The sequence below is a fragment of the Nonomuraea sp. CA-143628 genome (assembly GCF_050942315.1).
Taxonomy (GTDB): Bacteria; Actinomycetota; Actinomycetes; order Streptosporangiales; family Streptosporangiaceae; genus Nonomuraea.
Map to the genome: position 1 here is coordinate 6,021,571 of NZ_CP192072.1, position 57,671 is coordinate 6,079,241.

Here is a 57,671-nt window from a genome sequence, read left to right on the forward strand (position 1 = left end):
CGCCCGCCGGGCTGCCGGCCGACGTACGCGACAAGCTGGCCGGCGCCATCGACAAGGCCATCGCCACGCCCGAGTACGGCGAGCTGCTGAAGTCCAACTACATCGGCCGCTGGGAGGTCGGCGGTGACGAGGTCAAGACGCAGCTCACCAAGGCCCAGGGCGAGTTCGCCGCGCTGACGAAGAAGCTCGGGATCGACCTCACGGGCGAGCAATGACCAGCGTCGTACCCGAGGAAGGCGTGCCGGAGGAGGACGGGCTGCCCACCCCGCCGACTCCGGCCTACGCCCGCCGGCAGAACATCGTCGCGGCGCTCGTCCCGCTCGCCATCGGCGTGATCACCGCGATCATGTCCTGGAGCCTGGGGGTCGGCACGCTGTCCAACCCGGGCCCCGGGCTGTGGCCGCTGGCCGTCAGCGTCGCCATGGTCGTGACCGCGGCGGTGCTCGTGCTGCGGTCCGGGCCGACCGGCGAGGAGGAGACCTTCACCCGCGAGGCCCTGATCGTCGTCGTCGCGGCCGTGTCCCTCGTGGGCTACGCGCTGCTGTTCGAGCGGATCGGCTTCGAGATCCCCACCGTGGCGCTGCTCGTCCTGTGGCTGAAGGGACTCGGACGAGAGGGCTGGCGGATGACCGTGATCATCTCGCTCGGCTCGACCGCCGTCCTCTACCTGCTGTTCGTCACCGGGCTGGGCGTGTCACTCCCGCACATCCTGCCCTTCTGAACCAGATCGGCTGACCATGGATTTCTTCTCCCCGGTGATCGCCGGGTTCGGGGTCGTCTTCCAACCGGAGAACCTGTTCTACTGTCTGCTCGGCGTCACGCTGGGCATGCTCGTGGGCGTCCTGCCCGGCCTCGGGCCCGCCGCCACGATCGCCATCCTGCTGCCGGTCACGTACAACATCGAGCCGACGGCCGCGATCATCATGCTCGCGGGCATCTTCTACGGCGCCCAGTACGGCGGCACGATCACCTCGGTGCTGCTGCGGCTGCCGGGCGAGGCGTCCAGCGTGGTGACCGCGATCGACGGCCACGAGATGGCCAGACAGGGGCGAGCCGGTTCCGCGCTCGGCATCGCGGCGATCGGCTCCTTCATCGGCGGCACGATCGCGATCATCGCGCTCACCTTCGTCGCCCCGCTGGTGGCCGGGTTCGCGCTGGACTTCGGCCCCGCCGAGTACACGGCGCTGGCGCTGCTGGGCATCCTGCTGGTCTCGACGCTCGGCACCGGCTCCACGACCAAGAGCATCCTGATGGCCACCGTCGGCCTGCTCCTGGCGACCATCGGCCAGGACCCGCTGGCCGGCACCTCGCGCCTGACGTTCGGCAGCGACCAGCTGCTCGACGGCATCGACTTCGTGATCGTCGCGATGGGCCTGTTCGGCGTCGGCGAGATCCTCTACAGCCTCGAGTCGCTGCGCGGCAAGAGCGCCCCGGCGCCCAGCGTCGGCTCCGTCTATCCCTCGCGCAAGGACCTCGGCGAGTCCAAGGGGGCCATCACCCGCGGCTCCCTGGTGGGCTTCATCCTCGGCATCCTGCCCGGCGGCGGGGCGACCATGTCGTCGATGGTGGCGTACGCGGTGGAGAAGAAGACCGCCAAGCACCCCGAACGCTTCGGCAAGGGCGCCATCCAGGGCGTCGCCGGACCCGAGACCGCCAACAACGCGGCCGCCACGTCCTCCTTCATCCCGCTGCTCACCCTGGGCATCCCGGCGAACGCGACCATGGCCATCATGTTCGGCGCGCTGCTGCTCCAGGGCATCACGCCGGGGCCGCTGCTGGTGCAGGAGAAGCCGGACCTGTTCTGGGGCGTCGTCAACTCGATGTACGTCGGCAACATCCTGCTGCTGGCCATGAGCCTGCCGCTGATCGGGATCTTCGTCAAGATCCTGCGCATCCGGGCGGCCATCCTGGCGCCGCTGACGATCCTGATCACCATGATCGGCGTCTACACCGTCCGCATGAACGTCTTCGACATGTTCCTGATGGTCGGCCTCGGGATCGTGGGCTACCTGATGAAGAAGGTCGGCTTCGAGCCGGGACCGCTGGTGCTGGCCTTCGTCCTGGGCAGCCTGCTGGAGTCGTCCTTCCGGCGCTCGATGCGCCTGTTCGACGGCCAGCTGACCGGCTTCTTCGGCCAGCCGATCGCCGCGACGCTGCTGGTGGCGATCCTGCTCATCATCGTAGTCCCGCCGCTGAGCCGGGCCCTCCGTAAGCAACGCAGAAAGGCCACAGCATGACGGTCATCGTGGGATATGTGCCCAACCCGCTGGGCCGGGTCGCGCTCGAGCACGCGATCGCGGAAGCCGCGCTCCGAGGGGTGCCGTTGAAGATCCTCAACGTCTCGCGGCCCGGCGCCTACGTCGACGCCTCGACCGCGGACGCGGCGGAGATCAAGCGCCTGGTCCCGGAGGAGGTGTCCTACGACTTCGAGCAGGTGGCCGAGGACGACGTCGCCGAGGCCGTGCTCGCGGCGGCGCAGGCGGCCTCGGCGAGCCTGATCGTCATCGGGCTGCGCAGGCGCTCACCCGTCGGCAAACTGATCATGGGCAGCAGCGCCCAGCGGATCCTGCTCGAAGCCGGTTGCCCGGTGCTCGCGGTCAAGGAGCCGCCTGCTCAGTGATGCTCCCCGCCGGGTCGACCGGCATCCATCCCGGTCCGGTGATGTGGCCGGGATGGATGACGCATGGGCTACAGATCAGTACTCGTAGGCTCCGGCTTCGATGGTGCCGTTCCCGCCCACCGGGGCTCCGTCCAGGTCGATGGGGTTGAACTTCTTGACGCCGAGACCGATCGCCGGGCTCCCGCTCAGCAGCCGCAACGGCCTACTCGGGTCGAACATCGGGTCCCTGCGCACGTTGGCGGTGCCGGCCGTCATCTGGTACTGGCCACCGTAGAAGACGTTGTGGTCGTTGGCGGTGAAGGTGGAGTCGCCGTACGCGCTCTTCCCCGCGGCCACGATGATGTTCTGCGAGAGCTTGAAGTGCGCGTTCGTGCAGCCCGCGTAGCAGACGACGCCCTCGGAGTCGGCGTTGGGCAGGTTCATCGAGTTGTTGCGGAACACGGTGCCGAACACCGGGCCGTTCGTCTCGATCTCGCCGTTGTCCTTCGTCGGGCCGCGGGTGACGATGCCCGACCGGGACCTGTCACCGTAGATGCCGTTGTACTCGAAGACGTTCCCGGAGGTGCCGTCGGGGTCGTTCGTCGATCCGTCGTCGTTGCGGCTGGTGCCCAGCTCGGTGAAGGTGTCGACGTCGAACGCGAGGTTGTGGTGGACGTAGTTGCGGGAGCCCATGAAGATCTCGACCGCCGCGCCGTCCCACTCGTAGTCGTAGCTGAAGGCCACCGATCCGGTGATGGTGTTCCAGCCGATGTTGGAGTCGTCGCCCTGCACCAGCATCGCGAACGCGCCGGAGTCGTCGTTGTCGTTCACCTCCTGCGGCGTGAGCTTGCTCATGAAGTTGTTGTTCACGAACTCGTTGCTGGTCACCGCGGTGTACTGGGCACTCGTCTCGATGTAGACGCCCGCCGCCGCGCCGGTGATGTAGTTCTGCTCGATGACGTTGTTGCTGCCGCCTACCTTGATCCCCGCCCACGAGCAGCGGCCCTGGTCCGAGTCCACGCCGATCTGCAGGTTGTAGACCTCGATGTGGTGGCCTCCGAGGTACAGGCAGGCCTCGTTGTCGTCCTTGAGCACCGGACGGGCGCCCGTGCCGTAGGCGTCGACGACGATCGGATTGTCCTCATCGCCTGACTTGGTGATGGACAGCTGCCCGGACCACGTGCTGCCGCGGCTGAGCATGAGCTTTTCGCCCGGCCCCAGCTCCGCCGTGGAAGCCTTGGCCAGCGTCTTCCACGCCGTTTCCGGGGAGTCGCCGGCGGCCGAGTCGTTGCCGTGGACGCTGTCGAGGTAGTAGGTGTCGATGTCATCCGCTTCATCCGCGGAGGCGGGGGCCGCGACGGCCCCCGCGAACGCTAACGCGAGGGCCGCCACACCCGCCGCGTACGACGTCATTCGGGTAGATAAGTTCCAGGCGCGCAACTGAGTTCTCAGCCTCCTGATCGCGGTGACGAAGCAGCCAGATGAAGATCATCTGGCGTGCGGGGTCACTGTAACCGCGATGCCTGGATAATTTCGACACCCAAAATGACCATTTTGTATCCGGAACGTGTAAGGAAGCCGAATACCCTCCCCAAAGGGGCGTTAGACGACCACCCTGCACACCAGGGCGTCGGACGTGCCCCGCCTGGCGCTCATGACGACCTCCGGGGTGAGGTACTTGCATGCCAGGTAGGGGTCGCCGGATCCGGCGTATTGCGGCGGGCCGCCGGTGCCGCTCGCGTAGCACCTGAGGCCGCCCGCCTCGTAGAAGCCGATCCACGAGGCCGAGCTGACCTTCGCGTGACAGTAGTCGCCGATCGACGTCGGCCCGAAGGTGACGTCCATTTCGGCCGCCTGGGCGGGCAGGGCGAGGGTGATCAGGGTGGCGGCGGCGACCGAGGTCAGGGTGAGGACACGACGAAGCACGGCGACTCCAGATTCGGGGGGTTGGACGCTTCATCCGGAGTATCTATTAGGAAAGTTTCCTATGCAATATGTCGGCACATGGGAAAAGTCCCGGCATTCATCAGAAAACCGGTACCGTACCAGCCATCTCTGACGGATCACCGCATTTCGCAGGCCGACAAAGCAGCCCGCGAACGGCTCGCCACCCCACCCCCGTGCGCGCCGTCGGAGCCTCTGGAAGACCGCGAACGGGTTTGTCGGTCGGGGTCGCTAACGTTCGGCGCAGTTGCACAGCAGGGGTTGGAAAACCCCTGCTCATTCGACGTTCGTGCACGGTGAAAGGCGGGGACCGTTGGGTTGGCTGGCAGCGGGCGACGGGTATGAGGTCGCCCTCATAGAGGGCCGGGTGGCGGCGCGAGCCACCTCCGGCCGGGCGGCGGGACGGCAGCTGAAGTCGCTGCCGAAGGCATTGCGCGATCACCCCGAGGTGGACCGGCTGCGCCGCTTCGCCGAGTGGCTCGACCGGCACGCCACCGCGTGCGTGGCGCAGGTGGACCTCTGGATGGTCTCCTCCCTGCCGGTGCCGACCGGGCTGCTGGCCCGCGTGTGGCCGGACGAGGCGTGGCAGTCGGCCCTGCGGGACCTGGCCGTGGTCGGTGACGACCCCGACGAGGTCGGCTTCCTGCGGGACGCCACCGACAGCGGAGAGCTGCGGGTGGTCAACCTCGACGGCGAGACCGTACGCCTGTCGCCGCAGACGGTGACCCTGCCGCATCCCGTGCTGCTGCCCGACCTCGACGATCTGCGGGAGTTCGCCGCCGAGCTGGGCGTGGTCCAGAAGGTCGAGCAGATCCACCGGGCCACCTGGCGCAAGCCCGCCGACCTCAAGGCGACGGAGACGGCCGTGTCGGAGTTCTCCGGCGGCACCTACGACTCCAGGTTCGGCCTGGCCGCGCGGGCCACCGCGCTCGGCTACCGGGTCTCCGGCGGCTACGCCACCTGCCGGGTCCGCGACGGGGGCAGCCTCTCGGAGGCGACCGTGTGGATCGGCGAGCCCTACTGGGACGGCGAGATGACCACGGGCGACCTGAGCTGGCAGGACCTCGACGGCAGGACACTGCCGCTGCGCGAGGTCGGGCCGGTGGCCTGGTCGGAGGGGATGCGGATGGCCGCGACGCTCTACGCCGGGCGGCGGGTCGAAGAGGGGAAGGACGCGTGACGATGTCTCAGGCGGCGGAGTTGCTGAAGGCCGGGGCCGTGCTGCCGCTCGGCACCGAGGGGGGCGGCGAGCGGGCGGTGCCGATGACCGCCCGTACCTACCGCCATCCCGGACTGGACGACCGGGTGGTCGTGCGGCTGGTCGCCGGGGAGCTCGGCTCGGCCGAGGACTTGGCCGCGAGCTTCCTGGGCCTGGCGCCCGACGGGGAGCCCGCCGAGGTCGGCCTGGGCCTGCGGCGCTCGCTCGGCTTCCCCGAATGGGTGCTGGTGCACCACCCCGAAGACGGGCATCACGCGCTCGCCGTCGTGCCGGAGCTGGAGCGCGCGGCCCGGCAGGCCAAGTCCAAGCCGAAGGCCGCGCTCGACGCCTACCAGCAGCTGGCCGCTCAGCTGGCCGCGTCCGTGCCCCACTTCCTGCCCACGTTCTACGAGCAGAGCGGCCGGGTGTTCCTGGGCGTCGAGAACGCCGTCTACGCCGCGCAGATGTTCGCCAGCGCGCGCCGGGCCGAGGCGCAGCACGGGCTCGCCGTGGACGAGGACCGGCTCGACGAGGTGTTCCTGGAGTTCGCGCTGGCGGGGGCGCTGCCGGTCAAGGTGCTGTCCGGCTATGCCAAGGAGCTGGCCACCCGGGTGCCCGCCGACGAGGCGCTGCGCCGCTTCACGCGGCTGTGCGTACGGCGCACCGCGGGCGGGCTGCCGCCGTCGGCGCAGATGACGACGGACCTGCGCCGCCTGGCCAAGGCCGCCGGAGTCGACGTGGACGCGGGGGAGCAGGCCTACCTGGCCGAGCTGCTCGCCCTGCCGGCCACCCATCGGGCGGCGACGGGCTGGTGGAAGGCGCACCGTACGGGGATCGCGGCCCTGGCGTCGCGCGAGCCCGAGGTGCGGATGACGCTGCTGAACATCATGCCGCAGGCCCGGGACAACGAGCTGGCGGGCCTGTGGCTGGAGATCCTCGAGACGTCCGGCGCCACCGCCGGGCTGGTCTCCGGCGAGGTGCCGGAGCGGCCCGGCGACGGCAGCGTCGGCTGGCTCGAACGCTTCCTGAAGGCACGCAACTACGGCTGGCGGGTGCCGTCCCGCCTGCCCGCCCTCTACACGCTGGTGGAGCGGGCGGCCGGCCAGCTGCGCACCGAACTGACCGCGCAGCGGCGGACGCTGACGGTCACTTACGACGTCGACCTGCTCGACCTGCTGCTGGCCCTCGACATTCCGGTACGCGATCCCGATGACGGCGACTCGCTGCGGCTGGAGCCCTGGGCGAAGGGGGAGGGGCAGCGCGACCTGGTCGCCCTGGCCGCCGACGCCCGCTTCCGGCCCTCCTTCGAGCGCGCGGCCGACGGCTTCAGCGACGACGAGGACGGCCGGCGGGCCGTCCGCCTGCTGGCCACCTCCCCCGGTGGCCGGCCGATGCTGGCCGAATGGACCCGCAAGGTGGCCCTGCGCTCCACCGCCGCCGGGCTGCCGGACCTGCCCGACGCCCTGCGACGGCTGGCCTGGCTACCCGGCGAGGCGCTGGTCCTGGCCGAGGACGACGTACGCCGGGCGGCGGCGGCGCGGATCGCGCCGGTGCTCGCCCGCACCCTGCGGGCCGGGCTGTTCGACGAACTGGGCTGGCCGGCCTGGGAGGAGGCGGCCGCGTCGCTCGTACCGAAGAAGGACGTCGACGACATCGTCGTCGCCGATGCCTGGCCATACCTGCTCACAGCGGGCGCCGCACAGGCTCGGGTGCTCGGTCCCGAGGGCACCGTGCTCACCCACGACCTGCGCATCCCGGCCGGAGACACCTGGAGCGACATCGGCCTGCACTATGTGGACGGCGAGCTGCTCGTCTACTGGCAGTCCCGAGACCTCGACTATAAGCTGCGCGGCTACTGGCACACCGCCCCCGACCGTCTGCACCCGATGGAGGGCGCCACCAACACCCGCGGGACCCGCATGGACTGGTACCGCGGCGACGACGCGGTCACCCTGCCCCTGCCCGGCGGCGGGCGGACCACCGGCCAGGGGGTGCTGCACCGCGGCGACACGGCACTCCCCGAGGAGTCGTCGGTGATCACCGACGGCACCTCCTACTGGGTGTGGACCTGGGACGGCTCCGATTACCGCACCACCGACTGGTACGAGTACGACCCGGTCAGCGGACAGGTGGGCAGGCAGGGCATGCCCGCCTTCCTCGCCGACGCGCTCCGCGACGCCCCGGCCGGCAGCGAGTTCCACGCGGGCTGGGTGCTTCCCGCGCCCTCGGACGAGGCCACCCCCGTGGGCACTCCCGTGGGCGGGCTGTTCGGCTGGCGCGTGGTGCGGCTGCCCGACGGGTCGATGCGCGGTGAGGACGTCTCCGGCCGTACGTTCACCCTGGCGCCCGACGCCGGGACGCCGGCGCGCGCCCTGATGTTCCCCGGGGACGACCGGCCGCGGACCATCGTCAAGGGGGGCTACCGGCTCAACCTGGTCGATCCGGACGGCGTGGTCACGGCCGTGGCCCGCACGGACGACGCCCCCGGCCACTTCGCCATGGGCAGCCTCATCCTGCCCCCGGTGCGCTACTGGTGCTACCTGCGCCCGAGGGATCCGGAGGGCTCAGCGGCCCTGCGCGCCCTCGACCTGGACACGGCGGCGGCCCTGCTGGCGGTCGCCGGGGAGGGAGACCTGGAGGCGCGGATCCGTACGTTGCTTCCGCAGGTCAGCCATGACGCGCTCGTGGCCGGCATCGCCGGGGTCGTCCGCTTCGCCGGGTTCCAGCAGACCTCGCTGCACACCGTCGCGGCCAGGCTCTCCGAGGCGCTCGCCGGCGGACACCAGGAGCAGGCGCCCGCCGGTCCAGTGGACTCCCTGCTCGACCAGGCGCTCCGGGGACTCGGCGACTTCGTCGAATACTCCTGGCGCCTGCGGGACGACGGCGCCTTCCAACAGATCCAGACGATCGGGCGGCGGCTGGCGTCGGCATCGGCTCCGTCTGAGTCGGCTCCGTCTGAGTCGGGCTCTGCGGGGGTGGCCTCGTCGAGGCTGGGCCGCACTCACCTGGACCTGCCGGAACTGCCGGGCTCGGGCCTGCGATGGGACCCCCTCCTCGACGAGGCCGCCGCCCTGGCCTTCCGCGTCGCGACGGTGACGGTCGAGGAGGAACACCGCGCCACGCTGCACGAGCTGCTCCGCGTACTGAACGAGGCCGGGCTGCCCACCACGGCCGATCCGTCCCGCTGGCGACGGATGGACCTGCACCTCGACAAACGCCACCTGATCAAGCCCGACGGCAACTGGCGCGAGGGCAACTGGCTCGGGACCCTGCCGCTGGAGGATGGCGCGTTCCTCGCCTTCGTGAGCTCGGGATCCCCGGACGACTCCGGTTGCGTGTGGACGGTGCTGTTCCACGACCCGGCCGGGCGGTTCGACGTCCCCCACCCCTACACGGCCCGGTCCTCGGTCCCGGTCGGAGCGACGCGGGAGGCGGGCTGGCTGGAGGCGCTCTTCACCGAGCTGGCCGCGCGGGGACCCGCGCCCTGGCGGCCCGAGGCGGCCGAGGAGTTCGCCCGGCTCACCGGCGTCTCCGAGACGATGGCCCGGCTCATCGTGGCGGGTCTGCCGTCCGTGGACACGTACGAGCGCAACTTCCTCACCAAGGAAATCCGTACCACGATCGGCGTGAAGCTGGCCGATGCCGGCGTGGCCAGGGACGAGCTGCGCAAGACGGACGCCGGCATCCGGCGGGCGGTCGTCGCGGCGCTCCTGCCCAGCGACCCGGCCCGGCTCTGGAGCGACGGCCCGGACGTGGCCGCCGCGGCGGCGCTGTGGAACGACAAGGTCGGGCCGCAGGCGGCGATTCCCGAATGGCTGCTCGGGGAGGCGGCGCGCGCGGTGCGAACCGGCTGGGACACGAGCCGGGCGCTGCGCGCGGTCATCGATCCGGCCGCCACGCCGGAGCTGAGCCACGACCTGGCCTGGACCGTACGCGGTGACCGGGTCGCACCCGTCGACGACAACGCCACGGGGTTCACCACGAGCTCGCTGGTCGCGGCCGTCACCACCGCGCGGTGGCTGGCGTACCGGCTGCCCGCCGGAGATCCGATCCGGGCCGCGCTGCCGGCGGCGCTGGCCGCGGTCCGCGACCGGCTGGCCAACCCGGACCTGATGCTCGACCTGGGCCGATACGTCGACCTGCCCGCGTTCAGGAAGGCAGCGGGAGCCCCGACCGAGACCGGCCAGGGCTACGAGAGATACGGCGCCGTCGTCATGGCCACCCATGACGACAGACCCGCCCCCGGCATCCGCGTGGCGTCGCTGGACGCGGCAGGTGACGATCCGTACCTGCGCGCCCTGCTCGGCACCGAGGAGCCGTTCCCCGTCGAGATCGCGTTCCGGACCGCTCGCGACCCGCGGTTCGCGGCGCTGCTCGCCGATCCCGGCGACCCGGTGCAGGGGGAGCGGGATGCGGACGGGACGTGGTGGCCGCAGGATCCCACCCGCTCCGTGCCCGATCTGGTCATCGAGGTGGCGAAGGAGTACGGGCTCGGCGAGGACGCCGCGGCCCACTACCTGATGCTGCTGGCCCTGCCCGACCCCACCGACCGCAACGTCGCCCGGTGGACGGGCTGGAAGCCCGCCCGTCTCAAGGCGGCCCGCGCCGAGCTGGCCGCGACCGACCTCGTCGTCGAGGCGAGCCGCAGCCGGGCGGCGCGCACGCTGTTCCTGCCCGGCGGGTGGGCGGAGCAGTCGGCGCCGCTCCTTCCGCTGGAGCAGTGGAAGCTGGCCCTGTTCGACCTGACCACCTTCGACGGCATCCCGATCGATCCCGTCGCCGACCTCTACGCCAAGGCATGGCAGCGGGTGCTCGACGGCGACGTTCCCCGCTTCGAGGAGCTCAAGGTCAAGCGCGGACGGCGACGCTGAGCCCGCACCCTCCCCGACTCTCTTAAGGACCTCACCTCATGACCCTGACCGAAGACCGGGCTCCGGCCCGGCAGGTGCTCTCGGCCGAAGAGCGATACGCCGACGAGCTCGCCTTTCTCGCCTCCTACGACGACGGCCCCCGCCCGCCGGGCTGGGCGCTGACCCCGCGCGCGGTGGTGACCTTCATCTGCGGCAGCGGCGAGGAGACCCTGCAAGGGCCCACCTCCCGCATGAAGGTGGCCACCAAGTTCGTCGGCGAACGCGCCCTCGTCGAACGCTGCGTGGTGACCCTCGCCGGCGAACGCGGCCTGCTGCTGGTCGGCGAGCCCGGCACCGCCAAGTCGATGCTGTCGGAGCTACTGGCCTCCGCCGTGTGCGGCACCAGCGCGCTCACCGTGCAGGGCACCGCGGGCACCACCGAGGACGCCTTCCGCTACGGCTGGAACTACGCCCTCCTCCTCGCCCAAGGCCCCAGCCCCGCCGCGCTGGTCGACTCCCCGGTGCTCACGGCCATGCGCTCCGGCCGCGTCGCCCGGGTGGAGGAGATCACCCGCTGCCTGCCCGAGGTACAGGACGCCCTGGTGTCGATCCTGTCCGACCGGCGGGTCAGCGTACCCGAACTCGCCGGCACCGAAGACGCCCAGGTGGCGGCCTCGCCCGGGTTCACCGTGATCGCCACGGCCAACCTGCGCGACCGCGGCGTCTCGGAGATGTCGGCCGCCCTGAAGCGCCGGTTCAACTTCGAGACCGTCGACCCCATCTCCGACGCCGAGGCGGAGACCACCCTGGTACGCCGCCAGGCCACCGCAGTGGTCCAGCGCGCGGGGGCCGCCTTCGGCGTGGACGACGCGGTGCTCGACGCGCTGGTCACGGTCTTCCGCGACCTGCGCTCCGGGCGCTCGGCCGAGGGCTGGGACGTGGAGCGCCCCGGCACGGTCATGTCCACAGCCGAGGCCGTGCAGGTCGCGGCCTCGCTGGGGGTCGCGGCGGCGTACCTGCCCAGGGGGGACGTCCTCGACCTGGTGCCGGGGCACCTGCTGGGCGTCGTACGCAAGGACGATCCCGCTGATCACGGGCGGCTCCTCGGTTATTGGGACGGGCCGGTGCGACGGCGGGCCGAGGACGGCTCCGCGATGTGGCGCCGCCTCTGGGACCTGCGGGAGAACCTCCGTTGACCACCCAGGACATCGATCCGCCCGCCAAGACCCAGGACATCGATCCCCACGCCAAGTCCGTGGGCGCCGTTCAGACGGGCCGGTCCGTGGAGCCTGTTCGGTCCGGCCAGATCGCCCAGTCCGTGTGGGCTGTGCAGACCGGCGATCCTGCAGGGGCCGTCCGGTCCGCCCAGACCGCCGACTCCGTGCGTTCGGCCCAGGGCGTGCGTTCGGCCCAGACTGTGCGATCCGTACAGACTGCGCAGTCCGTTCAGGGAGCCGACGGCGACTGGGGCGATGATCCCAGGCGAGTGGTCGACGCACTGGCCGCCTCCGCCCGGCCGTACCTGCTGGGGGTGCGGCACCACAGCCCCGCGCTGGCGGTGGTCCTGCCCGCGCTGCTGGACGCCGCCGACGCCGAAGTGGTCTGCGTCGAACTGCCCGCGGACTTCCAGCCGTGGCTGACGCACCTGGCCGACCCCGGAACCGTCGCACCGGTCGCCCTCGCGGGGGCACGTGGCGACGGGGGGTTGGGTTTCTACCCGTTCGCCGACTTCTCGCCGGAGTTGGCGGCCATTCGATGGGCTTGGAAGCGCGGCGCCGAGGTGCTCTGCTGCGACCTCCCGCTGTCCGACCCCGGCTGGCACGCCACCGACCAGGCCCCGCTGCTACCGGGCCCGGCCGAGGGCTCCGGCACGTCGCACGGGACGCCGGCGGGTACGACCGAGGAGCCCAGCACGTCGTCGGATGCGGCAGATAAGTCAGGCGTCGTGGCTGATGCGGCGGCTGGGTCTGGCACGTCGTTGGATGTGGCGGATGAGTCTGGCACGGTGGCCGACCGGACAGATGGGCCCGGCATAGCGGCGGATGATTCAGGCACACAGCCCGGGGCTTCGGCAGGTGGCGTGGGCTCACGACGGATGTCTTTCGCCGAGGCGCTGGCCGCCGCGGGGACCGGCCGCGATGGGGACGACATGTGGGACCGGGCCGTGGAGGTCCTCGCCCCCGGCTGCGAACCCGAAGCGGTCCGCCGCGCCGCCCTCGGCGTCGGCTGGGCATTGCGCCGGGACGCGGCGGCGGCAGGCGGCGTCCCGGCCATGGATCTGGCCCGCGAGGCGCACATGCGCCGCGTCATCGCGGGCGCCGCGACCGGCGGTCGGCGAGTCGTCGCCGTGGTCGGCGCCTTCCACGCGCCCGCGCTGACCTGGCCCGACGCGGACGGTGCCACCGGCCCGTCCGCAGGTGACGGCAGTGCCGGTTCATCTTCGGGCAGCGGTACCGCTCCTTCGTCCGCGGGCGGTGGCATCATCAGCCCGTCCGCGGGCGACGGTTCGTCGTCGGTCACCTCGCTCGTGCCGTACGCCTTCGATCTGCTCGACTCGCGGTCCGGCTACCCGGCGGGCATCCGTGACCCGCGCTGGCAGCAGGCGGTGTTCGTGGCGGGCGGCGATCCCGAGCGGGTCAGGGACGGCGCCGCCCGCGCCATCACCGACCTGTGCCGGGAACTGCGCGCCGCCGGGCACACCGCGGGCACCGGGGAGGCCGTCGAGACGCTGCGGCTCGCCTGCGACCTGGCCCGGCTGCGCGGCCTGCCCGCCCCAGGCCGGGGCGAGTTGCTGGAGGCCGTGACGACCGTGCTCGGCCAGGGCGAGCCCCTGGGCAGGGGACGGGCTCTGGCCAAGGCGCTCGACACCGTGTTCGTCGGCACCGAACGCGGCCGGACCGCGCCTGGCACACCACGTTCGGGGCTCGGCCCGGCCGTCGAGGCGGATCTCGCCGCGCTCAGGCTCCCGTGCCCGGACGACCCCGAACGCCGTGAGCTACGCCTCGACCCGCTCCGCTCCGACCTGGACGCGCGCCGGGAGGTTCTCCTGCGGCGGCTACTGGTCTGCGGCGTCGGCTACGGCGAGCCGATCGAGGTGGTGGGTACGGGCGATTCCACCGCGCTCACCACCAGATGGCGGATGGCCTGGACCCCGGCGGTGCCGGCCCTGCTCGACCTGGCGGGCGTCCGCGGCGTGACCCTCGCCCAGGCGGCGGCCGGCACGCTGCGGGAGACCTTCCGCCGCGAATCCGCGGATGGGGGACCCACCTGCGCCCTGATCCTCGACGGGCTCCGTGCCGCGGCCGGCTGTGACCTGCCCGACCTGGTCGCGGACCGCCTGGCCGACGCGGCCGTCGCGCTGCCCGCCACCGCCACGCTCACCGAACTGCTCGATGCCCTCGACCTGCTGGAGGCGCTGCGCCGGCAACACCTCCCCGGCACCACGCCGGAAGACCGCGAGCGCGCCACCGAACTGGTCGGCACCCTGCTGGAGGCCGCAGTGCGCGCCCTGCCCGGCCTGGCGGGCAGCGACCAGCCGGAGGACGCGGTCGCCCTGGTCGCCCTCGCCTCGCGGGTCGGCGAAGAGCGCCTCGGGCTGCGGATGGACGACGCCTTGGCGGTGCTGGCGCGTACCGCGTCCCCGCTCATGCAGGGCGCGGCCCTGGCCGCCCGGGTGCTGCTCGACCTTGACAGCGCCGACGCGCTCGGCGACCGGGCCGCCGGCTGGGTCGACACCGCCACCGGCCCGGACGGGCGCCTTCGCCTGAGCCGCCTGCTGACCGGCGTACTCACGGCGGCGGGGCCGCTGCTCCAGTCGGCGCCGGCGGCACTCGACCCACTGATGGACCGCGTGGACGGCTTGTCGGACAAGCAGTTCCTCGACCGGCTGCCGGCGTTGCGCGGGGGGTTCGACACCCTCAGCCCGGCCGGCCGTACGCGGTTGCTGGGGGCGGTGTCGGAGCGGCTCGGCGACCGGCTCGACCTGGCGCTGGACGCGCCGCCCGCACTCCTCGCCCTCTGGACCGCCGCCGACTCCGCCGGCCTTGCCGCCCTGAACGCACTGCGGCTCCCCATGCCTGCCATGGCGGGCGCCGCATCCGACGAGCCGGACGGGCGGACCGTACGGGCTGGGCGGGAGGCGAAGGCAGCTCACCGTGAGAAGGCGGACGCGGACTTTTCCGAGCCGGAGTCCTCGCTGGGGGGCGAGGTGGATGCGGTCCTTCCCGAGTCCCCGTCGTCGCTGGATGGCGGAGCGGATGCGATCGTTCCGGAGTCTTCGTCGTCGCTGGGCGGTGGGATGGATGCGATCGTTCCCGAACCCCCGTCGTCGCCGGGCGGCAAGGCGGACGCGGCTCATCCGGAGCCCCCGTCAGCGCTGGACGGCGCGGCTCTCTCCGAACCCCCGCTCCCGCTCGACGAGGACGGGCGCGCTGAGCGGAGGCTGCTGCCGGCCGACCGGTGGCGGTTGCTGCTCGGGCGGGAGTCCGAGCGGCTCCCGGCCGACGCCCGCGCGTACGCGCGCGCCCTGGACGAGTTGTACGGCGCGGGACGCGGGGAAGGCGCCAACGACTTCGGGCCGGGCGGCGACTCCGGCGGCAGGGAGCACCCCTTCCCCACCGCCCGTGAGTGGGGCGAGGAACTGGAAGCCCTCTTCGGTACCGAGGTACGGGAGGAGGTGCTGGCCAAGGCAGCCGATGCCGGGCGCATCGATGTGCTCAGCGAGCTCGACCCCGCCTCGGTACGGCCGTCCGTCGAGCTGCTCACCTCCGTACTCTCGCTGGCGGGCGGCCTGCCGGAGCAACAGGTGGCCAAGCTGCGGCCACTCGTACGCCGCCTGGTGGAAGAACTCACCAAGGAGCTCGCGACGCGGATGCGCCCCGCTATGACCGGCCTGGCGACCCCGCGTCCGACCCGCCGTCCGGGTGGGCGGCTCGACCTGCCGCGCACCCTGCGAGCCAACCTGTCGCACACGCGTCGCCTCGACGACGGCCGGATCGTGGTCGTCCCGGAACGGCCGGTGTTCAGCACCCGTTCCCGGCAGGAGGCCGACTGGCGGCTGATCCTCGTGGTCGACGTGTCCGGGTCGATGGAGGCGTCGGTGGTGTGGTCCGCGCTGACGGCCGCGGTGCTGGCGGGCGTGCCCACGCTGTCCACCCACTTCCTGTCGTTCTCCACACAGGTGATCGACCTGACGGACCGGGTGGCCGATCCGTTGTCTCTGCTGCTCGAGGTGCGGGTCGGCGGGGGTACGCACATCGCCGCGGGACTCGCCCGGGCCCGGTCGCTGGTCACGGTGCCGAGCCGTACGCTCGTCGTGGTCGTCAGCGACTTCGAGGAGGGCTACCCGATCGGGGGCCTGCTCGGCGAGGTGCGGGCGCTGGCCGGGTCCGGTGTCCACCTGCTGGGGTGCGCGGCTTTGGACGACAGTGGCGTGCCCCGCTATTCGATTCCCGTCGCCCAGCAGCTCGTGGCGGCCGGTATGCCCGTCGCCGCCCTCAGCCCGCTCGCCCTCGCCCGATGGGTCGGCGACCGCCTCAGGGGAGAGAACCGATGAATGCCTCCACTTCGCTACCGCCGGTAGCACCGCAGGTGGTCGCCGCCGCGGTCGAGAGCCTCACGTCCCGGCTGCGCAAGAAGCTGGACGCGGCGATCGAGCAGTACGCCGCCGTGCCCGTCGTCGCCGATGCCGAGGGCATCCGGATCAGCTGTGGCGAGGACGCCGTGGTCACGCTCTCGCCGGGACCGTCCGGTGTGATCGCCGACGACGGTCAGGCGCGGTGCAGCTGCCTCCTGGCGCCCCGGTGTCTGCACCGCGCGGCCGTACTGAGTGCCTGCCCGGTGGCGGACCCGGAGTCTACGGAGGCGGACACCTCCGACGGCTCCCTCGTAGGTGCCGATTCGCTCGGCACCGATATGGTCGCGGGGTCCGCGCCTGTTGGGACGCCCACGGACTCGGCCGCAGAGCCCGCGCACGCGGCGATTGCGGGACCAAGCGCCGCGCGGGCAAGCACCTCAGCACCAGGCGCTGCCCAGGCCACAGGCCCGAACACCGCTCAGGCCCCAGGTCCGAACGCGACTGAGGCCGCAGGTCCGAACGCCGCTCAGGCATCGGGGACGGACGCCGCTCAAGCCGCAGGGAGGAACCCCGCTCAGGGCGCTCTGGGACCAGGCGTCGCTCAGGGGGCTGCGGGATCAGGTGTCTCTCAGGGGGCTGCGGGATCAGGTGTCGCTCAAGGGGCAGCGGGGCAAGGCGCCGCGCACGTGCCGGTTACCGCGCCGGGTTCCGCACAGGTGGCGGCCGCGTCAAGTCTGTGGGCCGCCGCCGCGGCCATCCTGTCGGCCGGAGTGCCTGCGGCCGGTGCGGTGCCGCAGGCCGAGCTTCTCAGGGCCGCGCACTCGGCCAGGCTGGCCGGGTTGCCCAAGGCCGAGGCCGCCGCTCTGCGGGTCGTACGCGGGCTGCGGGCGGCCCGAGCTCGACACGAGGGCCACCGCCTCGCCGACCTGGTGTCCGCGCTGCGCGAGCTCCTGCTCATCGCGGGTCGGCTGGCGGGGGCCGACCCCGACCCCGCGCTGGTCGGCAGCGTGCGCCGGAGCTATCAGCCGGGCGGGAGCCTGCGGGTGTACGGCGTCTTCCGGGAGCCGGTGATCAGTGCCACCGGCTATGGCGGGGTGGTCACCCACCTCGTCACGGAGGATGGCCGATGGTTCTCGGTGGCAGACGTCAAACCGGGCGGTCCGGCCCGCGCCCGTGGGGCCGCCACCGCGCCCGTCTCGATCGGCCCCGCCATGCTGAACCATGCCCAGTTGGTACGGGCGGGACTGCTGATCACCGGAGCCACGATCTCGCCGGACGGGCGTCTGGGGGCGGGCGGTGGCGTACGGGCTACCCCGGTGAAGGGGATGCCGTGGACGGAGGGGCCGATGGCGGCCCTGTTCGCCCGCCCGCTGGCGGAGGCGGTCGGCCCCCGGCTATCCGGGCACGCCTGGAGCGAGTCGGACACGGAGGACAAGGCACGCGAACCAGTTGGATGCGACCTGGTGATCGTGGGTGCGGCGGGCGACCACGTACTCGCCCGCGAACTACTACCAGCGAGTGACCATCTGGGCTCCCGCGAATCGCTACCCGAAAGCGAGCACGCGGACGCCCCACCACCCGAAAGCGGCCACGTGGACGCTCCCGGAGTGAGACCCGAAAGCGGCCACCTGGGCGCCCCCGGAGTGGGACCCGACGGCGTGCCATCACCCGATCCCCGGAACCCGTTACGTGCGCACGGCCCGCTGATCCGGCTCGTCCCGGCCACCAGCCACCCCGACCTGGCCCATGTCGCCAACCTCCAGCGGCTCGCGTCCCGCCCCGGTCTGCTGGTGCGGGTGGTGGGCAGGGTGGATCCCGACCGGGCGGCCACCCTGCGCCCGCTCGCGGTGGGCCCGGTGCCGGGCGCCGAGGCGACCCTCCGCCTCCCGGTCGAATGGCACGACCGGGCCGACCTCGGGTACGACCGTCTGCAGGGCTCCCATCTCCCACCGCAGGACGCGTGCCTGCCGGGGCGGCCGGGCGCCGGGACAGGGGCGGACCCGGTGGCGAGCGCACCGCTCTGGCGGGTTCGACGGCTGGTCGAGCTGGGCGTCTCCGGCGGGCGACGCGCGGTGGCCGAATCGGCGCGCAACGGTGACTCCCACGCCCCGCTGCACCGGGCCGGGTTCCGTTCGGCCGCCGACCTGGCGACCAAGCTCACCGCAGAGGCCGACCGCAGGTCACGCGACGTGTTCGGCCGGTTGGCGGACTCCGGCCCCGACCGGTACGCGTGGGCGTGGCTGGCCGCGGCCACCCACCTGGTCGCCACGGAACGGGCCATGATCCAGGCCTCCTGGCAGACGGATCATCCCATGTGATCGGGTTCGGTCATGAGCCGCCGATCTGCTACGCCGAGCCGAGGTGTGGAACACAATCTCTGGTTCGTCGGTCTGGTCGGCTCTTGCGCGGCGGCGGCGTCTCAGCGCAGGGTGGGGGTCATGTCCGGTTGCGGGCGGGCCCCCGGCCAGCAGCACCAGGCCAGGACGCTAGGGTAGGGGCAGCAGGCATCGCTGAGGGCAACGCCGCCGCCCTGACCATGGGCTCGAGGGGGACCGGAAACCGGTCCTCCTACGAAGAGGCGTTCGCCGTCGACATGCGTGCGCCGTACTTCCCCCGCGGCGGCTCGGGCCCCCACCATGCTCGCCGAGGGTAAAAGCAGCATCATCAGCTCGCTTGCCGCCAAGCTCGCCATGGTCAGGAATGTCGACATACGGAGCAACCAAATCCGCGCTGGAAGGACCCACCAGGCGCTGAGCTGCGGCTGCGGCCTGTGCTTGTAGGCAGTGATCAGCCTCCTGCCTACGCCCGATAGATATGTAGTTGATGAAATGTTCGCAAATGTGGGAGTAGAGCAATCCGGTGACTGATCCGACCATCATTTACACGCACACTGACGAGGCCCCGGCCCTGGCGACGTATTCCTTCCTGCCAGTGGTCCGGGCGTACGCCTCGCAGGCGGGTGTCGCTGTGGAGTCTCGTGACATCTCGCTGGCCGGGCGCATCCTCGCGGTCTTCCCCGAATACCTCAACGAAGACCAGCGGATCAACGACGACCTCGCGGAGCTGGGCGAGCTGGCCAAGACCCCCTTGGCCAACATCGTCAAGCTGCCCAACATCTCGGCCTCCGTCCCGCAGCTGAAGGCGGCCGTCGCCGAGCTGCAGGCCAAGGGCTACGCGCTGCCGGACTACCCGGACGAGCCGAAGACCGACGAGGAGCGGGAGATCCGCGCCCGTTACGACAAGGTCAAGGGCTCCGCTGTGAACCCCGTGCTGCGCGAGGGCAACTCCGACCGCCGCGCTCTCGCCTCCGTCAAGAACTACGCCAAGACCCACCCCCACCGGATGGGCGCCTGGACCGCCGAGTCCAAGACCAACGTGGCGACCATGGGCGTGGACGACTTCCGCTCCACCGAGAAGTCCGTCGTGATCTCCGAGGCCGGTTCGCTGCGCATCGAGCTGAAGGGGGACGACGGCTCCACCGTCGTGCTGCGCGAGTCCGTGCCGGTCCTCGAGGGCGAGGTGGTCGACGCCTCGGTGATGCGCGTCGCCGCCCTGCGCGAGTTCCTTACCGCGCAGGTCGCCCGTGCCAAGGCGGAGGGCGTCCTGTTCTCCGTGCACCTGAAGACCACGATGATGAAGGTCTCCGACCCGATCATCTTCGGTCACGTGGTGCGCGCCTTCTTCCCGGAGACGTTCGCGAAGTACGGTGAGACCTTCGCCGCGGCCGGTCTGACCCCGAACGACGGTCTGGGCGGCATCTACAAGGGCCTGGAGAATCTGCCCCAGGGCGCCGAGATCAAGGCATCCTTCGCCGCCGAGCTCGCCCAGGGCCCGGCACTGGCCATGGTCGACTCCGACAAGGGCATCACCAACCTGCACGTGCCGTCCGATGTCATCGTCGACGCCTCCATGCCGGCCATGATCCGCACCTCCGGCCACATGTGGGGCCCGGACGGCCAGGAGCACGACACGCTCGCGGTCCTCCCCGACTCCAGCTACTCCGGCGTCTACCAGGCCGTGATCGACGACTGCCGCGCCAACGGCGCCTATGACCCGTCCACGATGGGCTCTGTCCCGAATGTCGGCCTGATGGCACAGAAGGCCGAGGAGTACGGCAGCCACGACAAGACCTTCGAGATCCCCACCACGGGTACGGTCCGCCTTGTCGACCAGGCCGGCAACGTCGTGATCGAGCAGACGGTCTCCGCCGGGGACGTCTTCCGCGCCTGCCAGACCAAGGACGCCCCGATCAAGGACTGGGTGCAGCTCGCCGTCACTCGCGCCCGCGCCACCGGCGACCCGGCCGTGTTCTGGCTGGACGAGGACCGCGCCCACGACGCCGTGCTCATCGAGAAGGTCAAGCGGTATCTGACGGAGCACGACACCGAAGGCCTGGACATCCGCATCCTGTCCCCGGTCGAGGCGACCAAGCTGTCCGTGGAGCGCATCCGCCGCGGCGAGAACACCATCTCCGTCACCGGCAACGTCCTGCGCGACTACCTGACGGACCTGTTCCCGATTCTGGAGCTGGGCACCAGCGCCAAGATGCTGTCGAGCGTCCCGCTGATGGCGGGCGGCGGCCTGTTCGAGACGGGCGCCGGGGGCTCGGCCCCGAAGCACGTCCAGCAGCTGGTCAAGGAGAACTACCTGCGCTGGGACTCGCTCGGTGAGTTCTTCGCGCTGGTGCCGGCCTTCGAGCAGTACGCGAAGACGACCGGTAACCAGCGTGCCCAGGTCCTCGCCGACGCCCTCGACCGCGCCACGGCGACCTTCCTCAACGAGGACAAGTCCCCGACCCGTCGCGTCGGCGGCACCGACAACCGTGGCAGCCACTTCTACCTGTCCCTGTACTGGGCACAGGAGCTGGCCGGCCAGACCGCCGACGCCGACCTCGCCAAGGCGTTCGCCCCGCTCGCCGAGACGCTCGCCGCCAACGAGCAGAAGATCGCCGACGAGCTGATCTCCGTCCAGGGCAAGCCGGCCGACATCGGCGGCTACTACCAGCCCGATCCGGAGAAGGCCGCCGCGGTCATGCGCCCGTCGGTGACCTTCAACAAGGCGCTCTCGACCCTCGCCTGACCCACCGTCCAGATGGTCTCTGGCCGAAGCCCGGGGATCTGGGCGGCGCTGCTGCCCGGGAGAACCCGGTAGGCCAGGGATCATCCTCAAGGTGGGTCCCGGGGTAGACGAAAGGAGAAGGGACTCCCGCTGACCTCGCCATACGATCGGATACGTGACCGAACGTAAACCCCTGGTCATCGGGCCGTCCCTCTGGCGCTTCGCCGATCGCGCCATGCCCAGCACCCTGGGCGTGGTCGTGTTCCTGGCGACGTTTCTCTCGGCCGTGGGTCGCCCGGCCGCGCTCGTCGTCGGGCGGCCGCTCACGCTCGGCTCGGCGCCGGAGTTCGCGCTGGTTCTGGTCGTCGCGCTGGTGTCGGCGGGTGCGGTCTGGATGGTTCCGAGGCGGCGGTGGCCGCTGTTCGCCGTCGCCTTCGCGGTCCTGATCGCGTTCGGGGCATGGTACGCGCTCTGCGCCGCCTCCTACGTGGCGGCCACCACGTTCCGGCGGCGCGCTCATCTGGCGGCCTATCTGCTCGCTGTGGCCGCGGTGGGCATTCCGCTGCACGCCTTCGGGCCGTCCGAGTTCTGGCCTTCCATCGGCGCGTTCGCGCTGTTCGTGGCCCTGCCGGTCGTCGCCGGGCTGTGGGTCAACGCGCGCCGTGAGATGCTGCGCGAAAGGGCGGAGCTTCTCGAACGCGAGCAGACCGCCCGCGCCGAGCGGGCCCGCGCGCAGGAACGGGCCAGGATCGCCCGTGAGATGCACGACGTGGTCGCCCACCAGGTCTCGCTCATCGTGCTGCAGGCCGGAGCGCTCCAGGTGAACGCCCCTGACGAGGGCGTCGCGACGAGTGCCGCCCAGATCCGGGCGACGGGCAGGGAGGCTTTGTCGCAGCTCAGAGGGGTGCTCGGCGTGTTGCGTTCCCCCGACAGCGCGGGGCTGGCTCCCCAGCCGGTGCTGCGGGACCTCGACGGGCTGCTCGACCAGTCGCGAATCGCGGGCCTGCCGATCGTACGGCGCGACGAAGGGGAGCGGCGCCCGCTTCCGGCGGTGGTGGAACGTGCCGCCTACCGGGTCGTACAGGAAGCACTGACCAACATCCACAAGCACACGGACCGGGCCTCGGCGGAGGTGCGGCTGGGCTACACGCCTGCCGAACTCCTCGTGACCGTGACCAACGCGCCACCGGCCCGCCCCGTCGCGCCGTCACCCGGCAGCGGTCTCGGGCTGGTGGGTCTGCGCGAACGGGTCGAGCTCCTCGGGGGTGAGCTGAGCGCGAGCAGGGCGCCCGACGGCGGGTTCACCTTGAGCGCGCGCATCCCCGCCCACGATGGGGACACGACGTGATCCGCATTCCCGCCCACGATGGGGACGTCGCGTGATCCGGGTCCTGGGTACGCGCATCCCCGCTCTCGAAGGAGGCGTCGCGTGATCCGGGTCCTGATCGTCGACGACGAGGCGCTCGTACGGACGAGCCTCACCCTGATCCTGCGACCGGCCGAAGGCATCGCGGTCGTCGCCGAAGCCCGTGACGGTCGCGACGCCGTCAACGCGGTGGTCCGCTACCGGCCGCACGTCGTGCTCATGGACGTACGCATGCCCGGAATGGATGGCATCGCGGCCGCCGAGGAGATCGGCCGCCTCGCCGACGCCCCGAAGATCATCATGCTGACGACGTTCGATCTGGACGAATACGTTCATAACGCCCTGCGCGCCGGGGCGGTGGGCTTTCTGCTGAAGGACTCCGAGCCGGACGACCTCGCCGACGCCATCCGTACCGTGGCATCCGGTAGCGCGATGCTCGCGCCCACCGTCACCCGGCGGCTGATCAGCATGTTCGCCGAGAGGAAGAGCTCCCGAGGCGATGTGGCCCGGGAGCGGCTGGCGGCGCTCACCCCGCGCGAGACCCTGGTGCTGCGTGCGGTGGCCCGTGGGCTGTCCAACGTCGAGATCGCCGGAGAGCTGTCGATGAGCGAGGCGACCGTGAAGGCCCACGTCAGCCGGGCACTCGGCAAGCTCGACCTGGCCAACCGGGTCCAGGCCGCCATCCTCGTCCACGAAGCCGGCCTGGACGCCTGAGCGCGCACCTCGGTTGCGCCGGAAGATGATTTCTTCCTGTCGCTGAGCGGCGTGGAGATGCCGTTGCCGCCGGGTTCCGCCGGGCGAACGCCCAGCCGAAGATTAATGTCCGGCAAACGCCCTCGCAGTGCCCTGGAAAGAGCTCTCCGGCGGACTGAAAATCTACAGTTATGCAGAACTCACGACGCACCGCAATCGCAATCGCGGCATTTGCCGCCCTCCTCGGAGCCGCCTCACCCAGCGCCGCCGCCGCCTCGCAATCAACATCGTCCGCGGCCACTTCCCTTGTCGCTCCTCCGTGTGCCCAAGGATTGGTGTGCGCATGGACAGAGCAGAACTACGCGGGCAGCAGAGTTTCCTGGTATCCGCCTACATCGGGATACTGCTGGGGGACCGGGGGCGTGAGTCAGGCCTTTTACTCGGTGTGGAACGCGACTTCTTCCATTATTCGCGTCTGGGAGCTTCCCAATTGCACCGGCCGCAATGCATTCGTCGATCCGCAAAGCGGGCAACCCATCACGCCGTTCCCGGTAAGGGCTTTGTCCCCCAGCGCGAACTGACAGCGGCCCTTGGGCCTGTTCGTCACAGTTGTCGCCGTGGGGGTGCGCTGATCACGCCGGGCCGGCCGGTCGCGGGCCCACCGGCCTGCATCTTCCGGCAGGCCAGTGCTCCTTTCGTACCGCTCCTTTCCAGGGGAGCCACCGCCCACCCGGGGGCGGTTACGGCTCGTAGTGGACGTGGATCGAGGTGATCTGGTCGTTGAAGTCGGCGCCGACGTAGTTCACCTGGGTCCAGTTGTGCCAGTAAGTGTGCTTGCCCTGATACGCCTCGTCGGTCCACACGTTGACGTAGTTACAGCGGGAATGGCCCTGTCGCCACGAGGACATCGTGTCGTTGAAATCACCGAGATTGCGGATGCCGTAACCCGCGGTGTCGCAGGGGCCGGCCGTTCCGTTCCAGTTCTTCACGGTGCCTCCCATGTTGATGTCGGTGGCCAGTTGCAGGAGCAACGTGCTGGCGGTGGTGCCCGCGGACTTGGCCGCCGCCTCCTCGGTGTCCGCGCAGGCCTCGCGGACCACCCGGGAGAACTTCTCACCCGGCTTGATCGGGTCCAGCAGAACAGAGCAGTAGCGCGTTGGGGCCGGCTTGGCAGCGGATGCCGACGCCGGCGCGGCTGTGGCGCCGCAGGTCACCAGTAAGGCGAGCGCGGCCAGGCTGAGCCCGCGGGTGGACTGGTGTGCCGAGAAATTCATGGGTGCTCCAGTTTCGCGATTTTCGGTCGTTGCTGATTTTTCGAGAGGCGCCGAAGTGCTCGCAATTCTTGCCATGATCGCCGGGATGTTCTTTACCTTTTCATCGCTACAGTCCATCGGGCCAGGGCGCGGACCGGACACTTACCGGACGTTCTGGGTTGGCATTGCGCATGTCGTCAACACCACCTGTATTTTTCAGGCCGCTTGCTGATATCGGTTGATCAGCCGGCCGCGATGGCCGTCAATGGGTCGGTACGGGCGGCGCGACGGGCCGGCCAGGCGGCGGCCAGCGCACCGATGACGATCATGCCCGCGAACGCCTGCCCGACGACCCCGTACGGCAACGCGAAGCCGAGAAGCTCCTGACCGAGCATGGCGTGCTGCATCACCGCCCCGGCCGCCACCCCGACCACGATGCCGAGCAGCGCCCCGCAAAGAGCGATGGCCAGGCTCTCCAGCTGGATGGACCGCCTGATCAGGCCACGGCTCGCGCCGATCGCACGGACCACGCCGATCTCCCGCGTACGTTCCATGACCGACAGCGCCAACGTGTTGACGACGCCGAACAGCGCCACGATGACCGCGATGCCGAACATGGCGTACATCACCAGAAAGCCCAGCTCCTGCACGCGGACGGCGTCGGCCACGAGCCCGTCGCGGTCGGTCAGGGCGACGTCGGGACGGGCGCGGAAGGCGGCGTCCAGCGCGCGCCGCACACCGCCGGGGTCGGGGCCGGTCGCGTAGATCGTGGTGATCTCGCCGTCCATCCGCGCGGGGGCCAGCGCGGCGTCGAAGTAGACGCTGGCCGAGAACTCGCTCGCCTCGTACAGCCCGCCCACCACGACGTCCACGGACGCCGTCGCGTCGATCACCAGCGTGACCCGGTCCCCGAGGCCCAGTCCGAGCATGGCGGCCTGATTGCGCGCGACGAGTACGCCACGGCGCAGGTCGGCCGAGCCCGCGACCACCTTGGGACGCAGTACGGTGCCCATGGCCGCGGGTTCGACCGCCGAGACGATCCGCTCGGCGGTGCCGCCCGCGTAGCGGAGCTCCGCGAGCAGGTCGCGGCTCGCGGCGGCCGTGGTCACGCCGGGCACCGCCCTTACCTTGTCCAGGTCGGCCGGTGCCAGCCGCGCCTCGCCTCCGGCGGCCGGTCGCAGGACCGTCGTCGTGGTCGGGACGGTCATCCGGATCGTCGAGCCGATCAGCCCGGCGAACGACTCGCTGACCGTGGCGAAGGCGCAGACGAGCGCGAGCCCGATCATCAGCGCGCTGGCCGTCGCGGCCGTACGGCGTGGATCGCGGGCCGCGTTGCGTACGCCCAGCCGCAGTGCGGGACCGCCGTGACGGGCGGCGAGCCGGTCCAGCGGACGCAGCAGCACGCCGACGATGACCGGGGCGAGGAGCACCACGCCGACGGCGCCGGTGGCCGCCGACGTCAGGGCGACGACCCGTGAGAGGGTGCCGCCGTCGGGATCGGCGGTGGCGGCGACCCCGGCCGCGCCCGTGACCAGGGCGGCCAGGCCGAGCAGGGAGCGCGTGCGACGCGCCGCCTCGGGTGCCGCCGCGTCCGTCCGCAGGGCCGCCATCGGCGAGACGGCCGCCGCCCGGCGCGCCGAGCCGTACGCCGCCAGGACCGTGACCAGCACGGCGACGGCGTACCCGGACACAACTCCGGTAGCGGAGACGGCGAAGGCGATCTCGTCCCCCGGGCGCAGGACGGAGATCAGCAGCGGCGCCAGCCCCAGGCCGAGCAGCACGCCGAGCGTCCCGCCCACCAGCCCGAGCACGGTGGCCTCGGCCAGGACGGTCCAGCGGACCTGGCGGCGGCGGGCGCCCACGGCGCGCAGCAGCGCGAGTTGGCGGGTCCGCTGCGTGACGAGCATCGTGAAGGTGTTGGCGATGACGAACGTACCGACCAGCAGGGCCACCGCGCCGAAGGGCAGCAGGGTCTCGCGCAGGTCCCGGGCGTCGTCCTCAGCCGCGCGCCTGGCCCGCACGGCCAGCTCCGCGCCGGTCGAGGCGCGGTAGCCGGACGACGCGGCGAGCCGTTTGACCGTGCCGGGGGAGTGGGTTGCCAGCTCTATCCGGGCGAAACGGTCCCCGAGCGCCTTGGCCGCGGTCACCGGGTCATAGGCCACGCTCGGCGCCGAGTCCTCGCCGCCGAGCGGCCGGTAGGCGAACACGCCGACGACCACGGAAGTGTCGATCCGGCCGTCGGCGAGCAGGACGCGTGCCTGCCCGCCGACCGGGCGGCCGGTCGCCTCCGCGAGCGCGACCTCGCCCGCCCGAGCGGGGGGCCGCCCGGCGAGCAGCTTGAACCGTCCGCTCGCGTCCCAGCCGGTGCCCGCCGTGGCAAGGTCGCCGGGGACGACCTTGCCGCCGTCGCCCACCAGCCCGGCGCGCCCGCGCAGCACGCCGATCGCGCCGGTGACGCCGGGCAGCGCCGCGAGCCGATCCCGGTCTCTGAGCGTGAGCCCGTTCCGGTCCCCGGGCGCGAGCCGGTCGCGGTCCCCGGGCGCGACGGGGCCCTCCACTGAGACGGGAGGCCCGACAGGGCCCTCCGCTGAGACGGGAGGCCCGATGGGGGCTTCCACGGAGACGCCCACGTCCGTACGCGTCGCGCCATCGCCCGCCAGCGCGATCGTCACCATCTCCGCCACGCCGAAACTCGCGACGACCACCGCGACGCCCAGCGCGACCGCGACCAGCGTCATGCCCACCCGGGCCTTGTGCGCGAGCAGGTCGCGCAGCATCGCTCGCAGCATCAGCGGGCCGCCGTCTCGAGCGACTTCATCCGGTCGAGTACGCCCTCGGCCGTCGGATCGCCCATGTCCCCCACGATCCGTCCGTCGGCCAGGAACAGGACGCGGTCCGCGTAGGCGGCGGCCGCCGGATCGTGGGTCACCATGACGACGGTCTGGCCCAGTTCGTCCACGCTGCGGCGCAGGAACGACAGCAGCTCGGCGGACGCGGCGGAATCCAGCGCTCCGGTGGGTTCGTCGGCGAACACGACGTCCGGCTTCGTGACGAGCGCGCGGGCGCAGGCGACCCGCTGCTGCTGGCCGCCGGACAGCTGACTCGGCCGGTGGCCCAGCCGGTCGCGCAGGCCCACCGCGTCGATGATCGCCTCCAGCGCCGCTCGGTCGGGCCGGCGCCCGGCGAGGTCGAGGGGCAGGAGGATGTTCTCCAGTGCGGTCAGGGTGGGCAGCAGGTTGAACGCCTGGAAGACGAACCCGATCCGGTCCCGGCGCAGGTCAGTCAGCCGGTCGTCGGACAGTACGGAAAGCTCGGTGTCCCCGACCCAGACCTGGCCTTCCGTCGGCTGGTCGAGTCCCGCGACGCAGTGCATGAGCGTGGATTTGCCGGAGCCGGACGGACCCATGATCGCGGTGAACCGTTCGCGGGTGAACTCCACGTCGACGTTGTCGAGGGCGACGACGCGGACGGTATCTGAGCCGAAGGTCTTGGTCAGACCTCTGGCATGTACGGCGAAAGTCATGCCCGCATCGTCACGGTGGCGACACCGCGCTCACATCCGCCGATCGAGACCTCCGGCCTCCTCCTCAAGAAGGGGACTGCTCCGGCGGCCGCAGGCGGAGCCGCATGGCGGGGTCGCGCGAAAGGGCGAAACCCAGGGACCGGTAGAGCGGCTCCCCCTCGGAGGAGGCGCGCAGGTCGATCGTCCTGATGCCACGGTCGCGATACCAGTCGAGCAGCGCGGCCATGCAGCTGCGCGAGTAGCCGCGTCGCCGGTGAGCCGGGTCGGTCACGACGTTGAAGACGTATCCGACCTCGCCGCTGGGGTTGCCCGGCCCCGGGAGCCGGTACTCGACGGTGCCGACCGCGCACGCGGCCAGCAGTCCCGCCCCGTCCGGACGGTCCACGACGAAGGCGACCAGCGTGGGCTCCGGCTCGGCCAGCCGCTCGCGGAGCATCACCTCCGCGGTCTCCTTCCAGCTGCCGTCGGCCGCCCGGTGCCCAGCCAGCTGGGTCATCAACACTCCGCGCAAGCGGACCAGCTCCGCGGCGTCCGCCGCTATCGCCCTGCGTGCCTCGTTCATCGGCCAGAGCCTAGCCGCGTGGACGTGGAGCGGGCGATCTTCACCCGTCGACGACCGGGTGGCGCACGGGCGAGCCGTCCGCCCGCCGCCGCCCTGGCGGCCGACCGGCTCGTCCGGGGCCTCGGCGGGAATTCCGCCGCACGCCTTCATGTACCGCGGCGCGCGCCGGACCACAGAACGGACCAAACTCTAGAGAGTTGCTTGCACTTAGTGCAGATGCTTCGCACGCGCCGAGGCCCTACTGTCGTGGAGTGACCTCCACGTCCCCGGGCGCCCGGACCACAGGCGGCGCGGACAAGGCCGAACGCCGGCGACGGCTGCGTCAGGCCGCCCTGACATTGTTCGAGCAGCGCGGATTCGCCGCCGTGTCGATCGACGACATCGCGGCGGCCGCCGGTGTGTCCCGGCGCACCTTCTTCAACCACTTCGACACCAAGGCGGGCGCCCTGTTCGACCCGGCCCCCGGCGAAGCGGCCCAGGTCGCGGATCTGTTCGTACGGGAGGTCGGCACCGACCCGTGGGTCGCCCTGACCAGGGCTCTCAAGGCATTTCTGACCGCGGAGTTCCGAACGGTGTCCGCGCGGCGGCGCATCCTGGCCGGCCGGCCCGAGCTGAACCGCTTCCTCCTGGGGGCCGACGCTCATCTCGAGCAGCCCATCCTCGACTGGCTCGGCAGCCGCGGCATCACCGGCCTGAGCGCCAAGACGATGAGCAGCATGGCGCTCACCTGCGTCCGGGAAAGCGTCATGGCATGGGACTCCGAGGGCGGCCCGGCACCGCTGTTGGAGATCCTCGACCAGATGTTCGCGCTGGCCGCGGCGGGTACAGCGGCCATCTGCGCGGCGCGCACGGACACCGCCGCCGACAAAACCACACCCACGGACACCGCCGCCGACAAAGCCACACCCACGAACACCGCCACCGGCAAAACCACGCCGAAGGCGGGTCAGACCCGGAGCCGGATCCTGCTGGCCGCCGAACGCCTGTTCGCCGAGCACGGGGTGTTCGCGGTCTCCAACCGCCAGATCAGCGAGGCCGCGGGTCAGAGCAACAACGCCGCGGTCGGCTACCACTTCGGCAGCAAGGCCGACCTGCTGCACGCGATCGTCGAGCACCACACCACGCTGATGGAGCGGATCCGCGAACGATTGCTGCGGACCAGGGGTGACAGCACTGATCTGCGCGACTGGGTCGCCTGCGTCGTGCTGCCGTTCACCGAGCATCTGAGCAGCCTGGAAACCCCGACCTGGTATGCCAGGCTCGCCGCTCAGATCATGACAGAACCGCAGCTACGCGAGCTGGCGGCCGCGGGACTGCACGACGCGCCCAACTTCTACACGGTCGTCGGCGGCCTGCACCGCTGTCTTCCGGCGCTTTCCCCCGAGCTGCGCCGCCGACGTGACGACATGGCACGCACGCTGCTCGTGCACATCTGCGCCCATCGCGAGCGCACGCTGCCGCCCGACGTGGACGCGGCCAGGGCGGCATGGTCGGCCACGGCCGCCGAGCTGATCGATGCCATCGAGGGGCTGTACCTGGCCCCGCACCCGAGTATTAAAGCAGTCGTTTGACTTAATTTTCCGCATTCGGTTAGCTTCTCTCAGACGGGGCGATCATCCGCCGCTGCGAACGTGTCTGCCGCCCCGTCCGATCGACTCCGCGCCAGACGATTCCCTGTGCCGTTTCCCCGGGCGCGGCGATGACTCGGCGGCTCCCGAATCGGAAGGGCATGCATGGACCACTCTTCGACGCCGCCTGCACACTTCACCGTCGCGGAACTGGGCTTCGACCCGGACGTGCTGCGCGCCAGGTACCGCCACGAACGCGATCGCCGACTGCGGCCCGACGGCAACGCCCAGTATCAGGGCGCCCGCGGCAAGTTCGGCTACTACGCCGCCGACCCGTACACCCAACGCGCCGAGCGGGAACCGGTCCGCGACCGAGTCGAGGCGCTGGTGGTGGGTGGCGGCTTCGGCGGGCTGCTCACCGGGGCCAAGCTCCGTGAGGCCGGCGTGGACGACATCCGGATGCTCGACGAGGCCGGCGACTTCGGCGGCACCTGGTACTGGAACCGCTACCCGGGCATCCACTGCGACATCGAATCATCGATCTACCTGCCACTGCTCGAAGAGGCCGGCTACCTGCCCACCATGCGATACGCACCCGGCGAGGAGATCCGCCGGCACGCCGTCGCGATCGCCGAACTCTACGACCTGTACCGCGACACGCTGTTCCACACCCGCGTCACGCAGCTGCGCTGGGACGACGCCGCGGCCGAATGGCAGGTGAGCACCGACCGTGGCGACGACTTCCGGGCCCGCTATGTCGTGATGTCCGCCGGCACCCTGGTCCAGCCGAAACTGCCCGGCATCCCCGGCATCGAGACGTTCCGCGGGCACACCTTCCACACCAGCCGCTGGGATTACGGCTACACCGGCGGCGACCAGAACGGCGGCCTGCACACGCTCGCCGACAAGCGCGTCGCGGTGGTGGGCACCGGCGCCACCGGGATCCAGGTCATCCCGCACCTGGGGCGCGACTCGCAGCACCTGTACGTCTTCCAGCGCACCCCCTCGTCGGTCGACGTGCGCGACAACCGCCCCACCGACCCGGCCTGGGCCGCTTCGCTCAAACCCGGCTGGCAGCGGGAACGGATGAAGAACTTCCTCACCGTCGTCACCGGCGGGCCCGTCGAACGGGACCTGATCGACGACGGCTGGACCAGCACCGCACGGCTGCAACGTCACCTGATGGCCGGCACCGTCGACACCGACCTGTCACCCGAGCGACGCGAGTACCTCGACGAGATCGCCGACTTCCAGAAGATGAACCAGATCCGCGCCCGCGTCGACGAGATCGTCGGCGACCCGGCCACCGCGGAACTGCTCAAGCCCTGGTACCGCTACATGTGCAAGCGGCCCACCTTTAGCGACCACTACCTGCAGACGTTCAACCGGCCCAATGTCACCCTGGTCGACACCGCCGACCACGGCGGCATCACCGCGATGACGGAGTCGGCGGTCGTGGTCGGCGAGCGGGAGTACGAGGTCGACTGCGTCATCTTCGCCACCGGCTTCGAGGTCGGCCTCTCCGGCATCGTCTCCGGCGCCCTGCCGGTATACGGCCGGGACGGCGCGGCCCTGCTCGACACCTGGCGGCGGCAGGGTCCTCGCACGCTGCACGGCTTCTACAGCCACGGCTTCCCGAACCTGTTCCACCTGGGCTCACTGCAGAACTCCTCCGCGGTCAACTTCGTACACATCCTGCAGGAGCAGGCCACCCACATCGGCGCCGTGGTCGCCGAGGCCCGCCGGCGTGGCATCGCGTCGGTCGAGCCGACCAGTGATGCCGAGGACGCGTGGGTCGCCACCATCCGGGAGCTGGCACCGGACAACAGGGCGTTCCAGGCCGAATGCACGCCGGGCTACTACAACAACGAAGGCAAACCACGCCCGGTCAGCCAGACGTACGGGCCCGGTCCCGTCGCCTTCCACGACCTGCTGCGCCGCTGGCGCACCGAGGGCGGCATGGACGAAGTGCTGGCGGGCAACCGATGAACCGCCGCGAAGTCGAGCGGCTGATCCAGGCGCGCCCGCTGTGGGGATCGAACGGCATGGCCTTCGGACCCGACGGACGCCTGTACGTGGCCCAGTTCCTCGCCGGCCGGATCAGCGCCGTCGACCTGGCCACCGGCGACGTCGAGGTGGTCGTGCCATCGGACGGGCCCCTGCACGCCCCCGACGACCTCGCCTTCGACGCCGACGGCGCGATGTACGTGACCGACCTGGTCCCGGGCCGGGTGTGGCGACGTGACCCGGCCGGCGGCTTCACGCTGGTCACCGACGAGATCACCGCACCAAACGGCATCGCCTGCGTCGGCACGCGGGTGTTCGCCAACGAGATGATCCCGGGTGGACGCCTGCTGGAGCTGTCCCCGGCCGGTGACGCGCCCACAGTGCTCACGGCGGGCCTGGCCATGGGCAACGCCATGCAACTCGGCCCGGACGGGCGGCTCTACTACCCCCACATGCTCACCGGTGAGGTGTTCCGCATCCCGCTCGACGGTGGCGAGCCGGAACTGGTGGCCGCGGACGTCCCGGATCCGGTCGCCGTGCGCTTCGATCGTGGTGGCGCCCTGCTGGTCCTCTCCCGCGGCGCGAGCGGGATCGTCACGCGCGTCGACCTGGCCGGCACCGGTGACCGGTCCGCCATCGTCAGCGAGCTCAACGCCCTGGACAACGCCGCCTTCGACGCCGACAACCGGATGTTCGTCTCCAGCTACGCCCACGGCGGTGTCGCCGAGCTCGCGGCCGACGGACGTACTCGCCAGATCGTGCCCCGCGGCCTCGGCGGCCCCTTCGGGGTGACGATCGATCTGGGCGGCGGCATCCACGTGGCCGACCACTACCGCCTCATCCAGCCCGCCGACCAACAGGGCGAAGCCGACCAACAGGGCGAAGCCGACCAAGCGGGCGAAGACGTCACCACCACCCAGCTGCTGAACTTCGTGCACGGCGTCGCCGCCGACGGTGACCTGCTCCACACCACCTCCCAGTACGGGCACGTACGCACCTACGACCGGCGCTCCGGCACCGTGCGCACCCGGGCCTCCGGCCTGAACCGTCCGCTGGGCATCGCCGTGCGCGCCGACGGCACCCTGGTGGTCGCCGAATCCGGCGCCGGCCGCGTCGTCGCGATCGACCACGACGACCAGGTCAGTGTGCTGGTCGAGGGCCTCGGCCGCCCGGTCGGCGTGGCCGTCGACGCCGACCAGCGCTGCTACGTCAGTGACGAGCAGCTCGCGGCGGTGTACCGGGTCGAGGACGGCGTACCCCGGCTGCTCGCCGACGGGCTCGGCACCCCGCAAGGCATCACCGTCAGTGGCGGCACCGCGTACGTCGTCGAGACCACCCACCGCCGGCTGCTCGCCATCGACCTCGCCACCGGCGACGTCGAGATCGAGGCCGACTCTCTTCCGGTCGCGTCCGCGGCCGGCCTGACCCGTCCCGAACCCGATCTGTTCATCCCGCCCGGCCTGCCCGGAATGCCGCGACCGTTCGCCGGGATCGCGGCCACGGCGGACGGCTCGCTGATCATCGCCGCGAACGGTGACGGCAGCGTTCTGCGCATGCACCCCGAAGAGAGCGCACTATGAGCTCCACCCCTGACAGGACCCACCGGCAGATCCTCGAAGCGCTCAGCGGACTGCTCCTCGCCCTGTTCGTCTCGACGCTGGCCAGCACCGTGGTCTCCACCGCGCTGCCGCGCATGCTCGGTGTACTGCGTGGTTCCCCCACCCAGTACACCTGGGTGGTGACCGCCACCCTGCTGGCCGCCACCGTCGCCACCCCGATCTTCGGTAAGCTCGCCGACCTGTTCTCCAAGCGGACACTGATCCAGATCGCCGTCCTGATCTTCATCGCCGGCTCGATCGCCGCCGGCCTCTCCCAGAACGCCGGGCAACTGATCGCCGCCCGCGCCCTGCAGGGCGTCGGCGTCGGCGCGGTGCAGACCCTGGTCAACATCGCGATCGGCGCGCTGGTGTCACCCCGGGAACGCGGCCGCTACGCCGGATACCTGTCCAGCGTCACCTCGATCTCCACCATCGGCGGCCCGCTGCTGGGCGGTTTCATCGTCGACACCTCGTGGCTGGGCTGGCGCTGGTGCTTCTTCGTCGGCATCCCCGTCGCGATCGTCGCGCTGGTCATCCTGCAGCTGACCCTGCGACTGCCGATCTACCGCCGCGACAACGTGAAGATCGACTACTGGGGCGCCACGCTCATCACCGCGGGCGTCAGCCTCCTGCTGATCTGGGTCTCCTTCGTCGGCGACGCCTTCGCCTGGGCCTCCTGGCAGACCGCCGCCATGGTCGGTGGCTCGATACTGCTGCTCGGCGTCGCGCTCTGGGTGGAATCCCGGGTCTCCGAGCCCATCGTGCCGCTGCGTGTCATCCGGCAACGCGCCACCGCCCTCGCGATCCTCGGCAGCCTCGCCGCCGGCACCGCCATGTACGGCGCGACCGTCTTCCTCACCCAGTACTTCCAGATCAGCCGCGGCCACACCCCCACCGAGGCCGGCCTGCTCACCATCCCGATGATGGCCGGCATCCTGATCTCCTCGATCACCGGCGGCCGGCTGGTCACCCGTACCGGAAAGCTCAAGCCGTTCCTCATCACCGGAACCATCGCTCTTACCGCCGGATTCGTGATCCTCGGCCTGCTCGACCAGCAAACGCCGATGCCGCTCATCGGGTTCGCGATGGTGCTCGTCGGCGCCGGCGTCGGCCTGACCCTGCAGAACTTCGTCCTCGTCGTGCAGAACGCCGTCGCGCTGACCGACATCGGCGCCGCCAGCGCCACCGTCGTGTTCTTCCGCTCCCTCGGCGGCACCGTCGGCGTCGCCGTGCTCGGCGCGGTCCTGGCCCGCCAGGTCGGCACCGGCACGGCCGGCGGGGTGCCAGCGGCCACCGCTTACGGTGACGCCACCGGACACGTCTTCCTCATCTCGGCCGCCGTCGCCGTCGTCGGTGTGGTCGCCGCGCTGCTGCTCAAGCCGATCACCCTGCGCACGAACGTGGACGGGCGCAAGCCACCGGCTGAGACCACGGCTGTCGTGAAAAGCCGGAAATGACCAAGCGTGAGCGGGCCTGGAGCCTCCTGGCTAGTCGTTCCCCGAGCCCTTGGACGTCAGCAGCGGGCAGATGTCGCGATAGGGCGCACCTGCCAGATACTGGTTCCACTCTGGGCGGCTCAGCGTGCGACCCGCCCGTCCGCATACGAGCTCGGCGACGCGGTCCCCGGCGACCGGTATCTGGGCGATGGTGCCCGAGTGGTTGCCCGAGACGTACAGCATGCCGTCGTCGGCGCTGAACGCCAGCCGGTCGAAGATGTCGATGGGGAACGAGCCGAGCCGCTGCCGTGAGGCGACGTCCCAGACCTGCGCGGTGTAGACGTCATCGAAGGTCTCACCGATGGACCTGCTGATCGCGGCCAGGAGTGTGCCGTCATGGCTGAACAGCACGGCTTCGATCTCGGCGTTGCTCGCCACGCGCAGGGCGGGCGTCAGTTCGGCGCCCTTCGCGCTGTCCCACAGCTCGATCGTGCCTGCGCCGAGGGCCAGGAGCGGCGCTGTGGGGCTGACGGCGATGGTGTTGCCCGCCCGGTTGAACCCGCTGCCGACGAGCTTGCCGGTGTCCAGGTCGAGCACCCTGCCGGTGGTGGTCACCATGGCCGTGCCGTCGCGGGTCGAGGCGACGATCCCCGTGCCGGTGTCGAGCTTGTGCCGGGTGAGCACGCGGCCGCTGCCGGCGGCCAGGACGATCAGCTCGTTTCCGGCGTCCCGCTGGCTCATCTCCGCGAGCGACAGCACCAGCTTGCCGCCATCGGGAGTGAACGCCGTCGAATTGACGGACCGCTCCCTGGGAACGGGATAGTGCCAGAGCCGCCTGCCCGTGGCCACATCCCAGACGGAGACCCCCGAGCCCTCGCCGGTGGCGGCCAGCCTCTTGCCCGCCGGATCGAACAGCGAATTGGTGGTGCCCTCACTGCCGGCCAACGGCACGCCCAGGCGGCGCGTGTCCCAGACGCGTGTGGGCGCGTCGTCTTTCTCGGCGGCGATCAACCGGCCGTCCTGGCTGAACCCGCCGACCTCGTATCCGCTCGGCAGCCTGCCGCGAGAGACACGGGAGCCGATGCCGAGAGTGATGATCGAGCTTTCGAGCAGATATCGGATGGTCTTGCCGTCAGGGTCCGGCCAGGCCTCGTCCGGCTCGCCCTCCGCCACGTAGGTGTAGAGGTCATCGCCTTTCTCGGCGTCCCACAGGTGGATCGTCCTGCCCTCGACACCCAGCAGCCTGCTGCCGTCCCGGCTGATCCGCAGAGACGTGGGCGAGAAGTCGTCCGAGGCCGACTCCTGCCAGAACGGCCGATCCTCGTCGGGCAGTTTCCTGGCTGTGCGCAGATCCCAGGCCACGATGTCGCCGTTGGCGCACAGCAGCCGCCGGCTGTCCGCCGTGAACGTCGCGGCGGTGCCGCATTTCTTCGGCATCCGGGTGTCCACGGTGAGGTCGGGCAGACGGATCACCTTCAGCCCGCCCTGGTTGATGCCGATCCCCGCGATGTAGGCGCCGGAGGGCGCGATGGCCGGGCCGGAGTCGGCCTCCAGCTTCGGAGCGTAGGACCTGCCCGTCCGGGTGTCCCACAGGAACTCCAGAGTGGTCTCGCGCATCACCGCGACGAGGCTCTCATGCGCGTCGAAGACGACGTCCACGCCGGCCGCTGCCACGCGGTGCTCGTGCAACTTCTTGCCCGTCATGGTGTCCCAGGAATACACCGTGTCCCGGCTGGCGATCACCAGTGTCCCGCCGCTCGGGCTGAGGGCGGCCGCCGACGGCAGTGCGGCGAATCCGCTCGGCCACTTCCAGAAGGTCGTCTGCCGCCGCGAAGGGATGTCGTAGACCCGTACCCCGTCCTCGCCGGCGATGACCCGCATGCGCCCGTCGGCCGCCGCCGCGGCCGCGGAGACGCCTTTGGCGCCCGGGTCGCGGAAGGCCATGCTCTCCGGCATCGTCAGTGAGGTCATCAGGCTCTTCCTGGTGTCGGGGCCTGAGGCCAATCGCCAGCCGGCCACGCTGAGCAGCATCGCCTTGGCCGGGTCGGTGGTGCGCAGCTTGTCGGCCTCGGTCGCGACCTGCCGTCCTATGGCCTGGTCGCGCTGCTGGGCGACCAAGCGGCTCTGCTCGGCGACCTGCCTGCCCTGCACCACCGCGATACTTCCCGCGGCCACCGCCACCGCCAGCAGTACGCCCAGCGCCACCGTGGTCATCCGTCTGCGGCGGATGTTCTTCCTGGTCAGCTCCGTGCCCGCGGCAAGGAAGTCGCGCTCGCGCGGGGTCAGCGTGACGTGTCTGCGCCCGGTGGCCGCCCAGGTCAGCGCGTGGTCCAGGTTGCTGCCCCGCAGCAGGTCGCCGTCCTTGCGCCCGTTCTCGGCCCACTGGCGCGCCGCGTTACTGATCTGACCCAGTACGGCAAGGCCGTCACGGTCGCCGTCCACCCACGTCCGCAGCCGCGGCCAGGCACGCAGCAGGGCGGGATGCGACAGCGCGACCGCGTCGTCCTTCTGCGTCACCAGGTAGGAGAAGGCCCGCAGAATCTGCTCGATGGCCTGGACCTCCTGCTCCGAGCGGCCGGCGAACAGTTCGTCCTTCAGCACCCAGCGGACGCTCTCGTGCCCGTCGTCGGTGACGGACACCATACGGAGGAAGACCTCGGCGGCCAGCTCCCGTACCTCGGGAGCGAGCGCGCCGTAGGCGTCCTCGGCGATCGTGCCGAGCGCCGGATCGGCGGTGCCGGGCACGTGCACGCCACTGGCCGCATGGCTGCCCGCGGTCAGCAGCCCGCGCATGTCCGAGCCGTCGCCGCTGACCAGCGCGAGGAGCAGGTCGCGGGCCGAGGGCCGGGCCGAAGGGTCCTTCTCCAGCGCGGCGGCCACCAGCGGGGTCAGTCGCGGCGGCAGCCCACTCAGGTCGGGCCGCGCCGACAGCACCCGGTGCATGACCCCGCCCAGGTTGTCCGCTTTGAACGGGTCCTCGCCCGTGGCGGCGAACACCATGATCGCACCCCAGGCGAAAACGTCGGCGGGCGCGCCCGCCCGCTGCCCGGTGAACACCTCAGGCGCCATGTAGGTGGGCGTACCGGACACCTCGCCGGTCTTGGTCAGCGACATATCCAAGGTCCGCGCGATGCCGAAGTCGATCACCCGCGGACCGTCGGGGCTGAGCAGCACGTTGTCCGGCTTGAGGTCTCGGTGGATCACGCCCGCGTCGTGCACCGTGGTCAATGCGGTGGCGATCGCGGTGGCCAGCCTGTGCAGGTCGTCCCCGGTGAACCTGCGCCCCTGGTTGACCGCCTGTCGCAGGCTCGGCCCCGGCACATACTCGCTGACGATGTACGGCTTGCTGCCCGACATGTCCGCGGCCAGCACCCTGGCCGTGCAGAACGAGGCCACCCGGCCGGCGGCCGTCGCCTCCTTGGCGAACCGGTCGCGGCCCTCGTCGCTGGCCGAGTGGAGCACTTTGAGCGCGACCCTGCGCCCGTCACGGTCGTAGGCGTCGTACACCACGCCTTGGCCTCCGGAGCCGAGCCGGCCCGCGAGCCAGTAGTCCCCGATGTGCTCCGGATCTCCCGCGATCAGTGCTTCCACGGCGTGTTAGATGCCCGACCGGCCGGCAAGGTTCCCGCCGGCCGGGGTTACTTGATCGCGCCCGCGCCAATGCCCTTCACGATGTGACGCTGCGCCATCAGATAGAAGATCACCACCGGCACGATCGAGATGGTCGTGGCGGCCAGGAGGATCTGCTGCTGTGGCGTCTCGGCGGAGGTGAAGGCGGTCAGACCGCGCTGGACGGGCATGAGGGAGTTGTCGTCGAACAGGACGAGCGCCATGAGGTACTCGTTCCACGCTCCCAACCCCTGGATGACCGCCACGGCGGCGAGGCCGGGCCGGGCCAGCGGGAGGATCACGTGCCAGAAGACGCGCAGCGGACCGGCACCGTCCAGCCCGGCCGCCTCCTCCAGCGCGCGGGGCTGGCTGACGAAGAAGCTGCGCATGATGAGCGTCGACATCGGGAGGCCCGAAGTGATCAGGACCAGTACGTAGCCCACGGGATTGTTCGTCAGGCCGAGTGAGATGAGCAGTTTGTACTGCGCCAGGAACATGGCGGGCGCGGGGATGATCATCACGGCGAGGATGACGAACGTGAACACGCCCTTGCCCGCGAAGTCGAGTCGCGCGAGCGCGTACCCGGCGAGGCTGGACACCAGCACGATGCCGAGGACGGCGGATCCCGTGTAGATCACGCTGTTGCGCAGGTAGACGCCGAGCTCGCCCTGGACCCACGCGGTCACGTAGTTGCCCCACTGCGGGTCGGCAGGCAGGAAGCTGTCGTTCGAGAGCAGCTCCGTGAGGCTCTGCAGTGATCCGGACAGCATCCACAGCAGGGGGAACAGCGCGATCAGTGCGGCGACGCCCAGCAGTCCGTACAGACCGACCTTGTCCAGGCGTACCCCTTGTCGAGTCCTGCCTGTGGCCCTTTCCGTCATCTGGGCGCTCATACGCGGGACCTCCGCCTGGTGATGGTGAGCTGGAGCACCGACAGCAGCACGAGGGCGCCGCCGAAGATGACCGACATGGCGGCGGCGCTGCCGTAACGCCAGTTGACGAACGCCTCGTTGTAGATCGCGAGGGTCGGCACCATCGTGTGCTGGCCCGGTCCGCCGTTGGTCAGCACCTGTACGGTCCCGAAGATCTGGAGGGCGGCGAGCAGGGTCAGCAGGCTCACGATCGATGTGACCGGTGCCAGCTGTGGCCAGGTGATGTACCGGAACTTCGACCAGCGGTTCGCGCCGTCGAGGTCGGCGGCCTCGTACAGTTCCTTCGGCACGTCCTGCAGCCCCGCGAGGAAGAGCAGGAAGCCGAACCCCCAGTGAAACCAGACGAACACCGCCGCCACGACGGGCAGCGCGACGGCCGGCTCGCCGAGCCAGTTCTGCTGGAGCGCGCCCAGACCCACCAGGCCCAGGAGCCGATTGAGGATGCCGGACCCAGGGGCCAGGATGAACGAGAACAGCAGGCCGACGACCACCACCGACAACACGCCCGGCAAGTAGAAGACGGTGCGGAAGAACGTCTTGCCGCGGGCGACGCTGTTGACGGCCAGCGCCATGATCAGGGCGATTCCGTTGCCGAGGAAGAAACCGACGACACCGAAGAAGACGACGTTGCGCATGGACGCCCAGAAGATCGGGTCGGACGCGACGAAGTCGTAGTTGGCCAGCCCCACCCACGGGGTGTCGGGGCTGACGCCGTCCCATGACTGGAAGCTCAGCAGGATCGCCTGCGCGAACGGCGTGATCGTGAAGATCCCGATGAGCGCGATGGCCGGAGCGAGGAACAACCAGCCGATCAGGTTGCGCCGGAGGGCGCGCCTCCCGTGGGGCGGCCTTGGCCGCCCCACGGGAACCGCGAGTCGCGACGTCGTCATGACGTGCGGTCCTGCGCCGCCTGGATCTTGGCGAGTACGTCGTCCACCGTCGTCTCGCCCAGCACCAGGCGCTGAGACTCCGCCCTGATCGCGGTGATCACGTCAGGCTTGAAGGTCGTCGACATGACCTGCATGCCCTTCACACCGGCGGCGAAGCCCGCGAGCTGGCCGGGGATGTCCGCGCCGGCGAGGAGCTCCGGGTTGCTGGGCAGGATGCGGGCGACCTTGGCGAACACCGCCTGCTGCGCGGGCTCGGTCAGCCACTTCACGAACGCGAGCGCCTGCTCAGAATGGTCGCCCCTCGGGTTGATCACCGCGCCCTTCCCGGGGACACCCGGCGAGCGCGGCTCGTGGACGCTTCCGGGAGCCTTGGGCAGCCCGGCGGAGAAGTAGTCCTCGAACTCCGGGTTCGTCCTCAGGCCCACCGAGACACCGGGAGCGGCGTCGAAGATCGCGCCCATCTTCTTGGTGAAGAAGGACGACTCCACGTTCGGGTGGTCGTCCTGACCGCCGGGAATGGAGTTGTTCGCGATGACGCCGGCCTTCTTCAGGTCGACCAGGAATTGGAAGGCGTTGCGCCAGCCGTCCTGTTTCCAGGTTGATTTCCCGTTGAGGGTTGCTTCGATCTCGGCGTCCGTCAGCCAGTTCGAGGCGACGGCCTGAATGAAGTTCGGTGTCTGCGAGGCCGCGATGGAGAATTTGCCTCCGTCCGAGGCGGCGAGCGCATCGATGAACGCTGCCGTCGTCGCGGGCGGCTTTTTCGCCGACATTCCGGTCAGCGCCGGGTTGATGAGGAGGCCGTATGTTTGCGTCTCCCAGTGCACCGCGTAGACGCCGGGCTTGACCCCGAGGTTGTTGCCTTCCTGGAACGTCGACATCTTGAGCACGGCAGGGCTGAAGTTCTTGCTCCACCCGGCATTCAGCTGGGCGGAAAGGTCCATCGCCCAGCCGGCCTTGTAGAAGGGCGCCATCTGGGTCGCGTCGAACGACGAATAGATGTCGGGCATGGATCGGGACTGCGCCTTCGCCTGGAGCTTGGGCAGGTAGTCGACCGGGCCAGGCGTGTCAATGGTGATCTTGACGCCGGTCTTCGCGGTGTACTGCTTCGCCAGTTGGGTGAGCGCGGCCTCTTGTCCGCGCGACTGGTTCATGAAGGTCAGTCCGACGTCCCCGGTGGCGGATTTGCCGGACGACGAACAGGCGGTCAGGGCAATCGCCAATGATCCGGCCGCGATGATGGCGCGGCGTGTTGTGGAGTTTGTACCCATAATCCTCGCTCGCCTCTTTCGTGTACGTGAGGAGCTACTCAGGGGTGGACAAGGCGCTCGGGCGGGGGAGCGCGCCCAGCCCTTCTGAGGTGATCAACCAGCCGTCGGGAAGCTCTGCCCCTTGGTCGACCGCTGTGGCGATGTGCGCCATGGCGGCCAGCAGTCCGCCATTCGCCGGCAGATAAATCGTGAGAAATCCCGGCATTTGTGGATTGTGTCCGTTGGGCAGGAACACGTTCTTGGGCGACGGGAGCAGGAGGGCGTCGATCGCACGGCCTACGTCACCGAGGCGGGCCGCGGTCATCGCCATGACGGGGTAGTCCCAACCCCAGCTGGACCGCAGGTCCCAGTGCTCCCAAACGGAGTCGAGCGTCGCCGACATCGTGGCCGGGTCCACGAGTCCGGTATCCGGTAGCCACCCCAACGCCATGAGCATGGACGGGTGGTCCTTGCGGATGAGCATTGGGGGAGTGGCGATCGCGGCGTATGTGCCGTCGGGCAGTAACGCGGGCCGACTCATGTTCCGCGCCACCCGGTCCCACTCCTCGCTCGGTTCGAGACCGAGCCGAGTTCGCCACTCGTTCGCCACGCCGAGCGCCCACGACCAGTACGCCAGCTCGAACGTCGGATCGGTGGTCGTCGCCCGGTCGACGAGGTAGCTCTCCTGCGCGGGGATGAGCGGGGGCGGCAGCCCGAACGATCCGTCGCGCTCCTCGGCGAAGTCGGCCATGAAGTCGGCGGTCGCCTCGACGAGCGGGTAGTGAGCACGCAGGAACGACTCGTCGCGCCCCTCGCCACGCAGCAACTCCAGCAGGTAGATCACGTGCGGCTGCTGCCACAGGAGGAAGACACCGATGTTGCTCGGCGACTCGCGCGCGGACGGATCGGTCTGCTTCGGCCAGCGGGCTCCGCGATACCCCTGCCGGCGGGCGGTCGCCTTCGCCGCCGCCAAGGCGCCGTGATACCAACGCATGCCGCGCTCGAGCAACCGCCCTCGGCCCCACATCGGGAAGTGCGCCGCATGCCACCAGTGCATCTCGAGGTGGAACTTCCCCGACCAGGTGTTGTACGTCAGACCGGACTCCGCGGCCGGCGTGACGCCGGCGCTGTTGACGGCCATGAGGTACTGCGAGACGACGATGCGACGTTCCAGTTCTGGGGCGCGCGCGTCCGTGCTCCCGGCGAGACTGACCGCGGCACCGGTATTCCAGTGCTCCGCCCACCAGGTCTCCGCTGACTGGCTGACGGCGGAGAAACCGTCCTTGTCCTGCTGCCGGAGTTGAGACGGTGTCAGCGTCACCACCACTTCGAGAACGGTGGCGTCTGTGCGCGCGACGGCTTCCTCCCGCAGGCTGCCAGTGGTGCGGACGTCTACGCTGTAGGTCAGCGCTTCCACCGTGCGCCGCGCGTTCCAGTGGCACTCCGACCGCCGGTCCCAGACCGTCTCTTGCGCGAGGGGGAGTTCGAAGGCGGCCAGGTCGTCCGGCTGCTCGTCGAACACCCACGCGACGCCCCATCCGCGCGGCAGAAGCCCGGACTCGACCCGCACCGCGAAGCGGTGATCCCGTGGGTCGGCGACGGTGGTGACGCGGACGCGCTCGCCGTCGAGGACGTACTCGGCCCGGACCGATCCCGTCCACAGGTCGAGCTCGGTACGGGCGTCGGTCAACGCGGTCGGATCGTCGAGCCCCGTCCCGTCGGGGCGGACCAGGGCGAGGCGGCCGAGGTGAGCGCGGCGGGGATTGAAGTGGTACCACGCGCCCGCGACGAACTCGTCGGCGATGGGGTCGCCGGCCCGTTGCAGACCCATGCGGTCGAGGTAGGGGACCGGGCCGCGGGAGGTCTCGTACAGGGTGGTCGCGTCCTCCAGCCGGAGCTCCCGATCGGCGCGCGTCTCGTACCAGCCCCAGGTCGACTGGGTGCGCAGCGGGATCTGGAAGTCGTCGGCGTCGAATACGCGCGGGTACTGCTCGGGCAGACCGGACAGACCATCGCGAACGACGCGGTGCGGGTCGGGGACGAGCTCGTGGAAGGACGGGAACGTCTGCAGTCCGGAGATGTCGACCGTGAGCGCGATGTCACCGTTGCCGACCGTGAGGACGTCGGCGGGGTGCGCGGACGTCAGCACGGGGTTGTGCCGTCGCACGAGTCGGCGCCGGTCGATTGCTTCGGGCATCGTCAGGTCCCGCCGTCTTGGAGCGCGTTGGACTTGGCGACGCCACCCAGCCACGCGAGGCTCGGCTTGGGCCGGCGCTCGAAGGTCTCCCGGTCGACGGCGACGAGGCCGAACGTCGGATCCCAGTGGCCCCACTCGTAGTTGTCGAGCAGGCTCCAATGGATGTATCCCCGCACGTCCAGGCCGTCTTCCATCGCCTCGGCCAGCGCGGTGAGCGCGCCGGTCGTGTAGGCGACGCGCCGGGAGTCGTCACCGGTCGCGATGCCGTTCTCGGTGACGACGATCGGGACGCCGGGCAGCACGTCGGCGGTGTGCCGGACGGCGATGCCGAGGGCGTCGGGCCGATACGCCGTACGCACGAGAGTGTTGTCCGGGCGCACGGGGTGCGGTTCGATGCCGTCCAGCCCCACCCACTGCGCCGAGTAGGCCTGCACCCCGATGAAGTCGTCGTCACGCGCCGCCTCGAGGTAGAGGTCCTCCCAGACGTACTCCAACTGCCGGCGCACTTCCTCCGCACCGGGGCGGGTTTCGAACGCGCGGCTCGCGACCGACCAGCCCACCCGAGCGTCCGTGCGGTCCCGCAGCACCTCCCGGGCCGCGTGGTGGGCCTCGATGAGACGGCGTCCGACCTCCACCGGCGGAGCCGGCTTCGCCGGTCGGGGCGTGTCCGCCTCCAGCGTGGGGCTCAGCCACTCCATACCCGAGTCGGGGTCGAGCGTCGCCTCCGCCTCGCGCACCATGATCGCGAGCATGTTGGGCTCGTTGATGGTGCAGACCCACTCGATGCCGTCGAGGATCGAGGTGGCCGTCTCGACGTAGGCGCGGAAGCGGTCCACGGCCCGGTCTCCGCGCCAGCCGCCCTCCTCGGCGAACCACCTCGGCGAGGTGAAGTGGTGGATCGTCACGAACGGGGTGACACCCGCGGCGAGACATGCGTCGATCATGCGCCGGTAGTGCGCGAGCGCCGCGCGGGACACCCTCCCGGGGGCCGGCTCGACGCGCGCCCACTCGATGCCGAAGCGGTAGGTGTTCAGGCCCGATTCCGCGACGAGCCGGATGTCCTCGGAGTATCGGTGGTAGCTGTCGAGGGCGTCGCCGCTGCGATCCGCTCCTGGCATGCGCTCCTCCTGCGCCCAGAAGTCGCTGTTGACGTTGTCGCCCTCGACCTGGTGCGGTGCGGTCGCCGCGCCCCAGAGGAAGCCGTCGGGGAAGGTGTGCATGCGTCTCTCGATCATGTGTCGGTGCGACGGTGGCCGTCGGTGCCGGCCCCGGAATGCGAGTCAACGTAGCCGCTGCGTCGCGAGCAGGTCAAGGAAAAAACGTGTACCGGTCTACGGCACTACTGCCAGCTAGGACGGTTGTGCTTTCGATCTTCCGCTATCTTGCATAGACCGGTCTACGTTCTCGGTAGGGCTCGGTTCGAGAAGGGATGTCCATGGTCGCGCCTGAGCGACGACGACGAGTGACCATTTCCGACGTGGCGGAACACGCCGGGGTCTCCAAGGCGGCGGTCTCCAAGGTCATCCGCAACGACTACGGGGTCAGCGAGGCCATGCGCGACCGCGTCCAGCGGGCCATCGACGAGCTGGGCTATCGCCCTCAGGCGGCCGCGCGTGCGCTGCGTGGACGGGCGTACACCATCGGCGTGCTCATGCAGCACATCGGGATCCCGTTCTACGCCGAGATCATGACCGGCCTGGTGGAGCACCTCACCGAGTCCGGCTACCAGGCGATCATGATCCAGGGCGGCACCCGCGACAAGACCGAGAAACGTGCCCTGGACGCTCTGACGGACCGGCAGGTGGACGGCATCCTCATGATCGCTCCACTGGCCGGCCGTGCCCAGCTGGAGCGGGTGGCCCGCGAGATCCCCACCCTGGTGCTCGGCCGACATGACCGCTCGCCGGCGTACGACTCGATCGTCGACGACGACCGGATCGGCTCCGAGCTCGTCATGGAACACCTGATCGCGCTGGGCCACCGTCGCATCGCGCACATCACCTTCCAGCAGGAGCACGGCCGCCCGGCCGACCAGATGCCGCGCATCAGGGCCGAGACCTACGAACGTGTGATGCGTGATCACGGGTTCACCGCCGAGATCGCCGTCGCCGCGACCTCCTACTCCGAGGAGGGCGGCTACCGTGGCGCCCGCGAGTTGCTGAGCCGCTCTCCGCGCCCCACCGCGATCTTCGCCGGTTCCGACGAGGCGGCTCTGGGTGTCCTGGCCGCGCTGCACGAGGCCGGCCTGTCCGTCCCGGGTGACGTCTCCGTGGCCGGCTACGACAACACCAGGCTGGCCGCCCATCCCCACATCGCGTTGACCACCGTCAACCAGGACGGAGACGTCATGGGCCGGACGGCCGGGCGGCTGCTGCTGGAGCGCATCGAAGGCCGCTCGGCGGCGGCGCACTTCTCGGTCATTCCCCGCCTGGTCGTCCGGCGCTCCACCGCGTCTCCCCGTTCACGTCCTGCCGATACGCAATAGGAGAATGTGATGCGCCAACGCAGAGTGATCATCAATAGCGATGCCAAGAACGAGGCGGACGACCAGTTCGCCATCGTCCATGGATTGTTGTCGCCGACTTTGGACATGCGCGGGCTGATTGCGGCACATTTCGGCAGCTTGCGGTCGCAGCGGAGCATGGAGGAGTCTCGCGAGGAGATCGATCTCCTGCTGGATCTGCTCGGCCTGACCGGCTCCGTCGCTGTCGCGAACGGCGCGGCGACGCCGCTGCCGGACGAGCACACCGCCGTGGACTCCCCCGGCGCCCGGCTGATCATCGAGGAGTCGAAGCTCGCGAGCGAGGAAGACCCGCTCTATGTGGCCTTCCTCGGGCCGCTGACCGACATGGCCTCGGCGATCCTGCTGGACCCCGACCTCGTACGACGCCCGCTGGTGGTGATCTGGATCGGCGGCGCCGGATACCGCGGCTACGACGAAGGCTCACGGATCGAGTTCAACCTCTCCAACGACGTACACGCCGCCAACGTGGTGTTCGGCTCCGGCATGACCGTGTGGCAGGTGCCCAGAGACGTCTACACCAAGGTCTCGGTGAGCTACGCCGAACTGGCGGAGAAGATCGGTGACGCCGGGCCGCTGGGCCGCTACCTGATCAAGCAGCTGCACGAGTGGAACGCGACGTACCACCCCGGGCCGATCGAATCCCGCTCACTGGGCGACTCTCCGGCCATCGCGCTGATGCTCTACCCCGCGAGCGGCAACCTGCGCGTCAGGCCCGCTCCCCGCTTCGGCGCGGACGGCTCCTACCTGCCCGGTTCGAACCACCCGATCCGGGTCTGCGAGGAGGTCGACGTGCGCTTCCTGCTGGAGGACATGTTCGCCAAGATCCGGGCCTTCGGCCGCGAGCACGCCCAGTCCGCCATGACCAGCCTGTCGCCCGAGGGGGCAACGTGATCCGCGCATCGTTCAACGACAACTGGCAGTTCCGTCCGAAGGTCAACCCCTTTGCCGAGCTGGCCGGAATCGCGGTCCCGTTCGAGCCGGTGACGGTACCTCACGACGCGATGATCACCCGCGACCGTGAGGCCACCGCGGACGGGGCGACCGCTTATTTCCCCGGTGGCGCGTACGAGTACCGCAAGACGTTCTTCGCGCCCGAGGAGCTCCGGGGCAAGCGGATCACGCTGGAGTTCGAGGGCGTCTACCGGGACTCCACCGTGTTCGTCAACGGGAACTACGCCGGGCAGCGTCCGTACGGATACTCGCGCTTCTTCATCGACGCCGGCCGGTTCCTGCGGTTCGGCGAGAACAACGAGGTCCGGGTGGAGTGCCGCACCCATCAGGACTCGCGCTGGTACTCCGGCGCGGGCATCTACCGCGACACCTGGCTGCTCGTCGGCGAGGTGGTCCGCATCGGCCCGGACGGTGTGCGCGTCACCACGCCGGACATCGATGCCGAACGTGCGGTGGTGGAGGTCGCGACCACGATCGAGAACGACTCGATCGACATCCGCACCGTCGAACTGGTCACCGAGATCCGCGATGCCGCGGGAGTCGTCGTCGCCTCCGACACCGCGCCGATCACGGTACAGCCCCGCGAACCGGCCATCGCACGGCAGCGCCTCTACGTCCGCGACCCCTCGCTGTGGAGCCCGGACTCGCCGGCGCTGTACACGTGCGCGGTGTCCATAACCGGCGTGGTGCCGGACTTGGGCACGTCGGACATCGACGCTGTGAAGGTCGCCTTCGGCATCCGGTCCTTGCGCTTGGACCCCGAGCACGGGTTGCGGATCAACGGCGAGACGGTCAAGCTGCGCGGCGCCTGCGTGCACCACGACAACGGCCCGCTGGGCGCGGCGACGTTCGCCCAGGCCGAGGAGCGCCGCGTGCGGCTGCTCAAGGGCGCGGGTTTCAACGCGATCCGCATGTCCCACCATCCGATGAGCATCGCGATGCTCGACGCCTGCGACCGGCTCGGCATGCTGGTGGTGGACGAGGCGTTCGACATGTGGACCTGGGGCAAGAGCCCGTTCGACTACAGCCTCGACTTCCCCGAATGGTGGGAGCGCGATATCGAGGCGATGGTGGCCAAGGACTTCAACCATCCCAGCGTCGTCCTCTACTCCCTCGGCAACGAGATCCCCGAAGCCGGCTCAGCCACCGGGGCCATGTGGGGCCGCAGGCTCGCCGAGAAGGTTCGTGCGCTGGACGGCACCCGCTTTCTCACCAACGCGATCAACAACCTGCTGGCCCTGCTGCCCGACCTGCGAGCCAAGGCAGGCGAGGACACCGGTATCAACACCCTGCTGGCCGACAGCGGATTCGACGTGAACGCCGTCGCCGGCTCCGAGTTGGTGACCACCCGCACCGCCGAGTCCTACAGCGTGCTCGACGTGGCCGGGATGAACTATTCGGAAATCCGCTACGCGACCGACCGCACGCTGTTCCCGAACCGGATCATTCTCGGCACCGAGACCTTCCCGCCCCGCATCGACGACAATTGGCGACTGGTCAAGCAGCACAGCCATGTCATCGGCGATTTCACGTGGACCGGCTGGGATTATCTGGGCGAGGTAGGGATCGGCAGGCCGCAGTACTCCACGCCGGACACTCCACGCCCGACGTTCATCGCGCCGTATCCATACTTGCTGGCCGGTTGCGGCGACCTCGACATCACCGGCCACCGGCTTCCCGCCTCCTACTACCGGGAGATCGTTTTCGGCCTGCGCTCCCAGCCCTACCTCGCGGTCCGGCGACCGCGGCACCATGGCAAGACCGTCATGAGCAGCCGTTGGGCCTGGAGCGACGCCATCGCGAGTTGGACCTGGCCAGGCCACGAGACCGCCCCGATCACCGTCGAGGTGTACAGCGACGCGGACGAGGTCGAACTCCTGCTCAATGGCCGCTCCCTCGGACGCGGGCCGGTCGGCGAGCGACACCGCTTCCGCACCGCGTTCGAGATCACCTATGAACCGGGCGAACTGCTCGCGATCGCCTACCGCGACGGCGTCGAATCCGGCCGCGACCTCCTGCGCACCGCGACCGGCCCCGTCGCGCTGCGGGCCGTACCCGATCGACCGGTCATCACGGCTGACGTCGGCGACCTCGCCTACATCACCCTCACCCTGGTCGATTCGGCCGGGACAGTGCACACCGCGGCCGACCGGCCCGTACGAGTGGAGGTCTCCGGCGGCGGAAGGCTGCTCGGCTTCGGCAGCGCCGACCCGTCGAACAAGGAACGGTTCGACGCGACTGAGCACCACACCTGCCAGGGCCGCGCGCTCGCCGTGGTGAAGCCGACCGCACCCGGCGGCATTCGCTTGACCGCCGTCGCCCCTGACTGCGACCCGGTCGAGGTGCTGGTCAGGGTCGAAAGCCGGACCGGTGACCACGACTGATACGACCCGGCGTCTCTTGCATCCCTCCGTGCTGGGCGGGTCACGTTCTGCGTCACAGTCTGTAAAACGTTTTACGCCCCCACTTGTCAAACGTTTAACACCGCTCCAGACGGGAGTGTCATGGCCAAACGCGGCCGCCAGTTCGGCAGCGGCTCACACCACCTGCGCGCTGATTCTTGACTGATCTGTACAGAAACCGCTAGCTTCGGCCCATGGGCAGACCCCGGGAGTTCAACGATCATGCCGTAGTGGACGCCGCGATGGAGGTGTTCTGGGAGAAGGGCTACGAGGCGGCCACCACCCAGGACCTGTGCGCGCGCACCGGGCTCGGCCGCGGCAGCCTGTACAACGCGTTCGGCAGCAAGCATCGCCTGTACGAGGAGGCCGTCCGCCGATACGCGCAGACCAAGGGCGCCGCCCAGCTGGCGATGCTGGCCGAACCCGGATCGGTGCGGGAGCGGCTGCGGGAGATGATGCTGGGCGTCATCGACGCCGACCTGGCCGACCCCGGCCGGCGTGGCTGCCTGGCCCTGAACGCCGCGAGCGAGCCGAGCGGGCGCACCGGTGACGTCGCGGCGCTGGTGCGGCGGCAGTTCACCGACCTGGAACAGGAGCTCTGCCACCTGGTGGCGGTCGGCCAGCGCACGGGCGAACTGTCCGCCGACCGGCCGCCGCTGCAGGTGGCGCGGACGTTCCAGAGCGCGTACTACGGCCTGCGCGTGCTCGCGAAGGTGACCGACGACAGGAACGCCCTGCTGGACGTCGTGGAAGGGGCGCTCGCGGCTCTGTAAGCGCTGCGGTCGGCGGCCCTCGTATCATGCTGCCCATTTTTTGTACTGATCAGTCAACTATTAGAGGTGAAACGCGTGCCTGTCCTATCCCTCATGTTGTGCGTGTTCGGCATCACGACCGGCGAGTTCGTGATCGCGGGGATCTTGCCGGACATCGCCGATGACCTGGCCGTGTCGATTCCGGCGGCCGGACTGCTGGTGACGGCTTATGCCATCGGGATGATCATCGGCGGCCCGGTGCTGACGGCGCTCACCGCGCGCTTCGACCGCAGGCCGCTCATCCTCGTCCTCCTCGCGGTGGTGATCGTCGGGAACCTCTCCTCGGCGCTCGCGCCGACGTACGCCGTGCTCTTCGCGGCCCGGATCATCACCGCGCTGGTGACCTCCACCTTCTTCGCCAACGCGATCGTCATCGCGGCGTCGACCGCCTCGCCGGGCAAGCAGGCCTCCACCGTCTCCAAGCTCGTTTTCGGGATGAACCTGTCGATGATCCTCGGCGCGCCCATCGGCACGTTCATCGGCAACGGCTTCGGGTGGCGGTCCACCTTCGTCACCATCGCCGTGTGCTGCGTGCTCGGGCTGCTGCTGGTGTTGCGCTTCGTACCGGATGTCCGGAACGCCACACCTGGCACCTCCGCGCTGGCCGAGCTCCAGGTGTTGCGCGGCGGTGAGGTGCGACGCGCCATCGCGGTCACGGCGGTCGGCAACGCGGGGCTGCTCATCGTGTTCACCTATTTCGCGCCGCTGCTCACCGGCGTCACCGGATTCGCCGCCGACGCGATCGCCGTGCTGCTGCTCGTGTACGGCGTCGGCGCCGCGGTGGGCAACTTCGCCGGCGGCTGGCTGTCCGACCGGGCGCTGATGTCGTCACAGCTCAGTCTGCTCGCCGTCCTCGCGGCGACGCTGGTGCTGATGTGGGCGGTCAGCGGCGGTACGGCGATCACCGCGGTGCTGGTCTTCGTGATCGGCGCGCTGGGCTTCTCCGTCATTCCCGGCATGCAGACCCGGGTCCTGACCACCGCGTCCGCGGCACCGACGCTCGCCATGGCGGTGAACGCCTCCGCCTACCAACTGGCCGCGGCCTTCGCCGCCTGGCTCGGCGGCCGGGTCATCGACGGCGGGCTCGGGCTGCGGTCGCTGTATCTCGTCGGCGCCGCCGTCACTGTGGCCGGGATCGTCGTGAGCTGCTACGCGTGGTTCCGGGACCGGTCGAGCGATGGGGTCCGCGCCGTCGAACAGGTCTGACCTTCGGGCGCGGGTCAGACGAGGTCGCGGCGGCTGGCCTGGGCGCCGGCCTGGAAGCGGGTCTCGGCGTTCAGCTGGTCCAGCAGGTGACGCAGGCGGCGGCGCAGGCTGCGCGGGCTGGTGCCGAGCTGGCGGGCGATGGCGTCGTCCTTGAGCCCGGCCGCGAGCAGCGCCAGGAGCCGCCGATCCTCGGGGCCGAGCTCCGCCGCCTCCGGCCCTCCGCCGGAGGGCTCCGCCTCGGCCCGCTCCCCACAGGCGGGGTCCGCCGCGTCGGCGGGCTTCTGCGTCGCGGGCGTGTCCTGCCATAGCTCAGGGCGTACCGGCAGCGCCTCCCGCCACAGGCGCTCGAACAGCTCCACCAGGGCCACCACCATCGTGGAGCCGCTGATCAGCACGCCGCGGGTCAGCGGCGGGTCCATGTGCATCGGCATGACCGCCCGCCACCGGTCGACGATCGCCATCTTGAACGGCAGCCGGGGCAGGACCCGCGCCTCCTCCCCGGCCTTGATCAGGCTGCCCACCTCGTCGAGCGCCCCCGCGTGGTCGAACGCCTCCGGCACGTAGATGGTCCGGTAGCGGACGCCGCTGCGCAGCAGGTCGGTCTGCAGGGGGTTGTGGTAGTCCAGCACGTACGGGGGGCAGTCGAAGGTCAGGACCTCCTCCTTGGCCTCCTGCTGCAGCCGGACGTACCAGCGGGCCTGCTCCTCGGGACCCGCGAGGACCTCGAACTGCCCGCCCTCCTCCGCGTCCTGGCCGACGGTGCGGAAGGCCGCCTCCAGCTCGTCGGCCGTGTCGGTGAGCTGGTCCAGCTCACTCTGCAGGCCGCGCACCAGGGCACGGATCGCGGTCCCGGGGTTCGTCACCGTCCACCGTGGCGAGCGCCCCCACAGGCGGCTGACCAGGCCCTTGGCGCGGAGCCTGCTCAGCGACGCCTGGATGCGTCCCGCGCCCTCCCCGCTCCGCATGACCAGCTCCTGCACCGTGATGCCGGGGCAGGCCAGCACCCCACGGTAGATCCGCTCATCGAACGCGCTGATCCCCACGACCTCCAGCGCCCGGCTGTCCTCAAGCATGCCCATGATCTTGGCCACTTCCGGCAGTTGCCGCAATAGGCCACTTAAATCACCTTGTCATCAAAAGTCACAAAGAATTAGAAAGCGGAGGTGCTTCAGAGAACCGCGCTCCTGGGTGTCGTGATCACGGCCCTGATAGCGGCCGCCGCTCCGGCCCAGGCCGCACCGACGCCCGCTCCGTCGGGCACCCCGGCCCCCGCTCCTTCGGCCATCCCGACCGCGGCCCAGTCCGCCGCGAAGGCCGGCCCGCCCAAGACCATCACCCTCCTCACCGGGGACAAGGTCGTCCTCCGTACGCTCCCCGACAAGCAGACCCAGCTGGACGTCCAGTCCGGCCCCGGCCGGGAGAAGATCGACTTCATCCACCGCCGGTCCAAGGACGGGCTCAGCATCATCCCCGTCGACGCGATGCCGCTGCTGGCCGCGGGCCGGCTGGACCCCCGGCTGTTCAACGTCACCCGGCTCGCCGCCCTCGGCTACGACGACGCCACCAGCGCGGCGCTGCCGCTCATCGTGACGTACCCGGACCAGACCGCCGCCGCCACACTGCGCGTCGCGGGCGGGCGCCCGCTGCCCGCGATCAATGGGATCGCCCAGAGCGAGCCCCACGCCGCGGCCGGCACGCTCTGGAAGTCCCTGACAGGGCAGCAGGCCAGGGCGGCGGCCGCGCCCGCGAAGGTCTGGCTGGACGGCAAGGCCAAGCTGTCCCTCGACGTCAGCGTGCCGCACATCGGCGCGCCCAAGGCGTGGGCGGCCGGTCAGACCGGCAAGGACGTCAAGGTCGCGGTGATCGACAGCGGTTACGACCCCGGCCACCCCGACCTCCAGGGGCTGGTGGACAAGTCGGAGAACTTCACCTCCGAGCCCGACGTCCGCGACCTCAACGGCCACGGCACCCACGTCGCCTCCACGATCGCCGGATCCGGCGCCGCCTCGGACGGGCGGTACAAGGGCGTCGCCCCCGGCGCCAAGCTGCTGATCGGCAAGGTCTGCCTGCAGAGCGGGGACTGCCCGGACTCGGCGATCATCCAGGCCATGACCTGGGCGGCCGAGAACGGCGCCCGCGTCGCCAACCTCAGTCTCGGGGAGGCCGACACTCCCGGCGACGACCCGGTGGAGCAGGCCGTCAACAGCCTGTCGGACAAGTACGGCACCCTGTTCGTCATCGCCTCGGGCAACTCCGGTCCGCAGACCGTCAGCTCGCCGAGCACCGCCGACAGCGCGCTGTCGGTCGGCGCCTCCTACCGCGACGACGACACGGTGGCGCAGTTCAGCAGCACGGGCCCGCGCGCGTCCGACGGCGCGGTGAAGCCCGATCTGATCGCGCCGGGCGTGAGCGTCGTCGCCGCGCGGGCCGCGGGCACCTCCGCGGGCTCCCCGGTCGACGACTCCTACACGGCACTGAGCGGTACGTCCATGGCGACGCCGCACGTGGCCGGAGCGGCCGCGATCGTCGCCGGGCAGCACCCTGACTGGAAGGCCGCCCAGATCAAGGCCGCGCTGATGGCCTCCACCGCGCCCGGCGACGAGCTGGGCGCCTACGTCCAGGGCTCCGGCCGCGTCGACGTCGCCCGCGCCATCACCCAGCAGGTCACCGCCGAGCCCGCCGCGCTGAGCATGGGCGACATCGAGCTGCCCAGCCCCGCGCCCAAGGAGAAGACGCTCACCTACCGCAACGACGGCGACGACGCCGTCCGGCTGAACCTGAACGTTGTCGCCAAGGACGAGAAGGGCGCGGTGGTGACGCCGTTCAAGCTCGGCGCCACGACGCTGGAGGTGCCCGCGCACGGCACCGCCCAGGTCAAGGTGACCGCCACGGCGGGACCGACCGGCCTGTTCAGCGGTACGGTCATCGCCGCGAACGCCGACGTCTCCGTACGCACCGGCATCGGCATGCGGGTCGCGCCGGAGAAGCGCGCGCTCAAGCTGCGCTACACCGGCACGGACGGGCAGCCCGTCCAGAACGCCTTCGCCGGGGTGATCGACCTCGACACCGAGGAGCAGCGCAACTACGACATCTCCGGCGGCACGCTGGACCTCAGGCTGGACAGGGGCCACCGCTACACCGTCGTCGGCCTCATGTTCGACCACGACGGCACTCTGGTGATGTCCTCCGATCCGGAGTTCACCCTTGACGCCGACCGTACGGTCACCGCCGACGCCCGCAAGGCCAAGCCGGTGGACGTGCGTACGGAGGAGCCGACCGCGCGCCTGGCCGTCGGCATGCTCGGCATGCTCCAGCTCATCGACAGCGGGCAGCCCCTCGGCGTGGACGTCGATCTGGCCGGCATGTGGGGCGCGGACCGCGTCGAGGGCATCAAGGCCATCCCGACGACGCGTACGGTGAGCAAGAAGTTCGCGTACTACCGGTGGACCCAGTGGGCCAAGCCGAAGGGCGACGGCGGCTACGACGACAGCCCGTACTTCTACCACCTGATGAAGGCCGAGCCGCGGATCCCCGCCGACCCCGGCTACCGCCCGCGCCGCCGCGACCTCGCCGAGGTCAATTCCACCTATGCCACGCAGAACGACGTCAAGTTCGGCGAGCACTTCGCCCTGCCCGTGCTGTACGGGACGGAGCTGGCCTGGACGCCGTACGGCCAGGTGTCCCGGTTCTCGCTCCCGTTCCACCGGACCGAGTACTACACGCCCGGCGACACCGGCTGGTATCCCTCCTTCATCCAGTACCGGACGCCGCCGGACGGCTGGAACGACACCGACCAGTTCTTCTTCGGGAAGACCGTCGTCTACCGCGCCGGCAAGACCGACGACCAGTGGAACACCGGCGTCTTCGCCGCCGCGCTCAACCCCGGCGGCGACTACACCTGGCGGGAGGGGAACACGCTGCAGTTCGCGGCCGGCCTGTTCGAGGACGGCGCGCCCGATCGCATCTCCTACGGCGAGTACACCGCTCCGCAGGCCCGGCTCTACCGGGACGGCAAGGAGATCTACGCCGCCGACTACCTGCCCGGCACGGTCGACGCGCCCGCGGAGACGAAGGAGAGCGAGTATCGGCTGACCATGACGGCCGACCGCGTGCCGGCACAGACCCAGGTGTCCACGCGGGTCAGCGCCGAGTGGAAATTCAGGTCGAAGACCCCTCAGCCGGGCAAGCGGCAGGTGCTGCCGCTGCTGACCCTCGCGATCAAGCCGGAGCTGGACGATCGCAACCGGGCCGCGGCCGGGCTCGCGCGCATCCCGCTGCGCGTCCAGCGTCAGAAGGGCTCGCCCGATCTGAAGCTGCGTACGCTCACCGTGGAGATCTCCTACGACGACGGCCGCACCTGGCTGCCCACGCTGGTGCACCCGTCGGCCCAGGGCACCTGGGCCGCCGAGACCTGGCACCCGATCAGCGCGCGCGGCAAGTTCGCCTCGCTGCGGGTCAAGGCCGTCGACACCGGAGGCAACGGCTTCGCCGAGACCATCACCAGGGCCTACAAGATCAAGTAGCCCCCGTGGACGCCCCGCCCCGCCCGCACCGGCGCGGCGGGGCGTCTTCGTGTTCGTGCCTTGGTCACGCGGGCTCCAGGTGGAACTGGTCGACCCGCTGAGGTACGACCATCGCGATCAGCGCGCCCAGCACCGTGGTGCCGATCAGCAGCCCGAACGCGGCGGTATAGGAGTAATGATCGACCAGCCACCCCATCAGCACCGGCGCCAGGACGCCCGCCACCTGCCCGCCGACGTTGACCACCCCCATCCCCGAGCCGATCACCGCGGGCGGCAGCGCGCGTACCGGCATGCCGAGGATCCCCATCATCGACAGCCCGGCCACCGCCATCGCCAGCGTCTGGAACAGCGTGAACCCGGCCGCGGTCTCCGCGCGCAGCATCAGCACCAGCAGCACGGCGGTGCAGAGCAGCAGCGGGATGACGAAGAGCCGGCCCCGGTCGTGGAAGTAGCGGTCGAACAGCCAGCCGCCGAGGATGATCGTCCCGGTCATCACCAGGCCGGGGATGGCCGCGTACAGGCCCGTGTTCAGCAGCGAGACGCCGCGCGCCTCCAGCAGATAGCTGGGCACCCAGGTGATCATCCCGTACCCGAGCATGTTGGTCGCGCAGAACAGCGCCGCGAACTTCCACACCGTCGGCGCCCGCAGCACGGACGCGGGCGGGGGAGCGGGGCGGGACAGGTCGCTGGAGCCGTTCAGCTCGGCGGGCAGGGGCGGGGGGAGCAGCGCCCACAGCAGCAGCCCGATCGCCACGCCCGCGGCCGCTGTCACCCAGAACGTGGGCCGCCACCCGAACGCCAGCAGCAGCGGCGCCACGACCAGCGGTGCCAGGCCCGCGCCCAGCTGGGTGGCGGCCAGCATCGCGCCCGCCGCCGTGGCCCTCCGGGCGGGCGTGGTCCGCTCGGACAGCGCCTTGAAGGACGCGCCGGGGAAGATCCCCTGCCCCACGCCGAACAGCGCCCGGATCACCAGCAACGCGACCAGCCCCCACGCCAGGCCGGTCAGCGCGGTGAACGCCGACCACAGCGTGAGCGAGACGAGGAGCAGCCTGCGCGCCCCGAGCCGGTCGGCCAGCAGCCCGCCGGGGATCTGGCACAGCAGGTAGACCAGGGCGAAGACGGTGATCAGCGCGCCCTGCTCGGTCTTG

General features: G+C 70.5%; 38 protein-coding genes (2 of these 38 only partly in view). 23 read left to right on the forward strand and 15 right to left on the reverse strand.

Going from position 1 to position 57,671, the window contains the following annotated elements; genetic code table 11:
• The 4 genes in view from ACQP2T_RS27460 to ACQP2T_RS27475 are tightly spaced (at most 16 nt apart) and all read left to right on the forward strand, a layout consistent with a single transcriptional unit that may run on beyond the window.
• Positions 1-215, forward strand: partial view of a Bug family tripartite tricarboxylate transporter substrate binding protein gene (locus tag ACQP2T_RS27460; RefSeq protein ID WP_433518920.1) — the final stretch only. The gene continues 781 nt to the left of window position 1, outside the view; the window shows 215 of its 996 coding nt (coding positions 782-996); its start codon lies beyond the left edge, outside the window; it ends in the stop codon at positions 213-215.
• Positions 212-721 carry a tripartite tricarboxylate transporter TctB family protein gene (locus tag ACQP2T_RS27465; protein WP_433518921.1) on the forward strand — a complete coding sequence of 170 codons (510 nt, stop codon included), beginning with the start codon at positions 212-214 and terminating at the stop codon, positions 719-721. Before ACQP2T_RS27460 ends, ACQP2T_RS27465 begins: the two co-directional genes overlap by 4 nt.
• Positions 722-737: 16 nt before the next feature.
• Positions 738-2,237, forward strand: coding sequence for a tripartite tricarboxylate transporter permease (locus ACQP2T_RS27470; RefSeq protein ID WP_433518922.1), 1,500 nt, complete (start codon positions 738-740; stop codon positions 2,235-2,237).
• Positions 2,234-2,620, forward strand: a complete 387-nt coding sequence (locus ACQP2T_RS27475; RefSeq protein ID WP_433518923.1) for a universal stress protein — start codon at positions 2,234-2,236, stop codon at positions 2,618-2,620. Before ACQP2T_RS27470 ends, ACQP2T_RS27475 begins: the two co-directional genes overlap by 4 nt.
• Positions 2,621-2,695: 75 nt before the next feature.
• On the opposite strand, the gene ACQP2T_RS27480 is transcribed toward ACQP2T_RS27475, so the two are convergent.
• Positions 2,696-4,012 carry a hypothetical protein gene (locus tag ACQP2T_RS27480; RefSeq protein ID WP_433518924.1) on the reverse strand — a complete coding sequence of 439 codons (1,317 nt, stop codon included), beginning with the start codon at positions 4,010-4,012 and terminating at the stop codon, positions 2,696-2,698.
• 189 nt (positions 4,013-4,201) lie between these two features.
• Positions 4,202-4,525: a hypothetical protein gene (locus ACQP2T_RS27485; RefSeq protein WP_433518925.1), complete on the reverse strand. Its 324-nt coding sequence runs from the start codon at positions 4,523-4,525 to the stop codon at positions 4,202-4,204.
• A 331-nt stretch (positions 4,526-4,856) separates the two neighbouring features.
• On the opposite strand from ACQP2T_RS27485, the gene ACQP2T_RS27490 reads away from it, so the two are divergent.
• Genes ACQP2T_RS27490 through ACQP2T_RS27505 form a run of 4 tightly spaced genes read left to right on the forward strand, consistent with a single transcriptional unit; the run spans position 4,857 to position 16,145 of the window.
• Positions 4,857-5,723 (forward strand): DUF4132 domain-containing protein, encoded by an 867-nt coding sequence (locus ACQP2T_RS27490; RefSeq protein WP_433518926.1) that lies wholly within the window; start codon positions 4,857-4,859, stop codon positions 5,721-5,723.
• Between the two features lie 2 nt (positions 5,724-5,725).
• A complete protein-coding gene (locus ACQP2T_RS27495) occupies positions 5,726-10,612 on the forward strand; it encodes a DNA-binding protein (RefSeq protein WP_433519838.1) in 4,887 nt (1,628 codons plus the stop codon).
• 38 nt (positions 10,613-10,650) lie between these two features.
• The gene (locus ACQP2T_RS27500) at positions 10,651-11,787 is read left to right on the forward strand and encodes an ATP-binding protein (RefSeq protein ID WP_433518927.1); all 1,137 of its coding nucleotides are present in this window, start codon (positions 10,651-10,653) and stop codon (positions 11,785-11,787) included.
• Positions 11,784-16,145 carry a DUF5682 family protein gene (locus ACQP2T_RS27505; protein ID WP_433518928.1) on the forward strand — a complete coding sequence of 1,454 codons (4,362 nt, stop codon included), beginning with the start codon at positions 11,784-11,786 and terminating at the stop codon, positions 16,143-16,145. Before ACQP2T_RS27500 ends, ACQP2T_RS27505 begins: the two co-directional genes overlap by 4 nt.
• Positions 16,146-16,159: 14 nt before the next feature.
• Here ACQP2T_RS27505 and ACQP2T_RS27510 read toward each other — a convergent pair whose 3' ends face one another.
• Complete coding sequence (locus tag ACQP2T_RS27510) at positions 16,160-16,402, reverse strand: hypothetical protein (protein WP_433518929.1); 243 nt, start codon at positions 16,400-16,402, stop codon at positions 16,160-16,162.
• Positions 16,403-16,852: 450 nt separating this feature from the next.
• Between ACQP2T_RS27510 and ACQP2T_RS27515 the strand changes: the two genes are divergently transcribed.
• The 5 genes from ACQP2T_RS27515 to ACQP2T_RS27535 all read left to right on the forward strand — a co-directional run bounded on the left by ACQP2T_RS27515 (position 16,853) and on the right by ACQP2T_RS27535 (position 23,864).
• Positions 16,853-18,484, forward strand: coding sequence for a hypothetical protein (locus ACQP2T_RS27515; RefSeq protein WP_433518930.1), 1,632 nt, complete (start codon positions 16,853-16,855; stop codon positions 18,482-18,484).
• 541 nt (positions 18,485-19,025) lie between these two features.
• Positions 19,026-21,245: an NADP-dependent isocitrate dehydrogenase gene (locus tag ACQP2T_RS27520; RefSeq protein ID WP_433518931.1), complete on the forward strand. Its 2,220-nt coding sequence runs from the start codon at positions 19,026-19,028 to the stop codon at positions 21,243-21,245.
• Positions 21,246-21,399: 154 nt separating this feature from the next.
• Positions 21,400-22,572, forward strand: coding sequence for a sensor histidine kinase (locus tag ACQP2T_RS27525; protein WP_433518932.1), 1,173 nt, complete (start codon positions 21,400-21,402; stop codon positions 22,570-22,572).
• An 81-nt stretch (positions 22,573-22,653) separates the two neighbouring features.
• Entirely contained in the window at positions 22,654-23,304 is a 651-nt protein-coding gene (locus tag ACQP2T_RS27530) for a response regulator (RefSeq protein WP_433518933.1), read from the forward strand.
• A gap of 170 nt (positions 23,305-23,474) precedes the next feature.
• Entirely contained in the window at positions 23,475-23,864 is a 390-nt protein-coding gene (locus tag ACQP2T_RS27535) for a peptidase inhibitor family I36 protein (protein WP_433518934.1), read from the forward strand.
• Between the two features lie 159 nt (positions 23,865-24,023).
• Here ACQP2T_RS27535 and ACQP2T_RS27540 read toward each other — a convergent pair whose 3' ends face one another.
• From ACQP2T_RS27540 to ACQP2T_RS27555, 4 genes are all read right to left on the reverse strand, one after another.
• Positions 24,024-24,557, reverse strand: coding sequence for a hypothetical protein (locus tag ACQP2T_RS27540; protein WP_433518935.1), 534 nt, complete (start codon positions 24,555-24,557; stop codon positions 24,024-24,026).
• Between the two features lie 221 nt (positions 24,558-24,778).
• A complete protein-coding gene (locus ACQP2T_RS27545) occupies positions 24,779-27,325 on the reverse strand; it encodes an FtsX-like permease family protein (protein ID WP_433518936.1) in 2,547 nt (848 codons plus the stop codon).
• Complete coding sequence (locus ACQP2T_RS27550; RefSeq protein WP_433518937.1) at positions 27,325-28,059, reverse strand: ABC transporter ATP-binding protein; 735 nt, start codon at positions 28,057-28,059, stop codon at positions 27,325-27,327. The genes ACQP2T_RS27545 and ACQP2T_RS27550 overlap by 1 nt, the downstream gene beginning before the upstream one ends.
• A gap of 64 nt (positions 28,060-28,123) precedes the next feature.
• On the reverse strand, positions 28,124-28,621 hold the full coding sequence (locus ACQP2T_RS27555; RefSeq protein WP_433518938.1) for a GNAT family N-acetyltransferase: 498 nt from the start codon (positions 28,619-28,621) through the stop codon (positions 28,124-28,126).
• Positions 28,622-28,872: 251 nt separating this feature from the next.
• Here ACQP2T_RS27555 and ACQP2T_RS27560 point away from each other — a divergent pair, with 251 nt between their 5' ends.
• The 4 genes from ACQP2T_RS27560 (at position 28,873) to ACQP2T_RS27575 (ending at position 35,251) form a co-directional block, all read left to right on the forward strand.
• Positions 28,873-30,192, forward strand: coding sequence for a TetR family transcriptional regulator (locus ACQP2T_RS27560; protein WP_433518939.1), 1,320 nt, complete (start codon positions 28,873-28,875; stop codon positions 30,190-30,192).
• Positions 30,193-30,354: 162 nt separating this feature from the next.
• Positions 30,355-32,178: a flavin-containing monooxygenase gene (locus ACQP2T_RS27565; RefSeq protein ID WP_433518940.1), complete on the forward strand. Its 1,824-nt coding sequence runs from the start codon at positions 30,355-30,357 to the stop codon at positions 32,176-32,178.
• Positions 32,175-33,776, forward strand: coding sequence for an SMP-30/gluconolactonase/LRE family protein (locus tag ACQP2T_RS27570; protein ID WP_433518941.1), 1,602 nt, complete (start codon positions 32,175-32,177; stop codon positions 33,774-33,776). Before ACQP2T_RS27565 ends, ACQP2T_RS27570 begins: the two co-directional genes overlap by 4 nt.
• Positions 33,773-35,251 (forward strand): MDR family MFS transporter, encoded by a 1,479-nt coding sequence (locus ACQP2T_RS27575; RefSeq protein ID WP_433518942.1) that lies wholly within the window; start codon positions 33,773-33,775, stop codon positions 35,249-35,251. Before ACQP2T_RS27570 ends, ACQP2T_RS27575 begins: the two co-directional genes overlap by 4 nt.
• A gap of 30 nt (positions 35,252-35,281) precedes the next feature.
• Here ACQP2T_RS27575 and ACQP2T_RS27580 read toward each other — a convergent pair whose 3' ends face one another.
• The 6 genes from ACQP2T_RS27580 to ACQP2T_RS27605 form a co-directional block, all read right to left on the reverse strand.
• A complete protein-coding gene (locus ACQP2T_RS27580; protein WP_433518943.1) occupies positions 35,282-38,821 on the reverse strand; it encodes a protein kinase domain-containing protein in 3,540 nt (1,179 codons plus the stop codon).
• 47 nt (positions 38,822-38,868) lie between these two features.
• Positions 38,869-39,732: a carbohydrate ABC transporter permease gene (locus tag ACQP2T_RS27585; protein WP_433518944.1), complete on the reverse strand. Its 864-nt coding sequence runs from the start codon at positions 39,730-39,732 to the stop codon at positions 38,869-38,871.
• Positions 39,729-40,661 carry a carbohydrate ABC transporter permease gene (locus tag ACQP2T_RS27590; RefSeq protein ID WP_433518945.1) on the reverse strand — a complete coding sequence of 311 codons (933 nt, stop codon included), beginning with the start codon at positions 40,659-40,661 and terminating at the stop codon, positions 39,729-39,731. Before ACQP2T_RS27590 ends, ACQP2T_RS27585 begins: the two co-directional genes overlap by 4 nt.
• On the reverse strand, positions 40,658-41,812 hold the full coding sequence (locus ACQP2T_RS27595) for an ABC transporter substrate-binding protein (RefSeq protein ID WP_433518946.1): 1,155 nt from the start codon (positions 41,810-41,812) through the stop codon (positions 40,658-40,660). Before ACQP2T_RS27595 ends, ACQP2T_RS27590 begins: the two co-directional genes overlap by 4 nt.
• A 151-nt stretch (positions 41,813-41,963) precedes the next feature.
• Positions 41,964-44,105 carry a hypothetical protein gene (locus ACQP2T_RS27600; RefSeq protein WP_433518947.1) on the reverse strand — a complete coding sequence of 714 codons (2,142 nt, stop codon included), beginning with the start codon at positions 44,103-44,105 and terminating at the stop codon, positions 41,964-41,966.
• Between the two features lie 2 nt (positions 44,106-44,107).
• The gene (locus tag ACQP2T_RS27605) at positions 44,108-45,340 is read right to left on the reverse strand and encodes a family 1 glycosylhydrolase (protein ID WP_433518948.1); all 1,233 of its coding nucleotides are present in this window, start codon (positions 45,338-45,340) and stop codon (positions 44,108-44,110) included.
• Positions 45,341-45,582: 242 nt separating this feature from the next.
• Between ACQP2T_RS27605 and ACQP2T_RS27610 the strand changes: the two genes are divergently transcribed.
• The 5 genes from ACQP2T_RS27610 (at position 45,583) to ACQP2T_RS27630 (ending at position 52,000) form a co-directional block, all read left to right on the forward strand.
• A complete protein-coding gene (locus ACQP2T_RS27610) occupies positions 45,583-46,590 on the forward strand; it encodes a LacI family DNA-binding transcriptional regulator (RefSeq protein ID WP_433518949.1) in 1,008 nt (335 codons plus the stop codon).
• A 9-nt stretch (positions 46,591-46,599) separates the two neighbouring features.
• Positions 46,600-47,520, forward strand: coding sequence for a nucleoside hydrolase (locus ACQP2T_RS27615; protein ID WP_433518950.1), 921 nt, complete (start codon positions 46,600-46,602; stop codon positions 47,518-47,520).
• Entirely contained in the window at positions 47,517-49,964 is a 2,448-nt protein-coding gene (locus tag ACQP2T_RS27620; protein WP_433518951.1) for a glycoside hydrolase family 2 TIM barrel-domain containing protein, read from the forward strand. The genes ACQP2T_RS27615 and ACQP2T_RS27620 overlap by 4 nt, the downstream gene beginning before the upstream one ends.
• Before the next feature lie 212 nt (positions 49,965-50,176).
• Positions 50,177-50,755 (forward strand): TetR/AcrR family transcriptional regulator, encoded by a 579-nt coding sequence (locus ACQP2T_RS27625; protein ID WP_433518952.1) that lies wholly within the window; start codon positions 50,177-50,179, stop codon positions 50,753-50,755.
• A gap of 75 nt (positions 50,756-50,830) precedes the next feature.
• Positions 50,831-52,000 (forward strand): MFS transporter, encoded by a 1,170-nt coding sequence (locus ACQP2T_RS27630; RefSeq protein WP_433518953.1) that lies wholly within the window; start codon positions 50,831-50,833, stop codon positions 51,998-52,000.
• A gap of 14 nt (positions 52,001-52,014) precedes the next feature.
• On the opposite strand, the gene ACQP2T_RS27635 is transcribed toward ACQP2T_RS27630, so the two are convergent.
• On the reverse strand, positions 52,015-53,073 hold the full coding sequence (locus ACQP2T_RS27635; RefSeq protein ID WP_433518954.1) for a TrmB family transcriptional regulator: 1,059 nt from the start codon (positions 53,071-53,073) through the stop codon (positions 52,015-52,017).
• Between the two features lie 90 nt (positions 53,074-53,163).
• Between ACQP2T_RS27635 and ACQP2T_RS27640 the strand changes: the two genes are divergently transcribed.
• Positions 53,164-56,523, forward strand: a complete 3,360-nt coding sequence (locus ACQP2T_RS27640; protein ID WP_433518955.1) for a S8 family serine peptidase — start codon at positions 53,164-53,166, stop codon at positions 56,521-56,523.
• 64 nt (positions 56,524-56,587) lie between these two features.
• Here ACQP2T_RS27640 and ACQP2T_RS27645 read toward each other — a convergent pair whose 3' ends face one another.
• Positions 56,588-57,671, reverse strand: partial view of an MFS transporter gene (locus ACQP2T_RS27645; RefSeq protein WP_433518956.1) — the 3' portion only. Its footprint extends 143 nt past the window's final position; only the last 1,084 of its 1,227 coding nucleotides appear in the window; the start codon falls outside the window, past its right edge; it ends in the stop codon at positions 56,588-56,590.

What these genes read in the sequence shown, in the direction of transcription:
- ACQP2T_RS27465 (WP_433518921.1), top strand. Translation starts at nt 212, where the DNA reads ATGACCAGCGTCGTACCCGAGGAAGGCGTGCCGGAGGAGGACGGGCTG.
- ACQP2T_RS27470 (WP_433518922.1), top strand. Translation starts at nt 738, where the DNA reads ATGGATTTCTTCTCCCCGGTGATCGCCGGGTTCGGGGTCGTCTTCCAA.
- ACQP2T_RS27475 (WP_433518923.1), top strand. Translation starts at nt 2,234, where the DNA reads ATGACGGTCATCGTGGGATATGTGCCCAACCCGCTGGGCCGGGTCGCG.
- ACQP2T_RS27480 (WP_433518924.1), bottom strand. Translation starts at nt 4,012, where the DNA reads ATGACGTCGTACGCGGCGGGTGTGGCGGCCCTCGCGTTAGCGTTCGCG.
- ACQP2T_RS27495 (WP_433519838.1), top strand. Translation starts at nt 5,726, where the DNA reads ATGTCTCAGGCGGCGGAGTTGCTGAAGGCCGGGGCCGTGCTGCCGCTC.
- ACQP2T_RS27500 (WP_433518927.1), top strand. Translation starts at nt 10,651, where the DNA reads ATGACCCTGACCGAAGACCGGGCTCCGGCCCGGCAGGTGCTCTCGGCC.
- ACQP2T_RS27535 (WP_433518934.1), top strand. Translation starts at nt 23,475, where the DNA reads ATGCAGAACTCACGACGCACCGCAATCGCAATCGCGGCATTTGCCGCC.
- ACQP2T_RS27540 (WP_433518935.1), bottom strand. Translation starts at nt 24,557, where the DNA reads ATGAATTTCTCGGCACACCAGTCCACCCGCGGGCTCAGCCTGGCCGCG.
- ACQP2T_RS27545 (WP_433518936.1), bottom strand. Translation starts at nt 27,325, where the DNA reads ATGCTGCGAGCGATGCTGCGCGACCTGCTCGCGCACAAGGCCCGGGTG.
- ACQP2T_RS27550 (WP_433518937.1), bottom strand. Translation starts at nt 28,059, where the DNA reads ATGACTTTCGCCGTACATGCCAGAGGTCTGACCAAGACCTTCGGCTCA.
- ACQP2T_RS27555 (WP_433518938.1), bottom strand. Translation starts at nt 28,621, where the DNA reads ATGAACGAGGCACGCAGGGCGATAGCGGCGGACGCCGCGGAGCTGGTC.
- ACQP2T_RS27565 (WP_433518940.1), top strand. Translation starts at nt 30,355, where the DNA reads ATGGACCACTCTTCGACGCCGCCTGCACACTTCACCGTCGCGGAACTG.
- ACQP2T_RS27570 (WP_433518941.1), top strand. Translation starts at nt 32,175, where the DNA reads ATGAACCGCCGCGAAGTCGAGCGGCTGATCCAGGCGCGCCCGCTGTGG.
- ACQP2T_RS27575 (WP_433518942.1), top strand. Translation starts at nt 33,773, where the DNA reads ATGAGCTCCACCCCTGACAGGACCCACCGGCAGATCCTCGAAGCGCTC.
- ACQP2T_RS27585 (WP_433518944.1), bottom strand. Translation starts at nt 39,732, where the DNA reads ATGAGCGCCCAGATGACGGAAAGGGCCACAGGCAGGACTCGACAAGGG.
- ACQP2T_RS27590 (WP_433518945.1), bottom strand. Translation starts at nt 40,661, where the DNA reads ATGACGACGTCGCGACTCGCGGTTCCCGTGGGGCGGCCAAGGCCGCCC.
- ACQP2T_RS27595 (WP_433518946.1), bottom strand. Translation starts at nt 41,812, where the DNA reads ATGAACCAGTCGCGCGGACAAGAGGCCGCGCTCACCCAACTGGCGAAG.
- ACQP2T_RS27600 (WP_433518947.1), bottom strand. Translation starts at nt 44,105, where the DNA reads ATGCCCGAAGCAATCGACCGGCGCCGACTCGTGCGACGGCACAACCCC.
- ACQP2T_RS27605 (WP_433518948.1), bottom strand. Translation starts at nt 45,340, where the DNA reads ATGATCGAGAGACGCATGCACACCTTCCCCGACGGCTTCCTCTGGGGC.
- ACQP2T_RS27615 (WP_433518950.1), top strand. Translation starts at nt 46,600, where the DNA reads ATGCGCCAACGCAGAGTGATCATCAATAGCGATGCCAAGAACGAGGCG.
- ACQP2T_RS27625 (WP_433518952.1), top strand. Translation starts at nt 50,177, where the DNA reads ATGGGCAGACCCCGGGAGTTCAACGATCATGCCGTAGTGGACGCCGCG.
- ACQP2T_RS27635 (WP_433518954.1), bottom strand. Translation starts at nt 53,073, where the DNA reads ATGCTTGAGGACAGCCGGGCGCTGGAGGTCGTGGGGATCAGCGCGTTC.